Origin of the sequence: Paenibacillus sp. PAMC 26794, from assembly GCF_000316035.1 — a bacterium.
Classification (GTDB): domain Bacteria; phylum Bacillota; class Bacilli; order Paenibacillales; family Paenibacillaceae; genus Paenibacillus.
In genome coordinates, this window is the sequence record NZ_ANHX01000004.1 from 115,343 (window position 1) to 173,013 (window position 57,671).

Sequence of the window (57,671 nt, forward strand, 5' to 3'; positions counted from 1 at the left end):
CACGTCGTGGTCTCGCCAGAGACGGCCTTCAGATGATTAGTGCAGCAGCATTGTTGATGATGTGGTGGAACCCTTATTTTTTGCTGAGCGTTAGCTTTCAGTTATCCTTTCTCGTGACCGCAGGTTTGATGATCTATATGCCACTGATTAATCGGCTGTTCAGCAACTGGCCGAAATCTCTGGCCGCAACAGCATCCGTTACCGTGACCGCTCAGCTGATTTCGTTCCCAGTAACCATTCTCTATTTTAATCAGTTCTCATTACTCTCATTTGTGGCCAACTTTCTGCTTGTTTCTTTGATTAGCGCCATTGTATTACCTCTGGGGACGGTCGCCATGCTGTTATCATTTATATGGGTTCCCTTGGCGAAACCCCTCGCATGGATAGCGATGCAACTGAATCAACTGACTTTTGTAAGCGTGGAGTGGATGAACAGCCTGCCAGGTTTTGTATTGATCTGGGCAACACCGCCCTTGTTATGGATTGCCGCATATTATGCTGTGTTGTATGCCTTACTCTACCTCTTGCATCGTGGCAATGGTGAGCAGCAAGAAACAGCGTTCATTGAGGAAGAGACGGCTCCTCTTGTGAGGCCACAACCTTCAGTTTCAATGGCGAATATGGGCATTCGCTCTTCGATGTCTACCGTGGTACAGGATCAAGGTAAGAACCGTGTAGATGGAAAAGAAACTTCATTAACGACATTAGGGGCCAGTATTGCCTGGCCGGAATATACAAGTGCATTTACCGCACGAGGTGCAGGTTATTATTCAATTGAACGAATGAGTAAAGCTCAGCAATGGTTGTGCGGTTTGCTCGCGCTCAGCTTTGTTGCTGGGTTGTGGTGGGCATATCAGACTCCGAAGCCTGCTGGAACCGGCATCGTGCAGTTTTTGGACATTGGGCAAGGGGACAGCACGTTGATTACAACCCCGGAAGGCAAACACATTCTGGTGGATGGCGGGGGAACAGTTAGTTTTGGGAACACCGAACAATCTTGGAAAACAAGACGTGATCCGTATGAGGTAGGTGCCAAGGTGGTTGTTCCTTTATTGAAAAAGAGAGGTATCCATCAACTGGACGCTGTCATTGTAACGCATGCTGACCAGGATCATGCCGGAGGACTACAGGCTGTGCTGGAACAGATTCCGGTTAAACGTTTCATGTTTAATGGAACGACCAGTGGTAAGGATAACTTTGATAAGTTACTGAATACAGCCATGAAACGGAAAATTCCTCTGTACGCCATTCAGCAGGGCATGTCCTATAAGGCTGATAAGGAGACGAGTTTACATTTTATAGCTCCGGATCTGGCACATATGGATGTAAATGTATCGAGCAGTTTGCCTGTATCTGAACATCAAAATCATGATTCCGTTGTCTTTTTGCTGGAAATGGCCGGGGCTTCCATGTTGTTCACCGGAGATATGGATGCAGCAGCCGAGCAGGACCTGCTCTATATGATTCAGGATGGCTCGTTGGCTGCCCAGTTTGAACAGAAAGGTGCAGATCTTGGAGTTACAGAGGGAGTTGTACAAAGGATACTATCCCGCCCGTTGCAGGATAATTCAAATAATGCTTCTTCAGCATCTGTCTCCATTGACGTTCTAAAGGTCGCTCATCATGGGAGTAAAACGTCTTCAACCGAAGCCTGGCTTCAATACTGGAACGCCAAAACCGCTGTGATATCTGCAGGAGTTAACAATACATATGGGCATCCCAATCCGGGAGTGATGGAACGTCTGGAGGCTACCGGGTCAGATATCCATCGGACAGATCAGATGGGAGAGGTTCAGATGAGGGTGAAAGATGGGAAGATTGATATTCGGTACAAGTTGGTCGGGGTTGAGTGACGGCACGCGATCTATTTATCGGTGTGAAGATGAGTGAAGAAAACTCCAATTTAATACCAACTGGAAGGTTAAAAAGACAAGAGAACATACAACAATTTGGATAGTCTGAGCGGAAAAAGTATTGAAGTTAAGTGTAAATATCGAGTAGATGATCCCACCTATGAAGCCTATATATTCTGGTTACACAAAGAGGCAGTGTAATTACCAAGCTCTTAATCACAATTATTTTCTCAGAGGTAGCCTTCAATAGAGAGATCAAGGAAATTATATTTACTTGAGGAGGACTCATTAATTAACCATAATTTATTATGCGAATTTTTTCTTCAATATAAGACAGATTGTCAAACCAAGTGCGACAGTTCCTCTGTGAAAGATTCGTGAGCGGTTCTCCAACCCAAGCATTTTCGTGGTCTGTGGTTAATTAGATCTAGTGAAACGGCGAGATCCTCATCCTCCACTTTAGCGAGATCAGTGCCTTTCGGGAAAAACTCTCGAAGTAAGCCGTTCGCATTTTCATTGGAACCGCGTTGCCAAGACGAGTATGGATCAGCAAAATAAACGTGCAAATCATAGCTTTTTTCCAGATTGGCATAGCATGTAAACTCTTTTCCTTGGTCAGCCGTGGCTGTGAGGAAAGTGCCTGCGGGATACTGCGACATGGCTACACCAAGCGCAATTTCCATGGACAAAGCGGTGCGATCAGGCATGAGAATGGCGGTATATAGACGGGTTTTGCGTTCAATGAGCGTGGCTACACATCCTTTACTTTCCCCACGACCCGATACGACGGTATCCAGTTCCCAGTGCCCAAACGTTTCCCGGGAACGAACCTCTTTGGGACGATCTGAAATCGATCTGCCAATCTCGAATTTACCGCGAGTTTCTGCAGGTTTCTGACGCTTCCCTTTGTGCCGAAGGACCTGTAACGTGCCTCGAACCAGACGCCCAGCGTAGAGCCAGCGATAGATGGTTTTAAAGGAAACCGACGGCAGGCCTTGGATACGAAAACGTTCCGAGATTTGCTCTGGAGACCACGTTGCCTGCAGTTTTTCCTCTAAGGAAATCGCTATGGCTTCGGACCATTTACCAGATGAGATTGAAGCTTGACGACGCTCGACATAAGCGCTCTGAGCCTGCTCTGCCTGATAGGATTGCGATGAAGTAGCACGATCCAATTCACGACAAATCGTCGAAGGATGCCTTCCTAATTCTTTTGCGATAGCTCTTGAACTTTGACCTTGCCGATGGAGGATTTCTAGCTTGCTGCGCTCAACTATGCTAAGATGTGTGTAGCTCATGGTGGATTCTCCTTGTGTAAATGTGGTGTAGGAACTTTCATTTTACACGAATCCGGCCATGGGCCATTTTTATTTATTTCCAGCAGGTGTCGAACTTCATATTACAATCCGTCATAAAGATAGAGTCGGTTGTACGTAATTAAAAATTTTAAGTCAAAAAATAGGGAAAAATATGCTACTACATTTCGTATCAAGCGTCTTATAATACGGCAATTCAATTTTATGGGGATGCATAAAATTTCTGATGAAATATGTCCCTTAGCAAAAGAATCTCAATTCAAACTAGACATAAAATGGTAGAGATGGTATATTGAAATTGAATTTTAGAAAAAAATAGATTTGGAGGAAATAAAATGAATAAATGGAAAGTTGTCTTTTGTGGTTCATTACTCTCTTCTGTCCTAATGTTAAGTGTCTCAGTTAAAGCTGCAACATTCTCTGGAGGTTTCACTACAGGACATCTAACTTACGGTGTAGGTTCAGGCGGTTCGTCGTCTATTGCTAGCACAGCTTCTAAACAATGGAATGGCGTTAGTTCGAAAGTATCTCTAACATACTCGAGCGCAACGAATCAATATGGCTCAACTGCTAACATTGTTACATACTTTAATTCAGATCCCCCTCCAATGACTGGTGATTTTGGTGTAATGTATCCTTATAAGAGTTGGACCGGCACTTCAGCTTCCCCAGCCAGTGTTGATGATATATGGGTGAAAGCATCAGCGTTTCAATATACTAATTCTCAACTCAATGATACTACTAAAAGAACAGCTACTGCCACACATGAGCTCGGGCACGCATTAAGTATTGCTCATACATCGGAAGATGCAGTAATGAAGCAGGGAGTAAAAACATCCTATGCTTTAAAAACATATGATATAACAAATTTGAAGGCTAAATGGGGGAATTAATAGTGGTAAACTATAAAAAACTAAGTATCGCTTCCTTGTTGCTGCTATCTGTTATCTTAATTTTCCAATATACAAATGTTTCAACGAGTGTTTCTGCTTTTTTTTCGAATAAGCCAATAGATATCAAACTACATGGCAGTCATGAAGTTTTTGATTACAATGGGCTGGTAGAACGTGCACAGGTCATTGCTTTAGTACAGGTTAATGATAGTCTCTCTAAAAATAATAGTACTATTCAATATATTGACAATTCACCAATGATTAAATATCACTATGCAACAAGAGATGTACAGGTTATAGAATACTACAAGAATGAATTAGGGTTAGGATCGACTATAGAGTTTAATGAACCTGCGGCAATTACATTAAATAATGAATACCTGCATTCAGAAGAATATGATGCTCTCGAAAAAGGAAAGAGCTATATTGTATATCTCTCCAATGACAATGGCTTAAATGAGTTAAGTATTATTAGCCATAATAATGGCGTGGTTTATTTAGATGAGTTCGATCATAACGAGTATAAGGATGTTGCTGTTAAGAGTGTTTTACTAGCGAATCAAATCGAACTACCTAAGGATGCCGCTATTGAATTTTCTAGTTCAGAAAATATCGCATTTAATTCAAAGCAACAAGAAATCTCTGAAGCAAAGAACAAACATTTAAATATATCTATAAATAAATATTTCAATGAAGGAACAAAAATGGAATATTATAATGTTGGAGGAATAGAGTTTTCTATAAACGAAAATCAATAGCAACAACGGGCTACCATCTACGATGGGGCCCTTTTGATTAGATTGCTTTCTTTAGTAATCTCCTTTATTGAGTCCACCACTGTATTTTATACTTGCTGTAACATTTAACTGGTTTCACTCGTCTAATTAAAAAAGTAGCTAGTTACCCCTGATAAATTCATTTCTGTTAAGGGGGCTCCCCAGCTAGCCTTGTGATTATTGAGCGAGGACTTTTCTAATGTGGATTTTCGGGCCTATTTACTCATTGGGGCGGCTCTTCTAAGGTTATGAATCCTAATTCCAAATCTAACCCAGGTTTTTGAACCGACAAAGCCCCTGTACTGGTTTCGATTCAAACCGTACTTTCGTTTCAGTAAACTGATTTTGGCTTCGCCGGCAGTGCGAAAATGCTTTAGATCCTTGAACCAAGGCTACTTCTCATGTTTGGTACGCTTGATGCTCTTCTTTCCTAATTAAAAAATTAGCTAGGAGTGATTGATCATGAATAAAAAAATACTGTTTATATTTAATTTGACTGTTATTTTATTACTAGTTATTGGCTGTCAATCCAAAGGTAATAATTCAGTAAATACCTCGATCACTAATCCAAGCCAATCCGATAGTCATGAAGGCTTATTGATAAATAACAGTGTTAAAAGCATTGGTATAGTGAAATCAGATTCTACAAATGAAATTATCTATAAAGATAATAATTCTCTACAGACGTTTAAGAGCATACTTTCAACTGCAACAAAGGAGGACGGTATTTTTGACTTGGCTGATAGCCAATATACGATGAACATTTATTATGATAACAAGAATCAAGACAAATTATATTTATGGATCGGAGAAGAAGGACAAATAAGTAGATTCATGAATTCAGAAGATACGCAATCAACTTATTCCGTATCAAAAGAATCTACGGATAAATTGATTGAGTTAATTAAATCACGTTAACTCTACTGCTTAGTGCAACCAACTCTTCAGCAGGCCCGTTGATACAATTGCTTGTTTTCACTGTAATGCTACCAGTCCTTTATGTATCATGTTCCAATCATTTCCTCATCAAAGCTTGACTCGGGATATTCTTTAAATAACGGATTGTCAAACGAAGCGGACGCTCCATTGTTGCATCTGATATTTGCTTAAAGTCCGTGCCCTTGAGAAAGAACTCTCGAAGTAAGCCGTTCGCATTCTCATTCGATCCGCTTTGCCAGGAAGAGTAAGGGGCAGCAAAATAGATCTGTACGTTGTTCGTGGATTGTTCCAGTTTCGCGTTGCATGCGAACTCCTTGCCACGGTCTGCCGTAGCGGTTCGAAAAGCCTTAGCAGGATATTGAGCAGCGGCTACACCAGCCTAATGGAGAATTAACCAAGCTAGTTCTTAAAGATTATGAAGAGTTAGAATATGGTAAGGAATATATGGTTTTTATGAAAATGAACACGGATGAGAGTGTTAGCGGGTTTATAGTATTTTTAACATGAATTATGGGATGTTCGATTTATAAAGTGGTGTTAGTACTTATTACCTCAAGGGCTATGATCTTAATGGTCATGATGATCATTCCGAGGACGAAGAAAATCAATTTAAGCAGGAAGTATTTAAAAATACGGTTTATAAAAACGGGCAAACCCACTTTACTTTATAATTCAAATAGAAAAGTGGGTTTCTTTATGAGCGCTTAGACAGGACTGGAGGAATATGTTGATGGTCGAACGTTTTTTTCAAAAATGCTTTAGAGAAATGAATCAAAATCTTCAAGATTGTATTCCTTTGTGGGAAGTTCATAGACTTGAACTGAAAAAAATGTTTAGTAGCGCTTCAGTATTTTCTGCTGAAAAAAATAACGTTTTAGTTATTGGGGCTGGTAATTGTTATGACATCCCTCTCAATCAAATTATTGAAGAGTATAATCGAATAACCTTACTAGATATTGATGAGACAACATTATGTGAGGTGAATGATAAGTTAGATCCTAATTCCCAAGTTAAAGTAAACTTAATGCATTCTGATTTTGCAAATTTGCCATTACAACAGATGCAACAAGTGATCAACTATATTTCAAAGGATCTCAATCAAGCTTATGCGCTTATGGAATCATTATTACTTAATTTAGAAGACCTTTGTAAAACTAAGAATATTGAAAGTTACTCTCTTATTTTATCATCTACCGTGTCCAGCCAACTTGTTCTGCCATTTGTTCAAGCTTTAGAACAAACAAAAAATTCTAATCTAATTGATTATGCTAAGCAATTTGGAGATAGAATAACAGAATTACATATCAAGAAAATATGGGACATGGTAGATAAAAATGATGGGGCAGCTATAATAACTTCTGAACAATATGCATGGGGCTTTTATTCCAATGGTTGTATATTACCTTTAAATAGATTTATTAGTGACCCTATTCTGATGTTGAATTATGAATATCAGAAAGAATTTGAATCAGTTGGTGGAGGATTGTTGATTAATGGAAGGATAAGTAATGAATTGATACGAAAACACATACCCTCAAGAAATATAATATTGGAGCGTCAATGGATATGGCAGTTTAGCAATAATATTCATTATCTTATTAAAGGGTGGCTAATTGTTAAATAACGTTAAAACATAACGAACTTACGCAGGAGGTGCACCTTCCAGTGTGACGCAGATGCTTGCGGATTCCAACCAATTCTTCTCTTCTGATCCATATAAGAAATACAATTGGTCTCAGTCCACTTGGAATAAAATTATTGCCGGAGAAGTAGCTACGGGAATGAACACAACTCAGGTGCGCCTTGCATGGGGAGATCCATCGAGCATTTCGTATGAAACGAGTTCAAAAGGCAAAATCGAAGTATGGGTGTATGGCAGCTCAGCAGGCATAAGAGCCTTAGGGTTTCTCAATGGTAAACTGATCGTTATTTACTGATGAATACACCAATTCATCATTTCGTTTGATTGCAGGTTACAGCACAGCACAAAAAAGCCCGCTTTCCGTTACACTCCGCGAGGGAGAATATCGGAAAACGGGCCATTTTTTCAAAATGTAGAAGAAATATAAGAACTACTCTACGCCATCCTTAAAGTGTTTGCTCCAGTGTTTGTCGCCCTTGTGTAACAGATCTTCTACCGTTTTCTCAAGAGTCATCAATAGCTGTGCTCTAACATCAAGTACGGTTTCTCTGTACAAGCGTTCTTCCGATCCAACGATTTTATCGCCGTATAATGCCTGTGCAGCTACGTACTTCCGATGTTCCTCGACCAGAGTATCAATGGACTCCAATGCATGTTCCACAAAGTGGGAAATACTTTGGTATTCTTTGGGCATTTGTTCTTTTAAAGCTTGAATTTTCGCAAGAGCTGGCATGCTCATCACCTCGTGTTTATGAATGTAAATTTACAATACACTATTTTCATGAAAATTGCATTAAAATCAGCTTAAATTTGGACAAATTTCGACTTTTTTTATTTTAGGAACAAAAAAAGTGCTTATCTATAATGTATGCCATTGCATTTGAATTGAGTCGTGTAAGTAATGGAATCCCTTTTGAGTACGTTTGGTGACTCGTTATGCAATTTCTGTTATTCTAAGAGAAGATTTCAGCGGCCCTAATACATACGCCGTTATTTTGTTATGGCAAATTAAAAAAATACTTAACTTTGCAACAATTTTATTGATGATCACGTCTGTAAGGTTGCAGGGAGAGGGGGATCCTTTGTGGTAGAGCCGGAACTCATCAGAGCCGCTCAATCGGGCGATCGCGACGCTCTAATTACCCTATTGCGGGAGATTGAACAACATGTCTATCGGACCGCATATTACATTCTAAATAATGAACAGGACGCTTTGGATGCTGCGCAGGAAGCGTTGATCCGAATTTACACCAAAATCAATTCATACGAAGAAAAGGCCCAATTCAAAACATGGGTACAACGCATCGTCACGAACATCTGTATTGATAAATTCAGAAGAACCAAGCCGTCTGTCTCCATTGACGAACATGACATGGTTTTTCAGGATAATCAGGATGTGGAGTACGAGGTCATGTCTACATATGTGGCCCAGGACATTCAGGATGCGATCAACAAGCTTCCCGAGCATCATCGTACCGTTATTGTTCTAAGATATTTGCAGGACTTATCCTACAATGAAATTGCGGATTGTCTCGATCTTCCGTTGAATACGGTGAAATCTTATCTATTTAGAGCCAGGCAGCAATTACAGAATCTACTACAGGAATATCAGAAAGGTGGTGTGACAGGATGAAATGCGAAGAGGTGGTGGAATGGATGCACCGCTATCTGGATCATGATCTGGGCGAGGCGGAAACCGCGCAGATGCTACAGCATGTGGCGAAGTGTCCGGAGTGCGCCGAGAATTTTAGTTTACTCAGAGCTCTTTCGAGAGAACTGGAAGAATTACCGCAAGTAAGCCCAAAATTTAGTCTGGTTGATGCGATTATGCCACAGCTTGATGCCATTGACGAAGCGCGGAAGGAACAAAGTAGCACCATACAGGAAATGAATCCTGTCCCCGCGGCATTTGAGAATTTACAACGTTCAAGTGAGCGGAAAACGAAGCAAAAATGGCTTAACTCGATGGCAGGACGTATGTCCATGGGTGCAGCGGCTGCGGCAGTTATATTGGGATTCGCCATCTGGGGAAACCCGCCTGAACAGATTGAGAATGCCGATTCCATGCTGATGAGCTCTGGAGCTTCTCAAGAGGGCGGCAATTTGGATGAGAATTCATTAAGCAAGAATATTGAAAATTATGATCCTGCCACTTCGTCCCAACCAAGCAGCAACGATGTGTTTGTGGATCAATCGAATGTTTCACCAACTAAACCAGATAACCAAGACGTAGAGACAATTCCTGAAGAGAACGGTGGAGATGAGGTACAGGAGCCTGAAGTTCAGTCAGATCCGACACCTCAACAACCGGCTACAGAATCAACGCCTGCTCCGAATAAAGGACCGCAGGATAATTCGTCCAAAACTCCTTCGACCGATAATCAGAAGAATCCGGTTCAGAACCAAGACTCTGAGCAGAGAATTCAGGGATCAGGAGATTCTCCTAAATCTTCTGCAGATGGGGAAGAGAATGGAGTAACAGAAACAGAAAATGGAGATGCAAAATCCTTCACTTCTCAAGATACAACACCTAATATGACTGAAGATGTTCCGGTTGAAGGTAACACTGTACCTGATTCCAGTGCAGGTGCAGACACCTCTGGAGGAAACAAAGGATTCGCAGGAGGACCGGATCAGGGAATGACTACAACAGCAGCACCAAAAGAATGGAAATCACCTGACGGCTCCTATGTAGTTATGCTTATTGGTGATCAAATCAGCATATACTCCAAACCTGCCAATGAACCGGATGTTCTAAATTTGGTTGAACAACGCAGTATAGAGGGGACGCTGAAGTCAGCGAGTTGGTCAAAGGATGGTACCCTGTTTAATTACGAAACGGACAAGGACGGAACAACGGCGAAGAACTCGTTTAATGTACCTGCTGTTTCAGGTGGAGCTTCTGCGAAATAATTAAAAATGGGGAGTGCGCTCCTCTAAACGAAAGAACATTTTCAGTATGACAAGCATATAGTGGGAGTAACAAAACACGTCCTATCTCAGTTCTAACAACTGACGTCGTATGACCGCGCACCGGCTTTTTCTAGAACTGCTGGTGTCAGCGTTTATATAGATGTAGGACAGGGGACCTTCATCCGCAACTGGATGTAAGGTCCCTTTGTTGTCTTGCGCTTTTTCTGGTAGGATAAAAGGGATAAGGAGGCGCCGTGAATGGATGTAAAAAGTGCAACAAAGGCAATACGTAATGGAGAAACGGCACCGATATATGTGCTGTACGGAACGGAGAAGTACCAGATACAGCAATTTACGGATATGTTAAAAGAACAGGTTATTGAAGAAGAACATCGTGATTTTGCGATTATTCCATATGATTTGTCTGAAACAGCTGTGGAGGTCGTTATTGAAGAAGCAGAGACCGTACCTTTTCTGGTTCCACGCAAATTAATAATTGTAAGGGATGCGAGCTTGTTCACCGCAGGTAAAGAATCTAAGATTGAACATCAGGTTGATCGTCTGCTTACATATATGGAAAATCCGGCAGATTACAGTACGATTGTTTTCCTGGCCCAAGGGGATAAGCTGGATGAGCGTAAGAAACTGGTGAAAGCTGTCAAGAAACAGGCAGTAGTTCTTGCTTTTGCTCCACTCAGTGGAGAAGAGTTATTGAATTGGATAGTGAAACTTGTGAAGCAGCGGGATGTTTCCTTGGAGACGGGAGCGGCGGAAACGTTGATCAGCTATGCAGGAACAGGTCTTCAGACCCTGTCTGCTGAAGTAGACAAGTTATGTTTGTTTGCGGGTAATGGGGGGACAATCAAGCGTGCTGATATCGAGTCACTGGTTGCCCGTAGTACAGAGCAGAATGTATTTTCACTGGTGGAGGAACTCGCTAATTTGCGACTGGAGAAAGCGTTGGCTCTTTTCTATGAGTTGCTGAAGCAGCGGGAAGAACCGATTAAAATTGCTGCTTTAATCGCACGCCAGTTTCGGATCATGATCCAGGTGAAAGAGTTGGGACAACAAAGTTACTCCCAGCAGCAGATTGCCAGTCAGCTTGGTCTGCATCCGTATGCTGTTAAGATTGCAGGTGAGCAAGCCCGTAAATTTCAGCCGGAACGTCTGAGAATGATTTTGAGTCACCTCAGCGAACTGGATTACCAGATGAAAACAGGAGCGGTGGATAAAGTGCTTGGTCTGGAGCTGTTCTTATTGAGACTTGGTGCATGAATGGATAAGTAAACGTAATAGATTACTAGTGTGAGAAACAAACAAAGCGACCTTTGCTCCATGATAGTTAAATCATCGGAATAAAGGTCGCTTTATCTTTGTCTTATACTTATCGAATCAGATACTAAAAAATCCTGAAAGCCTATGCTGTTCAGGATTTTTCCATTGGATCGTATAAGTAACGCTTCTTACGCTTGTGCGGAAAGAGCGTTCAGTTTTTTCGCCAAGCGAGATTTTTTGCGTGCTGCAGCATTTTTATGAACCAGACCTTTAGTTACAGCCTTGTCCAGCTTTTTGGAAGCAGCTTGAATCGCAGCTTTTGCAGTATCAACTTCGTTACTTACCAGAGCAGCATCAGCAGCTTTAACAGCTGTACGGAGTGCAGACTTCTGGGAAGCGTTGAGTGCGCGGCGCTTGTCGTTCGTTTTTACGCGTTTAACAGCGGATTTGATGTTTGGCATTACATTCACCTCCTGTAAGGCATTTGCATGAATACAAACGTTTCACAACTTAAAATATTCTATCACGCTAGCATGTAAAATGCAACAGATATTCCTACGATGTTCGACATGCTGTATAAAGAAACCCTTTTACCCACACAATATGCTCAAATGCGGTAAGGGAGGCAGGGACAGAATGACACTGGATTTGCAAAACTATACAGTTCGTACCGATTTGGCGATCGATTCCAAGGAAATGGCGCAAGGTGGACAGAAACAGACGATTCCCGGACTACGGGAAGATGTAGAGAAAAAAGAGGGCATTACGATTACACGTATTGATGTCCTGAATGAAGAAGCAGCCACGGCCATTGGTCGGGTAAAAGGCCACTATGTCACCTTGGAAGTACCTTCACTACGGAATGGTGATACCGAGTTACAGGAGCGAGTTGCTACTGAGTTCACACGTGAAATGGAAAATTTTATGGTTAAGGCCGGAATCAACAAAACATCCAAGGTCTTGATTGTTGGCTTGGGCAACTTAAATGTCACCCCGGATTCACTCGGTCCACTTGTTGTGGAAAATCTGATGGTGACGCGTCAATATTTCGAATTGGTGCCAGATCAGGTTGCGCCAGGGTATCGGGAAGTCAGCGCGATTGCTCCCGGCGTGCTCGGTACAACGGGTATTGAATCCAGTGACATCGTACAGGGGATTGTAGACCGGACCAAGCCGGATGCCATTATTGCGATTGATGCCCTGGCCTCCCGTTCCTTGGAACGTGTAAATACAACGATTCAGGTAGCGGACATTGGTATTCATCCTGGTTCCGGTATTGGAAACAAACGGCGTGGCCTGACTCGTGAGATATTAGGTGTGCCTTGCATCGCCATCGGAGTACCAACCGTATGTTATGCGTCCACCATTGTGAACAATGTGATTGAGATGATGCGCTCACACTTCCGCCAGGAAACGGATCAGACCAAACAGATCATGGGTATGCTGGATGACATCGGTGAGCAAGATCGCTTGAGTCTGGTGAAAGAGGTACTGGAGCCACTGGGTCATGACCTCATTGTTACCCCAAAGGAAATCGATGAGTTTATTGAGGGAATTGCCAATGTTATCGCTACAGGACTTAACGCCGCACTCCATGATGCCGTGAATCCGGATAACGTAGCCGCCTATACACATTAAAACTAAAAACTGCTGAGAAGAAGGTCCGAATCTATCGGACTTTCTTTTTTTTGTTTCTGGAATCTTTCATTTTCCTGTTCTATCAATTTGGGAGGGCTCATAGAGTTGAAGTATAAGAGTTGTCCAGCAGGGAAGGAGACAGCAGAATGAACAAGATATTGGCCTGGAATATTGGGAAGTGGAAAAAAAGATGTCTGCACGTGCTGGCCATGGGCCGTACGTTGTTGTTGCTTATGATCATATCTGCCTTGTTTTTTGTCGTACTGGGTCTGGGGGGCATGGCAGAGAAACGCTTGAATAATTCACCCGTTTCTTCCATGAAAGGATTTGCGAGCGCCGTATCAAGCCGTTTTTTCGTCGATATGCTCGGTATGGAGATGCCCCATCTCACCCAGAAGGAACAGACGTCTGCTATATCCGGTGAAAATCTCACCTCATTTGTTTTTCAATTACTAACGAATGTAAATCCTCAAGATCCGAAGAGCCTGATTGCGAGAGAAATGCCGGGCATGGGTTCCAACCAACCTGTTCTGCTCCGTCCTGGATCTGGTAACGAAAAATCCGAGGCTCCCGAAGATTATCAGCCCGGTCCAGGTCTTACGGATACGGCTTCCGCAGGTGGAGGAAAACCCGGTAGTGAGCTGCATGTTCCACCAGGCCAGGACAATACGGATCCACCTGAGTCGAGTGAGCCTGGAGATGGAGAAGGTAAAGAAGATCCCCCAGCGAAGAATGGTGAGAAAGACAATTCAGGCTCACCGACAACAGGCAAAAAGTCAATTCTTATCTATCATTCCCATCCACGGGAAGGCTACAATCCACTGCTAGGTACAAAAAGTGATAATCCATCAACAGGCAAGTCAAAAGGCAATGTATTTCAAGTGGGAACCTACCTCTCAGACAGTCTGGAGAAGCTGGGAATCGGCGTAGAACACGCCAAGGATGATTACCCCACTAAAGTAAAGGACTACAACTGGAACTATTCTTATAAATACTCCCGTCAAACGGTAAAAGCGGCACTCGCTCAAAATGATGATCTGACATATCTCATAGACATTCATCGCGATTCACAGCGTCATGGCAAAACAACAACGACTATTAATGACTTGGGCTACGCCAAAGTGTATTTCATTATTGGACATGAAAATCCAAATTGGCGGCAGAATGAAGCCTTTGCAGCGAAAATTCATAAGAAACTGGAAGCTAAGTATCCTGGAGTATCCCGTGGTGTGTGGGGCAAAGATGGCGGAGGAGCCAACAATGGAGAGTATAACCAAACCCTTTCACCCAACAGCATTTTGATTGAGATTGGCGGCATCGACAACACAGGAGCTGAGCTCCAACGGACATCGAAGATTCTAGCAGACATGATTGCCCAAGTGTATTGGGAAGATCAGAAGGTGGACAAAGCCAGTGCCAAAACCTCGTCGCAGGGTGGATAGGAACCATACATGTAAGAAGGAAAAATAGTAGAGAGTGACAGGAGGCAATGCACATGTCCAGATTCGGTAAAAGACTGTTATCCATCGCTGTATTAATGTTGCTGGGTGTTCTGTTTGGAATGCAGCTGGCTGGCAGCAACTTTCATATGGGCAATCCATCAGGAGGCACATCAACCGTTGTGACAACTGAGCCAACTTCATCGGGGACCGAATCTGTTCCGACTGCACCTGTCCAAAAGGAAATCAAAGAACCACCATTTGTACCTGTTCAGTCACCAAGCCAAGTGCTTGGGGCAGATCAAAATAAGGCTCCGGTTGATGTGTTGGCAGACAAAACGGCTGGACTATTGCAAAATCTCTCACACAGTGGAATCAAGTGGGTGGTCTCTCTTTTTAGCGGCGTTGCTGAATAAAATACCATAATTTTAAGGTGCAATATAACCTCCGGGAGTGCATGATAACACTTTATTATAAAGTTGAGACATCACGGGATTGATGCACTGTGCTTCAACTGTTATAATGAAGTGATTGACACTAGGCTGTTTCTGGGGGTAAGGAATGACTGACATTCGGGCAAGACAACGTAAAATTCGTAACTTTTCTATCATTGCACATATAGATCACGGCAAATCAACACTTGCGGACCGGATCTTGGAGTACACAGGTGCGCTCTCTTCACGTGAAATGCAGGAACAAGTTCTGGATAAAATGGACCTTGAACGCGAACGTGGAATAACGATCAAGCTACAAGCAGTAGCCTTGACTTACAAAGCGGATGACGGTGAAGAGTATTTATTGAATCTGATTGATACACCGGGACACGTAGACTTCACGTATGAAGTATCACGCAGTCTTGCTGCATGTGAAGGTGCTCTGCTGGTTGTGGATGCGGCTCAGGGAATTGAAGCCCAAACACTTGCTAACGTGTATCTGGCATTGGATAACAACCTTGAAATTTTACCGGTTATCAACAAAATTGACCTTCCGAGCGCTGATCCTGAACGGGTGAAGCAGGAAGTGGAAGATGTTATTGGTTTGGACACAAGTAATGCGGTTTTGGCTTCGGCCAAATCAGGAATCGGAATCAAAGAAATTTTGGAGCAAGTGGTGAAAAGTGTTCCGGCACCGACTGGTGATCCTGAGCAGCCTTTGAAAGCGCTGATTTTTGACTCGCACTATGACCCGTACAAAGGTGTAATCGTATATGTGCGTGTTGTTGATGGCAAAATCAAATCCGGTTCCAAAATCAAAATGATGGCAACAGGGAAATCATTTGAAGTCATTGAAGTTGGAGCGTTCAAACCTCGTATGACCATCGTGGACGAGCTGAACGTCGGGGATGTTGGATTTATCGTTGCAGGTATCCGGCATGTTGGCGATACACAAGTCGGGGATACGGTAACGGATGCCAAAAATCCAACACCGGAACCTTTGCCGGGTTATCGTAAAATTAACCCAATGGTGTATTGTGGTCTCTATCCGATCGAAACATCGGACTATGTTGATCTGCGTGAAGCGTTGGAGAAATTGCAGTTGAACGATGCGTCTCTGAGCTTTGAACCGGAAACATCCAGTGCACTCGGTTTTGGATTCCGTTGCGGATTCCTTGGACTGCTTCACATGGACGTTATCCAGGAGCGGATCGAGCGGGAGTTTAACATTCCGTTGATCACAACGGCACCAAGTGTAATCTATCACGTCACCTTAACGAATGGTGAAGTGATGAAAATCGACAACCCATCCAACTATCCTGAGGTGGGACGGATTGATTACGTGGAGGAACCATACGTCAAGGCAGATATTATCGTACCGAATGATTATGTAGGTACCATTATGGAGCTGTGTCAGACTAAACGCGGTGAATATGTAAATATGGAATATCTGGACACAACCCGGGTTACCATTACCTATGAGATTCCGTTGTCCGAGATTGTATATGACTTCTTCGACCAGTTGAAATCCGGTACCAAAGGATATGCATCCCTGGATTATGAGCTGTCCGGTTACCGTCAGTCCAATCTGGCGAAAATGGATATTGTACTCAATGGCGAACAGGTGGATGCTCTGTCCTTCATCGTTCACCGTGACCGTGCCTATAATCGCGGACGCGTTGTCTGTGAGAAACTGCGCGAGCTGATTCCACGGCAAATGTTCGAGGTGCCAATCCAGGCATCTGTAGGTACCAAGGTCGTTGCTCGTGAGACGGTAAAAGCAATGCGTAAAAACGTACTTGCCAAGTGTTATGGTGGTGACATCTCGCGGAAACGGAAACTGCTTGAGAAGCAGAAGGAAGGTAAGAAGCGGATGAAGCAGGTTGGTAACGTTGAGGTGCCACAAGAGGCATTCATGGCGGTACTGAAAATTGATGACTAATAATTCAATTTCGGGTACATCACAGAGTGTGTGTATGGAAATTGAATTGTAGGACGTTTGCTTGCAAACATGGTTACAACACAGAATATTAAATAACTAAGCTGAAAGGGAAGCCAGATGGCTTTCCTTTTTTCAAATAGAGGGGGACTTGCCATGACATTGGCAGCACACAGCCGGAAGACAGGTGCGCCCCAAGCGGTGTATCTTCACATTCCCTTTTGCACGAATAAATGTTTTTATTGCGACTTTAACTCCTACGTTCTGAAAGATCAGCCCGTGATGCAATATCTCGAAGCGCTGGAACGGGAGATGGAACATACAGTTAAGGCCAATCCACCGGGTGAGATCAAGACTATATTTGTAGGTGGGGGTACGCCAACAGCTCTGAAACCGGATGAGATGGCAGTATTTCTTCGTTCCGTGAAGACGTATTTCCCAAATTGGGCGGACGATATTGAATTTTCGATGGAAGCCAACCCGGGAACAACGGATGCGGAGAAACTCGCTGTGATGAAAGAAGGCGGCGTCAACCGCGTCAGCTTTGGCGTACAGGCTTTTCAAAATGATCTGCTGACAGGCATTGGGCGTATTCATAATACGGATGATGTATATCGCAGTTTGGAGAATGCTCGTAAAGCAGGCTTGAATAACCTGTCCATTGACCTGATGTTTGGTTTGCCGAACCAGACCGTAGAGATGTTGAATGAGAGTATCGACAAAGCGCTGGAACTGGATCTGCCGCATTACTCCATCTACAGCCTGAAAGTGGAAGAGAATACACTTTTCCATACCCTGTATCAGAAGAACCAGTTGCCACTTCCTCATGAAGATGATGAGCTGGAGATGTATCTTCTATTAATGAGACGTATGAAAGAAGCGGGCTATGGACAATACGAGATCAGTAACTTTGCCAAGCCGGGCTTTGAGAGTCGTCACAATATTACCTACTGGCGTAATGAGGACTACTATGGTCTGGGTGCAGGTGCACATGGATATGTAGGCCGCGAACGGCATATGAATATTAAAGGTATAAATCCTTATGTTGAAGCTTCGCGAGCAGGACTGCCTCGTCTGGATCATTTTGAGATTGCTCGCCCGGAAGCCATGGAAGATTATCTGATGGTTGGACTGCGAATGTTGGAGGGGGCTTCAGCCTCACGCTTTAGCGAACAGTTCGGAGAGTCCATGGAAGAAGTATTTGCGAAGCCTTTGGGCAAAATGTTGAATGCAGGGTTGCTTGAGCGGACGGCAGACGGCTTCCGACTGAGCGAGCAGGGTATCCTGTTCGGAAATGACGTTTTTGCGGAGTTTATCGGGTCCATATCGCTGAATTCATAGCTTGAAATTCTATACGCTCTGTTGTATATTTATTCATATTGATTTTACAGAGCGTGTTAATTTAACAACTACGAAGTCAGCTTTCCTCTGGAAAGCTTGGTAATAGGAGGAGAGCAGGATGTCGGTAATATGCAGAAAAGCCGTACCGGAAGATGTTGAACCACTGTATGAAATGATTAAGGGCTATGCAGAGCGTGGGATCATGCTTCCGCGATCACGGGAAATACTGCACCGACAGCTGGAGCACTTTGTTGTAGCCGAAGTTGATGGTGAAGTGGTGGGTTGCGGATCGCTTTGTCGTCTGGGGAATGATTTGGTTGAAGTCAGATCACTCGGTATCTCGGAAGGGCATAAAGGGCTCGGTATTGGCTCCCGATTGCTGGACCGACTGGTAGAAGAAGCGGAGAAACAACAGATTCCTAAGGTTATGGCGTTGACATATGAAGTATCCTTCTTCCTCAAAAACGGCTTTGCCGTAGTGGAAAAAGAGATTTTCCCCGAGAAAGTATGGACCGACTGTGTTCATTGCAGCAAGCAGGATTGTTGCGATGAGATCGCGGTATTAAAAGAGCTTAACGTTTCAGCCTAACAACTGAATGGACTGCATGGATCGAGCCGAGTCAGCCTCTGCCCTACATGCAGTCCTTTTTTACTTCAAAGTATGTTCAATAAAGTTGTTAGGACTCGTCCACATTGGTCTATACTATAAATAGATGAGCCCACTCATCAAACTCACTTGACAATGTTCATGTCAGTTTGGTATTTTTGTATTACCGCTTAGCACTCATCTAACCGGAGTGCTAACGACATGGGACAGTACAGTCAGAAGGAGGGAATAATCACCATGTTAACAGAGCGTCAACGAATGATTCTGAACGCTATAGTGGATGACTATATCCGTTCAGCTGAGCCCGTAGGGTCCCGGAGCATTTCCAAAAGGGGAGATGTTGGATATAGTCCGGCGACGATCCGTAATGAAATGGCGGACCTTGAAGATATGGGCTTTCTTGAGCAGCCTCATACATCGGCTGGACGCATTCCATCCCATAAAGGCTATCGATATTATGTCGATCATTTGGTTCCTTGGAATCAGGTGGAGCCTCAGGAGTTGGATGATCTGAAGTCGTTCTTCGCTGAAAAACTGAACGTCATGGAACAAGTTATTCAGCATGCATCCAATATTTTGTCACATATGACGAATTATACTTCGATCCTGCTGGGACCGGAAGTATTCCATACGTCCTTACGTCACTTCCAATTGCTTCCGCTGAACGAGAGTGAAGCTGTGGCAATCATCGTGACCAATACAGGTCAAGTGGAGAACAAGACGGTTCAGATTCCACCAGAAATCTCGGTAGCCGAGATGGAAAATGTAGTTCGCTTGTTAAATACCAAACTTGTAGGCGTACCAATCTACAAATTGAAATCCCGTCTTTATACCGAACTTGGGCAAGAGATGGAACGGCATATTACACGTTACGAGGAAGTTATGCAGGTGCTGAACAGTGCCTTTGACAACGAACATGATAATCGTCTGTTCCTCAGTGGTGCCACCAATATGTTGACTCAACCGGAGTTTAAGGATATTGAAAAGGTAAAAGATATTCTTGACCTGCTGGAGCAGACACCAACACTCATGAAATTGATGATGCCCGTGCCGGGTGGATCTGGTATTCAAGTGCGAATTGGCACAGAGAATGATCATGAAGCCTTTGCCAACTGCAGTCTGATTACAGCCTCCTATTCATTGGACGGTGAGGCTCTGGGCTCCATTGGTATTCTGGGACCCACGCGGATGGATTATGCACGTGTCATTCATATTTTAAATACATTATCCCGTGATTTGACGGCGATGCTGACACATCGTTTCAAATAAGATTCGGGAATGAACCATTTCATTCGTATAAGGAGGTGAACATCTTGAAAGAGGAGCAATCATTTACAGAAGAACAAGAGGTAACAGCAGCTGAGCAGGAGCCTATTAATGAAGCTGGCGCTGCAGAAGCACAAGCTGAAGAGATGGCTGGTCAGGAGCAGGATGAGCTTGCACGTCTGAAGGCAGAAGCTGAGGAGCAACAACAGCGTTATGTCCGTGCACAGGCTGATTTTGATAACTTCCGTCGTCGTACGCAGAAGGAAAAAGAAGAATTGGCTAAATACGCTTCGATGAAGCTGGTCACCGAACTGGTACCGGTTATTGATAACTTCGAGCGCGCCATGGCTACTGTACCGGAAGGAGCAGAGGTCGAATCTTTCTCCAAGGGCATCCAAATGATTTTCCGTCAATTGGAAACCGTGATGAATAATGAAGGTCTGACGGCTATGGAATCGGTAGGACAACCGTTCAATCCTGAATTCCACCAAGCGATTATGCAAGTGGAGAGCGACGAGTACGAAGAAGGTATCGTTGTTGAGGAAGTCCAAAAAGGCTACATGCTGAAAGATAAAGTGCTTCGTCCAGCTATGGTTAAAGTCAGCTCATAAATTCCTTATAGGAAGGAATGAGTCGGCTCCATGGTTGAACAATGTGGGCGAAGTTTCATATAAAGGTTAGTACACATAGAGCACGATTAGCAACATGAACATCTAAATAAGGGTCAGATTAGACCCATTCATTTTAAATTGTTGAGGGAGGAAATTTTCGGATGAGCAAAGTAATTGGTATTGACTTAGGAACAACAAACTCATGCGTAGCAGTAATGGAAGGCGGCGAGGCTGTCGTAATTCCAAATCCGGAGGGCGCACGCACAACTCCATCCGTAGTTGGTTTCAAAAAAGATGGAGAGCGCGTTGTTGGTGAAACAGCAAAACGTCAAGCCATCACAAACCCGGATCGTACCATCATGTCGATCAAACGTCACATGGGTACTTCCCACAAGGAAACAATCGATAGCAAAGACTACTCCGCACAAGAGATCTCTGCAATCATCCTGCAAAAATTGAAATCCGATGCTGAAGCTTATCTGGGTCAAACGGTAACTCAAGCAGTTATCACTGTACCAGCTTACTTCAATGACAGTCAGCGCCAAGCGACTAAAGATGCGGGTAAAATTGCAGGTTTGGAAGTTCTGCGTATCGTCAACGAGCCAACAGCAGCAGCTTTGGCATACGGTATGGAGAAATCCGAAGACCAAACGATTCTCGTATATGACCTAGGTGGTGGTACGTTCGACGTATCCATTCTTGAACTGGGTGATGGCTTCTTCGAAGTTAAAGCAACTAGCGGGGACAACAAACTAGGCGGGGATGACTTTGACCAAGTGATCATTGATTACCTCGTAAGTGAATTCAAAAAAGATCAAGGCATTGACTTGAGTAAAGATAAAGCAGCGGTTCAACGTTTGAAAGATGCAGCGGAAAAAGCGAAAAAAGAACTTTCCGGCGTATTGACTACAACGATCTCCTTGCCGTTCATCACAGTTGCTGATGGCGTTCCTCAGCATTTGGAGTTGAACCTGAGCCGTGCGAAATTTGAAGAAATCTCTGAAGGTCTGGTTGAGCGTACGCTTGAACCAACTCGTCGTGCATTGAGTGATGCGGGTATGACACCTAACGATATCGACAAGATCGTATTGGTTGGTGGTTCCACACGTATTCCAGCAGTACAAGAAGCAATCAAAAAACTGACGGGTAAAGAGCCACACAAAGGCGTTAACCCGGATGAAGTTGTAGCTTTGGGTGCTGCTGTACAAGCGGGCGTACTGACAGGTGACGTGAAAGACGTTGTATTGCTTGACGTAACTCCACTGTCCCTAGGTATCGAAACAGCGGGTGGCGTATTCACAAAAATGATCGAGCGTAACACAACGATCCCTACAAGCAAATCTCAAGTATTCTCCACGTATGCAGACAATCAACCAAGCGTTGAGATTCATGTTCTGCAAGGTGAGCGTGAGATGGCAGCAGGTAACAAATCTCTTGGACGTTTCATGTTGGGTGATATTCCACCGGCTCCACGTGGCGTTCCACAGATCGAAGTTAGCTTCGATATTGATGCCAACGGTATCGTTAACGTATCTGCAACAGATAAAGGTACGAACAAAACTCAAAAAATCACAATCACTTCTTCCAGCGGTTTGAGCGATGCTGAAGTGGAGCAAATGATGAAAGATGCTGAGTTGCACGCTGAAGAAGATAAAAAACGCAAAGAACTCGTTGAAGCGAAAAACAGTGCAGACCAATTGATCTATTCTGTTGACAAAACGATCAAAGATCTTGGCGAAAAAGCAGATGCTGGCGAAGTTGAAAAAGCCAATGCTGCCAAAGAAAAACTGCAAGGCGTTCTGGCTTCCGACAACCTGGAAGATATCAAAGCTGCTACAGAAGAACTGACAGAGATCGTTCAACAACTGTCTGTGAAACTGTATGAGCAAGCACAGGCGCAAGAGCAAGAAGCACAAGGTGCTGAAGAGCAACAAGGTTCTGCTAAACGTGACAACGTCGTAGACGCTGATTACGAAGTTGTGGATGAAGATAAAAAACAAAACTAATTCGTAGTTCTACGCGAATTAAACATCGGTGACGTTCGAATTAGAGGGAAAGTCATAGCCGGGGCTCCCGCGCTTTGGCTTTCCTTTTGTCACGATGTGCGATATGGTGAATGATATGGGGGTGGAAGAGTGGCTGAAAAGCGTGATTATTATGAGGTGCTTGGCGTTAGTAAAACGGCTAACGACGATGAAATTAAAAAGGCTTACCGTAAGCTTGCCCGTCAGTATCACCCTGACGTAAACAAGGCTGCTGATGCGGAAGCTAAATTTAAAGAAGTTAAAGAAGCTTACGACGTAGTGAGTGACGGTCAGAAGCGTGCACAATATGATCAATATGGTCATGTCGATCCGAATCAAGGTGGATTCGGTGGTGGCGGTGATTTTGGCGGCGGCGGATTTGGCGACATCTTCGACATGTTCTTTGGTGGCAGTGGCGGTGGACGACGTGATCCAAATGCTCCGCAACGGGGGAATGATCTGCAGTACACGATGACGATTGAGTTCAAGGAAGCTGTATTCGGTAAAGAAACTGATATTACGATTCCGCGTACCGAAGGCTGTGATACCTGTCATGGCTCAGGTGCCAAACCTGGAACGAAACCGGAAACCTGCTCGGTCTGCCAAGGTAGCGGTCAGCAGGAAGTCGTGCAAAATACACCGTTTGGTCGTATGGTTAATCGTCGTGCATGTTCGAACTGTAGCGGTTCGGGCCAAATTATCAAAGAAAAATGTACAACGTGCAGTGGTAGCGGTAAAGTTCGCAAGCAACGCAAAATCCATGTTCGCATTCCAGCGGGTGTAGATGATGGCGCGCAACTGCGTATGACCGGTGAGGGCGAGGGAGGCCTGCGTGGCGGACCAGCGGGAGATCTGTATATTGTCATTCGCGTGAAATCACATGATTTCTTCGAGCGTGAAGGCGACGATATTTATTGCGAAATCCCACTTACCTTTGCTCAGGCAGCTCTGGGAGATGAAGTTGAGATCCCAACGTTGACCGAGAAAGTGAAGTTGAAAGTACCAGCTGGTACACAAACGGGAACGTATTTCCGCCTCAAAGGCAAAGGTGTACCACGCCTGCGCGGTATGGGGCAGGGGGATCAGCATGTGAAAGTGGTTGTGGTTACACCTAGTAAGCTGAATGACGAGCAGAAGGATCTGCTTCGCCAAATTGCTTCGCTGGATGGAGAGCAAACACATGAGCATGAACAATCTTTCTTTGATAGAGTGAAACGCGCCTTCCGCGGCGACTGAGAATAAAATAAAGCAAGTTCAAAAGGACACCACAGCGGTTTTTACCGCGGGGTGTCCTTTTTTGTAAGCCTTTTTTATTGTTTCAGTGGTTTTGGCAAAATCCATGGATTTATGCTACAAAGAACGACAGCAATTTGTGGGAGCATTGCGGTATATTCTGAGCGAACTTGCGGAAAGATAGCATGGCGAGAATGATATGCATAGCTGATATGCGAGAAATTAGGGAAGCAGGTGAAGCGGATGACCGAGAAAAATATTTTGGCGTACTTTCACAGCCCGGAGCAGGCTCAAGGGGCAGCCAAAAAACTGGAGGCATTGCGAGTGGAGGACCTGTCAATTAATCGATTCAGCCGATATGCGGGAGTGGGACCAAGCGGGGCTTCCTACAAGCCGGGCGTTTCCGGCAGTTTTTCATCATGGGTGCCCGATTCGATGCAAACAAATGCCAGTGCTGGAATCATGGCTGCGGCGGACCCTTCTGCAAGCGGCATGAGTGATGGTGGACAGGGTGGACCTACGGGAAGAGATGTATTGCTAACTGTCATCGTAGATGAATCGGTACATCACCGCGCTATGTCTATTATCGAACAAGCCGGTGGAATGATCTAGTTTCAAGAAATCCATATAAGATGGACAGATAATTACACTTTAACGGAGAGTGTAGAACCAATCTGAAGAAGCGAAGCGTTCGCCTTTATCCCCGGATTTTCCCTTTGAAGAAGGGAATTAAAAAAATCTGGGGATAACAGCGATCGGAGGATGGGACTACAATCGGAGTGTTACAGTGTAACACGTATTAGTTCATTTTAATTTGAAGGAGGAGCATTACAATGGCAGAACATGAACGTCCAGGCAAAATTTTAACGAAAACGGAAAAAATGAAACGTATGCAATCCGCGAAAAATGAGGACGTGGAATTCAGCGCTGAAGCTGCGGATCATGAAGATATAGAAGCACTACGCCGCAGTGAAGCGGCTGATCGACGTCAGGGACGGGAGCTTCATGACTGAAGATCGCTCGGCGGTGACCCTCGAAGCTGTTTTTACAAGCTGGACTGAGGCTGAGTCTGCACGCAGAGCCCTTGAATTGTTGCACCCGAACCAATTGAGTATTGAGAGCCTTGGCAATGAAGCATCCACATTGGACTCAAACGATGTTACGGGCTTCGATAATTCACCTACGGCCGTCGTTGGAGGATTTAGTGGCGAACTGAATGTACTTGCCCTGATTAGTGATGAAACGGAAATGTTGTCCAATGGTCAGGTGTATGATACACCCGAAGAGGGCTCGGCAAACAGGATAAAACAAGAAATTTTGCTGACCGTGTCCGTATCCAACGATTCACTCCCGCAAGCCGCAGAGATGATCACGCAGAATGGTGGGCGTTTTTGCTAAGTGAGATTCGAATTATGCAAAATGCTGAAGTAAATGAAACAGATATGTATGAATAGATGACAGGATATTCGAGCAGTCAGGCTGCGGATATCCTGTTTTGTTTTTCTTTTACTGGTGCGGCTTTGTGCTCCGGCTAGCATGTGTAGTACAATAGTTGGGATGTTTGAAAAATGAGGAGGAAAAACCAAGTATGTTATGGCATGAACTAACAATACATACCACAGAAGAAGCTGTGGAGATGATTTCGAATTTTTTACATGAAGCGGGTGCTGGAGGGGTTTCGATTGAAGAGTCCGGTACTTTAAATAAAAAACGGGATACGAAATATGGTGAGTTATACGACGTTCCTTTGAATGATATTCCCGAAGGCTTTGCGGTCATCAAAGGGTACTTCTCCGAAGGTACGGATATGGTCGCATTACAGTCCGAAGTTAGTCCGAGAATCGAGGAACTCTCCGAATTCGGAATTGATACAGGTGAGGTTCGGTATGAGACGTGTACAGTGGATGAAAATGACTGGGCAACGGCCTGGAAGCAATATTTCAAGCCGGTACGTGTATCGGAGCGTCTGACGATTAAACCAACGTGGGAAGAGTATACGCCAGAAAGTCCGGATGAGAAAATAATTGAGCTTGATCCAGGCATGGCTTTTGGTACAGGAACACATCCAACGACCTCCCTCTGCTTGCGCACACTGGAAACGGTTATTCAGGGCGGCGAGGAAGTCATTGACGTAGGTACAGGTTCGGGTATTTTGGCTATCGGAGCGATAAAACTTGGGGCAAAACATGTACTGGCGCTCGATCTTGACCCGGTTGCGGTAATCAGTGCCAGGGAGAATGTGGAACTGAATGGGTTGGAGCAACAAATTACGATTAAAGAGAGTGATCTGTTGTCCGTCCTTGGGAGTCAGGACCCTGCGCTTGGTGTGCAACTGCCAGTTAAGGTTGTCGTGGCGAACATTCTGGCTGAGATCATTTTGTTGTTCGTGGACGATGTCTATGATGCGCTTGAGTCTGGTGGCACCTATATTGTGTCGGGCATTTGGAAGAACAAAGAGCAAGTGGTGCATGATGCTCTGGTAGCCTCCGGGTTTGAAGTGAGTGCGATCCACCGTGATGAGGATTGGCTGGCGTATGTAGCCAGAAAGGGGTAATGTATGGACTTTCTGGATCGCTTCTTCCGCCTTCCGATTGATCAGTTACCATTCTTCCTGCTGACCATCCTGATTGCATTTACAGTTCATGAATTCTCACATGCGTATTTTGCCAACAAATTCGGTGATCCAACAGCTAAGCTGCTAGGAAGGGTTACGCTGAATCCGGTCGTACACTTTGATCTGCTGGGTGTGCTACTGCTTGTTATTGCCGGCTTTGGTTGGGCTCGTCCAGTTCCTGTAAACCGTGCGAATTTTGACAAGCCAAGATTGATGGGGACAATCGTATCTGTCGTAGGTCCTCTGAGTAATCTGTTGCTCGCCATTATTGGTGCCATTGTCTATGGTTGTCTGTTTGGATCAGGCGTACTGGGAAACATTGAGAATGAGCGAGTAGTTACAGCACTGATGACGTTTTTGCCTATGTTCAGCATAACGAACTTTTTCCTGTTTATGTTTAATCTAATTCCTCTTCCGCCATTGGATGGCTATCGTATTCTTGAAGATGTATTGCCAAGGCCCCTCAGTCGCAAGCTGCAGGGTGTGGAACAATGGTCCATCTTTATTTTCCTGCTGATTCTGGTTATCCCGCCATTGCAGGCTGTAACGATTCAACCGTTATATGTATTTGCAAATAACATGTATATGGATCTGGTAGGTCTGATTATTGAATTATATCGCTAAAAGCGCATCGTGTTTTGGGCGGATATACTGGTCAGAAACACGTAAAAGTTGTATGATCATCTGTGGCGATTGGATTCACGCCTGTCAGTAGGCGGGGGGAATTCCAGTCATAACAGGACAGAATGGGTGGATTGACTAATGCAGCGATATTTTGTATCTGCAGAACAGTTTAATGAACACGCTGTGATCATCACAGGTGATGATGCACGCCATATCGGCAAGGTCATGCGTGGTAAACCTGGAGATAAACTGATTGTCAGTGACGGAAACTCCAGAGAAGCACTCGTGGAAATTGAAACTATTGAAGTTGGCCAAGTTACTGCAAAAATTGTAGAGTCTCTGGTTATGGACCATGAAGCACGGATTCGTGTAACCGTGGCACAGAGCCTGCCCAAGGGTGACAAGATGGAAACAGTCATCCAGAGATGTACTGAGATTGGGGCGGTATCATTTGTACCCTTCCTCTCAGAGCGTACGATTGTGCAATATGATGCCAAGAAAGAAGGCAAACGGTTGGAGCGGTGGCGGAAAATTGCCAAGGAAGCTGCCGAACAAAGTCACCGGAATCGCATTCCATCCGTTGAGCAGCCGCTTTCCTGGAAAGGGCTGTTATCTTCTTTTGAGGGCTATAGCCTGGTATGTTATTGTTATGAAAAAGAAAACGGTAAACAGCTGAGAGACGCGCTGAAACCGTTTGTTGAGCAACTTGCACCTGATGCAAGTGCAGAAGTACTGATCGTGGTTGGACCGGAAGGTGGATTTTCTGAGAAGGAGACGGCAGAGGCTGATCAGGCAGGTGCTGTATCTGTTGGACTGGGCAAACGCATTTTGCGTGCTGAGACAGCTGGAATGGCAGCACTAACTTGCGTGCTATATGAATCCGGAGAAATGGGAGGAATGTAATTATGCCATCCGTGGCGTTTTACACCTTAGGCTGCAAAGTTAATTTCTATGATACAGAGGCGATTTGGCAATTGTTCAAAAACGAAGGTTACGATCAAGTGGACTTTGATGAACAGACAGCGGATGTATACTTGATTAATACTTGTACAGTAACCAATACCGGCGACAAAAAGAGCCGTCAAATTATTCGTCGTGCCATTCGGCGCAACCCGGAGGCGATTGTGGCTGTTACAGGCTGCTATGCGCAGACTTCTCCGGCAGAGATTCTGGACATCCCAGGGGTGGATCTGGTTATCGGTACACAGGACCGTGACAAGATTTTGCCATATGTTAATGAAATTCAGGAGTCCCGTCAACCGGTTAATGCGGTGCGTAATATTATGAAAACCCGTGTATTTGAAGAAATGGACGTACCGGATTTTGCTGACCGCACCCGCGCATTCCTGAAAATCCAGGATGGATGCAATAACTTTTGCACGTTCTGCATCATTCCGTGGTCTCGTGGTCTTTCACGCAGCCGTGAGGCGAACAGTATTATTCAACAGGCGCATCAACTCGTACACGCCGGATACAAGGAGATTGTTCTGACCGGTATTCATACAGGTGGGTATGGCGATGACATGGAGAACTATGATCTGACCGATCTGCTGTGGGATTTGGATAAGGTAGAGGGTTTGGAGCGTATTCGAATCAGCTCGATTGAAGCCAGCCAGATCGACGACCGTATGCTCGACGTGATCAAACGTTCGGACAAACTCGTTCGTCACTTCCATATTCCGCTGCAAGCCGGGGATGATACAGTATTGAAACGCATGAGACGCAAATATACGACAGAAGAGTTCTACAACAAGATGCTTCGCATTCGGGAAGCGATGCCAGATGTAGCGATTACGACTGACATCATTGTTGGATTTCCGGGTGAGACGGATGAAATGTATCGTAATGGCTATGAGTTGATGCGGAAGATCGGTTTTTCCGAAATGCACGTATTCCCTTATTCCAAGCGTACGGGTACGCCAGCAGCACGAATGGAAGATCAGGTGCACGAAGAGGTCAAAAATGCACGAGTGCACGAACTGATTGACTTGTCTGAGCAGATGCAGCTGGAGTACGCTGAGCAGTTTGTCGGACAGGTATTGGATGTTATTCCCGAAGGTGAAGCCAAAGGACGCGAGGGAAGTGGCAAGCTGCACGGTTATAGCGACAACTACATTCAACTGGTCTTTGACGGAACGATGGATATGGTCGGTAAAGTGTGCCGAGTCAAAGTGGTTGAAGCTGGCGTCAACGAGAGTCAGGCTACGCTGGTACGTGTGTTGGAAGAGAATCTTAAGTCCGCCGCGATGTAGATCGAGGCGTCAGAAACAAGGATTTCATTTCCTTGGGGAGCTTACCCGGGGAGATGAGGTCCTTCTTTTGCAAAAAATAAGATAAAGATATCGAAGTTGATGGGGGAGAGCACGATGAACAAAAAAGAAATTTCAGCAGGCGGAGTTGTTTATAGAACAGGGGAAGATGGACGTCTTCAAATTCAGCTTATCGTAGATCGTTATGGTAAAACAACTCTCGCCAAGGGCAAAATGGAAGAGGGAGAAACAATCGAACAGACGGCACTGCGCGAGATTTTGGAAGAGACAGGTATGGTGGGTCGCATCGTAGAGTCGGTTGATATCATTGCTTACACGTACCAACATGCAGAGTTTGGTCCGGTGGACAAAGAAGTTCATTATTATCTCGTTGAAGCCGAGAGTGGTGATCTACAGCCTCAGATTGAAGAAATCCAGGGTGTGGATTGGTATGCTCCGGAAGAAGCATGGTCCAGACAGCAGCAGAACGGATATGATAATAACGATGACATCTTGCGTGTAGCCCTGAACAAGTTAGGCATTAACGTATAACGCATTATAGTTCGAGTTCGAGTCAGTTAGCCGCGCGCTCTGTGGGTCTGGATAGGCAGATCATCAAGCCACGGGTGACTTCGCCGCGGGGGCGTGGACCGGTGGTTTTTTGTGCCAGATTGGCAAGTAACAGAATGGCAAAGCAAGCAGTGAACTGGTGATGTTAAAAAGGGTCTGGGCATGCGCAATCTGTGCCCCGTTGTCCGCTGACAGCCAGGCCGAAGCTGCATGCAGCTGGCCGATCAGCGGCATAAACAGCAGCGCTCCCGCAATGTTTAATACAACATGGGAGGCTGCGACAAATTTGCCTGCGGATGCTCCGCCCGCCGCAGCAATCACAGCGGTGATGCAGGTCCCCACATTGGACCCAATCACAATGGCGATGCCGATCTCCACAGGCAATACCCCTGTGGCTGCGAGCGTAATCGCCATGCTAATGACAGCTGCGCTGCTGTGAATGAGCGCTGTCAGACAGGCACCTGCCAGGAAGCCCCACCACAAGCTGTCGGCCGAGCGGTCGAGAAACCATTGAAATACGCCCATGCTCCGCAAGGGCAAGGCAATGGATTGCATCACCTGAATGCCTGTCATAACAAGTGCAAATCCCGCAGCTGCGAGGAAGCTGTACTGGATGTTAAACAGAGTCTGGCGCGTGCGTTCAGGAGCGGCCAGATTGCGTTCACCAAGAACAACAAACATGGCCCAGCCCGTTAGCGACAGGACGAGTAGCGGCAGGGAAGCACGTCCGATCTGCAGTCCCACCAGCTCCGTCGTCAGGCATGTCCCGATGTTGGTGCCAAGGATGATGCCGAGTGTGCGTCCATAGGTAATTAATCTGGCATTAGCCAGTCCAATGGTGAGTACGGTGACCGCAGTACTGCTCTGCAACAAGGCCGTTGCACCTGCACTGAAGGCCATGCCTTTCCATGGAGCAGAGGTGGCGCGATTGAGCCAACCTGCCAGCATAGGCCCAGCCATGCGCTGCAACGCCGTCTCCATCAGCTTCATGCCACCAAAAAAGATAATAAGCCCATAGAGTAGGGGCAATATAACATCTCTAAACATAGAAACATCATTCCTTCCGTCCAGGTTCCTTAACTCATCCTATGAGTAAGAAAAGACAACCATGACAAGCCTAAAGGAATTCAGAGGGAAGCGACCTAAATTACCGTCCCCTCAATTCAAAATTACGGAAATGTGTCTTAACTGCCGCACCCCAATTCGAAAGATACGGTGATTCGTGCAAACGCAGCGAAGAAGACGAAATTGTTACCGAAGAAGCGAAGCGCTCGCCTTTATCCCCGGATTTTCCCTTTGAGAAAAGGGAGTTCAAAAAAATCTGGGGATAACAGCGATCAGAAGATCGATTCGAACCCGGAACGCCATTTACGCGCCGCACCAAACCTATCTTTTTAACTAACTATGAAAGAAGTGGATCTACCTTGCACTCAGTTACACTCGAACGCAGTCGCAAAAAGCGGCTTGAACATGCCCATCCATGGATATTTAACAATGAAATTGCCTCTGTTGACGGAAACCCGGAGCCGGGAGATCTGGTCAATGTATTGAATCATCAAGGTCGCTATCTGGCGACAGGATATTACAATCCCGCATCTCAGATCACTGTAAGGGTTGTAGCTTATCAACCCTTGGAGTCCGAACAGATGGATACGGCGTTCTTTGCAGCGCGTTTCCGCGATTGCTTGCGTCATCGGGAACGTTTTATCCAGGATGGAGAGGCATACCGTCTCGTTTACGGTGAAGCTGATTTTCTGCCAGGATTAATCGTTGACCGATTCGGCAGCATCCTCGTTGTACAGTTGCTTACACTTGGCATGGATCGTTGCCGTGAAGCCATTGTACAGGCACTCATTGAAGTGATGCAGCCGGAAGGCATATATGAGCGCAGTGATGTCTCGATTCGTGAACTGGAAGGTTTGGAGCAGACCAAAGGTCCACTGTACGGAGAGTGCCCACGGCATGTCACGGTTACAGAGAATGGACTACTCATTAAAGTGGATATCGTGGAAGGGCAGAAGACAGGTTACTTCTTCGACCAACGCGAGAATCGCGCAGCCATCGAACCGCTTATGAAGGGTTGGGGCTACAAGAGTGGAATTACACTACAAACGACCGAGCAGGATGGCACAGAGCAGCTGTTGCCTGTGAATAAAAGCGGTAATGTAGTTACATTTCCTTATTGGGACGGTGCCACCGTACTGGAGTGCTTCTCACACACGGGCAGCTTCACGTTGAATGCTTGCAAGTATGGAGCTAAAAAAGTGACTTGTCTTGATATTTCGGAGCATGCCATTGAGAGTGCACGAACAAATGTAGAGCTGAACGGTTTCACTGACCGAGTCGAGTTCGTAGTTGCTGATGCATTCCAGTATTTGCGTGAACAAGTAAAAGGACTGGATGAACGTACCGCACGTGCGCGTGCTGGCGAACAGAAAGTAGATACATCCAAAGCGCTGGCAGCTGGCGGTAAAACATTTGATGTAGTTATCCTCGATCCTCCTGCATTTGCCAAAACGAAATCAGCAGTCAAAGGTGCATGCCGTGGATATAAGGATATCAACCTGCAAGGGATGAAACTGGTTAATGAGGGCGGATATTTGGTAACAGCAAGCTGTTCGTACCACATGCGTCCTGACCTTTTCCTGGATACGATTGCGGATGCAGCGGAAGATGCAGGCAAAGTACTGCGTCTGATTGATTGGAAGGCAGCCGGTAAGGATCACCCGCAAATTTTGGGCGTGGACGAAGGACATTACCTGAAATTTGCTATTTTCGAAGTGCGCAGTAAAAAGGTTTAGAATACTCTCTTCTCACTTTTTTTAATCTCTCGTGAGATGAAGTGAAGTTTAAATGAATGGTTACGGTCAAAAGTCCACAGTGTGAAGAGCTGCGGGCTTTTTGCTGTGTTAACGGAGATGATCTCCGGTTTTACCGGATAGTGGCAAACGTATGTTCCGAACCAAGTCAGATATGTTATACTGGGAATTAAAATCTTGTACGTGTGGTTTGGAGGATTAGACATGTCCGTTCGTTTTGTTATTGGCCGGGCAGGCAGTGGAAAAAGCTCACTGATTACCCGGGAAATTACATCCCTGCTTCAACAAGAACCGCAAGGTAAACCTTTGATTTTACTCGTTCCGGAACAGAGTTCTTTTCGAACAGAGCAGGCATTGGTGTCTTCTGGAGCAATTAAAGGTACCATGCGTGCAGAAGTGCTCGGCTTTCGCCGCTTAGCCTATCGTGTAATGCAGGAAGCAGGTGGTTCTGCTCGTATTCCGATCGGAGCCGAAGGCAAAAAGATGCTGCTCTATAAAGTAATCCAGCGTCGTAAGGAAGAATTAAAGCTGTTTGGTGCATCCGGCAGCCAGTTGGGTTTTATAGGCGAATTAAATGACTTATATAGTGAATTTAAACGTTATGAAGTTGATCCATCATTGCTGGAAGAAGGGCTGTCTGGAGGGAATACCTCATCCACTTCGCCAATTCTGGAGGACAAGTTGCATGACTTGAATCTGATATATCGTGACTATGAACAGGAACTGACCAATTTATATATTGATGATGAAGACACGTTGACCGAGCTGACAGATCGTTTGTCGGAAAGTGCATTGCTGCAGGATGCCCAGATCTGGATTGATGGTTTTCAGGGATTCACGCCACAGGAGATGAGTGTGATTGGTCGGCTGATGTTGCAATCCTCTTCCGTGACGATTGCCCTGACATTGGATCGCCCTTATGATCACGGTGCGCTGCCTGGAGAACTGGAACTGTTCTATCCCACGGCGAGTGCCTATGCGCGTCTTAAAGGAATGGCTGACGAACTGGGTGTACCGAGCGATATAACGGTGCTAGATTCAGAGATTCCACCGAGATACACGGATCGTCCGGGACTTGCTCATCTGGAGGCTGGTTTCGACCGTCGAATTCGGTGGAAAAGTGATGGCCTCGATTCCGGAATTCGACTGGTTGCAGCGGAGAACCGACGAACTGAGATGGAGGGAGCACTACGTGAGATGCGTCGCCTGGCGCAAAACGAAGGAGCGCGTTATCGGGATATGGCGGTACTTGTCCGTCAGTTGGATACCTACGCCGATATAGCTGAACCGCTATTTAGGGATTATGGCGTACCCGTCTTTCTGGACCGTAGAAGAAATGAACTTCATCATCCATTATCCGAGTTTATCCGTTCCGCACTGGATATTGTTCGTCGCCACTGGCGTTACGAGGATGTATTTCGCTGTGTCAAAACGGATCTGCTGCTTCCGCGTGATGGTTCCATCACCCGTGAAGATATGGACCAGCTTGAGAATTATGCACTGGCCTGTGGTATTCATGGATATCGCTGGACTGACGGCAAACCGTGGAAGTATGTACCAAGCCTGTCGCTGGAAGACAATGGTCAGGATGGCCGTAGTCGAGGACGGGACCAGATGCTTTCTTTAATGGAGAGCTGCCGAACGGTCATTACAGATTCCTTGGGTGTTTTTGAGAAACGAATGAAAAAGGCAAAGACAGCCAAAGCCCAGTGCGAGGCACTATACAGATTGCTGGAAGATGCTGAGATTCCATGGAAGCTGGAGAACATGTCTGCTGAAGCTAAGGCACAGGGTGACCCCGAACGGTCGAGAGAACATCGGCAGATGTGGGGAGCTGTGCTGGATTTATTGGATCAAATGGTAGATATGATGGGGGATGAACGGCTGGATATCACTCTGTTTGCCGGGATGATCGAGACCGGATTGACGGAACTGAAGCTGGGTCTGGTACCACCAGCACTTGATCAGGTATTGGTTGGTTCTATGGACCGTACACGCCTTCAGGACATCAAATACGTATTTATCCTTGGTGCAGTTGATGGTGAATTGCCCGCCGTACCTCAGGATGATGGCGTATTAACGGAACTGGAGAGATCGTTACTGACGGAAAGAGGCGTGGCGCTTGGACCAGGTGCAACAAGGCAGATGCTGGATGAACGTTTTCTGATCTATACGGCACTTACAGCGGCAAGCAGCCAGTTGTGGCTGAGTTACCCGGTTGCTGATGATGAGGGGAAAACACTGCTTCCTTCCGAGATTGTCCGTCATGTACGGAAAATGTTTGGTTTACAAGAAAAGCCATTGCTCGCTCAACCACCGGTTGCGAACTCGGAAGAAGCGCATTGGTCCTATGTCACCCATCCAGGTCAGAGTCTGTCTGCGCTCATTGGACAATTGCGCAAATGGCGTCGCGGAGAAGACATCCCTGAAATGTGGTGGGCGGTCTACAATTGGCATGTATCTCGGGAGACAAGCAGACCTCAGCTGGAGAGATTGATGGGATCGATCTTTTATCGTAATCGGGCATTGCCACTACGTACAGCCACCAGTCGCAGACTGTATGGCACTGAGGTAAGGACGAGTGTCTCACGAATGGAGCGGTTCGTAGCTTGTCCGTTCTCCCATTTTGCTTCGCATGGGCTGCGTCTCAAAGAACGGCAATTGTACCGTCTTCAGGCTCCTGATATCGGACAATTGTTTCATGCTGCACTAAGCCAGTTGGCTATGCGGTTACGTGAAGAAAATCGTAGTTGGGGCAGTTTGACTCCAGACCAATGCCGTCAGGAAGCTGAGCAAACTGTGGAGCAGATTGCACCACAGCTGCAAGGGGAGATTTTGCTAAGCACCAAGCGATACGGTTATATTTTCCGCAAATTGAAGGACATTGTTAGCCGGGCATCCGTTATTCTTGGTGAACAGTCCAGACGCGGAAGTTTTGAACCGATTGGATTGGAGCTTGATTTTGGACCCGATAAAACGCTGCCGCCACTACGTTTTGAACTGGAGAACGGATGTGTGATGGAGATTGTGGGTCGGATTGACCGTGTAGATGTCGCAGAAGGAGAGAATGGTCTGCTCCTGCGTGTCATTGACTATAAATCAAGCCAGACGGACCTCAAGTTACATGAAGTGTACTATGGTCTGTCATTGCAGATGCTCACCTATCTGGAGGTGCTGCTTAGTGCTGCTGAAGAATGGCTTGGGGAAACGGCGATGCCGGGAGGAACGTTGTATTTCCATGTGCATAACCCGCTGTTGCAATCCGCAAACGGCATGACATCGGAGCAGGCAGGACAAGAACTGCTGAAACGGTTCAAAATGAAAGGTTTGCTACTAGCGGATCGGGACGCAATCGCTCAAATGGATAACACCCTGGATAAGGGGTATTCAGCCATTATTCCGGTTGCCCTTAAAGCAGATGGCAGCTTTTATAGCAGTGCCGCTGTCGCTACGCCAGAGCAATGGGATACGCTGCTTGCTTCGGTTCGCAGTAATATCCGCGAGATTGGTACCCGAATTACGGATGGGGATGTGGCCATTGAGCCTTATCGTATTCAGCAGGAAGTGGCGTGCACCTTCTGCCCGTATAAGCCTGTATGTCAGTTTGATGAAAATATAGAAGGAAATGAATACAACCTGTTGTCCAAACCGGGCAAACAGCAAATCTGGGATATGTTATCTCACACCAAGGGAGGGGAAACATCATGACGAATATGCCAAAACCGGAAGGTAGCTTCTGGAGCGATGACCAGTGGAGTGCCATCTCCGAAGGCGGAGAAGACATCTTGGTAGCAGCAGCGGCGGGATCAGGCAAGACAGCCGTGCTGGTTGAACGAATTATTCGCAAGATCGCAGATCCCTCCCAAGGATTCAGTGTGGATCGTTTACTTGTGGCGACATTTACCAAAGCCGCCGCCGCTGAGATGAAACAACGGATTCGGGAAGCGCTGGAACGTGCGCTTGAAGAACAGCCTGGAGAAGAACATTTGCGCAAGCAGCTGTCCTTGCTTGGGCGGGCATCTATTACAACATTGCATTCATTCTGTATGGAAGTCATTCGCCGGTACTATCAGCAAATTCCGTTGAACCCGGCTTTTCGTATCCTGAATGAAAATGAAGCGGAAATCATGCGACAGGAACTGCTTGAAGAACTCTTTGAGGAAAAGTATGGCGAAGAAGATGAAGGGAGTACATTCCGCGAATTGGTGGACTGGTTCAGTGGAGAACGAAACGATGATGCCATGCACCGACTTGTGCAACGGTTGTATGATTTCTCCCGCAGTCATTCCTGGCCGGATCATTGGCTCTCCGAGATGGCATCTGCTTTTCAGGTGGAAAGTGTAGAGGCGCTTGGATATTCAGCATGGGTTCAGAGTATTTTGCGTGATGCGGCTCTTGCTCTAAGTGGTGCAGCAGGACTGCTCCGTCAAGGCATCCATATTTCCATGCAGCCTGAAGGTCCGGCACCTTATGCAGCTACATTAAAAGAAGATCTGGTGATGGTGGAAGAGCTGTTGTCTGCGGTGGAGGTTATGCCATGGGAAAGGTTGCCCGAAGTGTTTCAGCCCGCTGCATTTGGCAAACTGAAACCCTGCAAAAAAGATCAGACAGACCCAGCTTTACAGGATCAGGTGAAGGAACTCCGCGAGGCTGCGAAAAAGGCAGTTACTGACCTGAAAGGCTCATTGTTTGGAAGAACTGCGTTTTCGTTCTGGCAGGAGCTGGAGCAGGCGGCACCACTCATGCAGGAGTTGTCGAGGCTGGTTAGTACATTTGGAGAACGTTATCGACAGGCCAAACAGGAACGTGGGCAAGTTGACTTCAGTGATCTGGAGCATTACTGTCTTCACATTTTGCGACATGAGGATTCAACGCCTGAACTGTCGATGCCTTCCGATGCGGCTATGGAGTACCGTTCACGATTCGATGAAGTGTTACTAGATGAATATCAGGATACCAATACGGTTCAGGAAGATATCGTGAAACTGATCTCCAGAGAAAACCCGGGTAACCGATTCATGGTCGGTGATGTCAAACAGAGTATCTACCGTTTCCGATTGGCTGAGCCGGGTCTATTTATGAACAAGTATCGCCAATATGGAGCGAGCACACGTGAAGATGGAACGGTGGAAGATCGTCTGCATCGTACAGGTCAACGTATTGATCTTGCGCGGAATTTCCGCAGTCGTAAGGAAGTCGTGCATTCGGTCAATATGATATTCCGGCAACTCATGAACGAAGGTGTGGCAGAGATTGCTTACGATGAACGAGCTCAGCTGGCATATGGAGCTACGTTCCCGTCAGAGACGCTTGGCGATGAGGCGTATACACCTGAACTCATGCTAATTGATCGTCAGGGTGGTGGTCCTGATCTGACAGAGAGTACGGATGAGAACGGGGATGCATCGGTCTCCGCAGAACTGGAGAGTGCCGAACTTGAAACGGCCCAGTTGGAAGCGCGGGCGATCGCAAGGCGTATTCGTGAGATGGTTGGGGATACGGACAAACCTGCTCTCCATGTATATGACAAAGCCCTGCAAACGATGCGCCCAGCACGTTACGGCGACATGGTCATCTTGCTACGTTCGACCTTGATGTGGGCTCCGCTCATGATTGAGGAATTCAGGCAGCAGGGAATTCCTGCTGGAGGGGAACAGAGCAAGGGCTACTTCCAGGCTACAGAAGTGGAAATCATGATGTCTCTGCTTCAGCTTGTTGATAATCCAAGGCAGGATATTCCGCTCGCTTCCGTGCTTCGTTCCCAGATTGTCGGGCTGGATGAAGAAGAACTGGCACAGATTCGGCTTGGTGACAAAAGACAATCATTCTACGATGCGGTTATATCGGCTGCGGGAGATTGGAGCGATTCCTCCACTAATGCTGTACAACAATCCGGGCAGGATAATCATCCTGATTCGAATATGGTCCAGTTGCAGTGGCCGGAAGCCTGGTCAGAGACGGAACAGGGGGAGCGGGAGACAGCAGCTTCAGTCGAGGCAGAGATCCTGGGTGATGTCTATGAATTTGATGTGCATACAGATGGAATGCAAGATGCTGGTGCTGCGGGACATGCAAGTGAGGATCTGGACATAACGGAGATCTCAGGCTCGGAGCTACAGCAAAAGTTAATTCGTTTTATGCGTCAATTGCAGCAGTGGAGACTTGAGGCAAGACAAGGCAGTTTAAGTGAACTGATCTGGCGTATGTATCGGGAAACGGGGTATTTAGACTGGGTTGGTGGTCTTCCAGGAGGGCTGCAACGTCAAAGTAATCTTAAGGCATTGTACGATCGCGCACGACAATATGAGGAATCAACTGCAAATCGTGGCTTGTTCCGTTTCCTGACCTATGTTTCCAGACTACGGGAAAACGGGGGAGACCTCGGGACTGTAGCAAGTAGTTCTGGTGAGCAGGACAACGCCGTACGTATCATGACGATTCACCGGAGTAAGGGTTTGGAGTTTCCAATTGTCTTTGTCGGTGGAATATCCAAGATGTTTAATCAGCAGGACTTGAACGCACCGTTTCTAATGCATAAGGAACTGGGATTTGGCCCGAGGTTTGTGGATCGTGAGAACCGGGTTGCCTATCCTACATTAGCCAATCTGGCGATTCGTCGTCGTGCGCAATTTGAACTGCTTGCTGAAGAGATGCGTGTGCTGTATGTTGCGTTGACTCGTCCCAAAGAGAAAATGATTTTGCTGGGCACCGTAAAAGATGCCGCGAAAAAAGCGATGGCGTGGTCTCAGGTCAAGGATAGCTCTGAAGTGGCATTACCAGACTATCTGCTTGCTGCAGGACGGAGTTACCTGGACTGGATTGGGCCATCCCTGATGAGACATCCAGATGCGGCTGTGCTGCGAGAACTTGCAGGAAGCAATGATTCGTTCTCAGCCTGTCTTGCAGATGATCAATCACGATGGGCGATTTCTATTGTTTCTGCCGATCAGGTTTCTCGTGACCATGTGGTGGATCAGACACTTGGGGAAGAAGACGGAATGACTGAGGTGCGGAAAGAACGAATTGCTGCACTAAAAGCAGTTCAGCCTGTGAAGTTGGTTACATCCTCAACTGTAGAAGAGCTGACGAAGAGTGCACAAGATACGGCTAACCAAAACATTGGAGATGAAGGTGCAGTTACAGTAGCTCTTCAACAAGAGGAGACACGGCTGATTCGCGAGGTTGATCAACGGCTTTCATGGACGTACCCCTATGAAGCAGCAACTCAAGTGGCAGCCAGCACATCTGTTACTGAGTTGAAAACGTTACTCGCGATGCAGGACATCCAGTCCGTAGAGGTGATGGAGGAACTGGGAGAACAGTCCGAGATATTATTGGATCACAATACCCCAGGAATCAATTACATCAAGGATGAAGCAGGTCATGTACTACGTGGCACATCCATTGAACCTAACGAGCAGGAGACTGGATCAGGTTCAGATTCAAACGGTACGGTGAACGTTTCGGATGCGGGATCTGCGGGTACATCGTTCAAATTGCATCTGCGTCGTCCCAAATTTATGGGAGAGAAGCAATTGACAGGAACGGAGCGGGGGACCGTGTATCATACGTTGATGCAACATCTTCCTGTAGATGGATCGGCTATTGATTCACAGCTTATTGAGCAGACCATTCAGCGATTGGTTGAGCTTCAGATTTTGCTACCCCACCATGTGGAGGCTATCGAACTCGAAGAACTGGTCGGATTTTTCGATACAGAACCAGGGAAAGAGCTGTTGCGTGCAGCGTGGGTAAAACGGGAGATTCCGTTTGTGTATGGACTTCCGGCACATCAGTCCCCTGTTGAATGGCTACATGCGCAGTCTACGAACTCAGAAATCCAGACTGTTGATGAAGAAAATAAAATGCAGGCCACCATTGAAAATGAAACGGTGTTGGTCCGGGGAATTATCGACTGTCTGTATGAGGTGGATGGTGAGCTTGTGTTGCTCGATTACAAGACGGATCGGGTATTGGAGCATCGCGGTGGACTGCGTACACTTACGGAAAACTATGCCTTCCAGCTGGAGCTGTATGGACGGGCCATTGAAGATATATTGGGACGGAAAGTTGACCGGAAGTGGCTGTACTTTTTTGATGGTGGACATGCAGTGAAATTGTAAAAGAACTGGATCGGAATTCAAAACCATGGATTTTATATGGGAGAGGGGTGGAACGGACGATGCGTATTTTGCATACAGGGGACTGGCATTTGGGAAAAACGCTGGAAGGACGAAGCCGACTGCGTGAACAGGAAGATTTCGTTGATGAACTCGTCAGGGTGGCTGATGAGCAGCAGGCGGATGCCATATTGATGGCCGGGGATGTGTATGATTCGGTGAATCCTCCCGCAGCGGCGGAACAACTATTTTATGAAGCGGCAGCACGTCTGACGGAGCATGGAAGACCTCTTGTGGTGATTGCAGGAAATCATGATCAGCCAGAACGTGTAGCTTCTGTAACTCCACTTGTGAACAGGCAGGGCATTACACTCGTAGGGATGCCTACTTCAGAAGCGGTAACCATTCATGCAAAGCGAACCGGAGAAATTGCACAGATTGCCGCACTACCTTATCCTTCTGAAGCCAGATTGAATGAATTGCTGACAACAGATGGGGACGAAAATGTGCTTCGTCAGGCATACAGTCAACGGGTGGGCATGTTAATGCAGCGTCTGGCAGCTTCTTTTCGCCCGGATACCGTGAACTTGGCCATGAGCCATATCTATGTGCTCGGCGGACTTGAGAGTGATTCGGAACGTCCGATTCAGATCGGTGGGGCCTACACGGTAGACCCTTCGTCTTTATCGACTGGTGCGCAATACACGGCGCTCGGACATCTTCATCGTGCACAGGCTGTCAAAGGAGACGGTGTGATTCGATATAGCGGTTCTCCCCTAGCCTACAGCTTCTCCGAAGCGGGGCAGAGCAAGTCTGTCACGATGGTTGATCTGGCACCGGGTGGAGCAGCACAGGTAGAGGAAGTTTTGTTAACGTCCGGGCGTCCGCTTGTTCGTTGGCAGGCGCGTGGTGGTCTGGCAGAAGTATATCGCTGGCTGGACGAGGGACGTGATCCGCAGGCTTTTATCGACATGGAAGTGTGGCTGGACGAGGCGATGTCCCTGAAGGAGATTCAGCAGCTGCGAAAATCACATGAAGGTATTATTCATATTCGCCCGGTGTATCCCGAGATGGCTGCAGCAGGACTTTTGGAGCAACGATCCGAGCTACCTGTACATGAACTGTTCCGTAAATTCTATCAGCGTCAGACCGGTGGTGCACAGCCGGAAGACAGCCTGGTACAGCTTTTCCTGGAACTTGTGGATGAAGACGAGCCGGGAGTGCGTGAGGAGGTCGAGGAAAGATGAAGCCAATTCTATTAAAAGTTGCCGGACTGCAAAGTTATCGGGAGATGCAGGAAATTGATTTTACCGTACTGACGGAGACGGGACTATTCGGTATTTTCGGTCCAACGGGTAGTGGCAAATCTTCCTTGCTCGATGCCATCACACTCGCCATGTACGGAAAAGTGGAACGTGCGGTGAACGGCACGCAAGGCATTATGAATCATGCAGAAGATTCGTTGTCGGTTGCTTTTACATTTGAACTGATGTCAGCGGAAGGCACTCGGAGGTTCCGGGTAGAGCGACGTTTCAAACGAAATAATGAAGTGTCGGTGAGTAACACGATCAGCAAATTCATAGAGACGGTCAATGGCGAAGAACAGGTACGTGCCGACAAATTGGCAGATGTGAATCGCTGCGTTGAAGATGTGATTGGTTTGAAGATGGATGATTTTACACGGGCAGTGGTGCTTCCGCAAGGGAAGTTTGCCGAGTTTTTGTCACTCAAAGGCAGTGAACGTCGCCAGATGTTGCAACGATTATTCCATCTGGAGAAGTACGGGGACCAGTTGGCCATCAAATTAAGTCGACGGGTCAAGGATAATGATATGGTTCACCAATCTCTTGCTGCGGAGCAACAGGGACTTGGTAATGCCAGCAAGGAGACACTGGAAGAGACCAAACGTCTTCTTCAAACCGCAGTTCAACAGTCTGAATTGTCCCGCAAAGCGTTGGATGAAGCTGCGAAGGAAGCCGAACAGCTGGGCAAAACACGTGAGTTAAGCAACGAACGGCAGGCCCGTGCGGATGAACAGCAGAAGCTGAAAGCACTGGAACCACAGGTGGAGGCAGGCGAACAACGGCTGAAACAATCTGTTGCGGCAGATGTAATACTGCCTGCATTGCAGACGGTTCGAGATGCCACAGCTACACAGAAGCAGCGGCAGGATACCGCCGAGACAGCTCATCAGCAAGCACTGGAACATGAGCGTCTGGCTGTTCAGGAAGCGGAGAAGGCCGAGACGGCACGTACGCAAATGGCCGAAGAAGAACCGAAACTGTTGCTTCGCCTGGAACAACTCGAACAAGCGAAAGAGCTGCAACGAGAACGGGACGGGCTTCAAACCGATTGCTCGCGCCTCGCGCAGCTTCTGGAACAGGGGCAGGGCGAACAAACAGCGCTGGGACAGCAGCTTGAGAAAGAAAAAGAATTGCAGCAGCGCGGGCGCAAACGGCGTGAGGAACTACAGGAGAGCCTCAAGCCAAATGAAGTGAAGTCAGAGGAACGCAGGCAACTTCAAGCTGCGCTTGAACTGAAACATCGTGTGGATACTGCCGCGGAGCAGTTGCAACAAAATAAGGCTGACATGCAAGCCTATAAGCAGTCGGCAGAACAGGGAGCCGACAAGCTGAAGGCGGCGGCTGAGGAAGAAAGACGCCTGAGTGATCAGCGTCAGCATCTGGTAGAACAGGCGTCAGCAGGTCTTGAGGCCTTGCTTGCCTGTGAGCAGGATATCAGCCGTGAACAAAGCCTGCTGGCCCTTGCGGAGGAACAGCTGCGTGGCACGATGCGGGAGCAGGAGCTGCACCGGCTGTCCTCCGCTTTGCGCGCCGAGCTGCGTGAAGGCGAGCCATGCCCGGTGTGCGGCTCGCCGCATCACCCGCTCCCGGCTGCGCCGCCGGGAGAAGGTCCGCACGCAGGCGATGCGGACCTGGAACTGCTGCGCAGCCTGCACGCGGAGCTGCAGGAGCTGCGCTTTGGGCTGCGCCAGCAGCTGCACGAACGTCGCAGCCTGCTGACGCAGCTTGGCGCTGCGGCCGGCGAAGCTCCGGCTGCAGCCGAGGCCGCGCCTGCGGCAGCGGAGCCCGAGCCCGCCGGGGCGCCCGAACACGGGCGCTCCCCGGCAGGCTGGGCATCGCGTGCCGCTGCGCTGCGCGAAGCCGCGCAGGCGCTGGCTGCCGCAGCAGCGCCGCTCCAGGCCGAAGCCGCCGCGTTGCAGCAGGCGGCTGTGGGCGCGCAGCAGCGCCGCATGGAAGCGGCAGCTGCGCAGGAGGCCGGCCGTGCCGGACTCGCCCAGGCGGAGCGCAAACTGGCCGAGAGCGAGGCCGCAGCAGCTGCCTTGCAGGGCCGCTGGGCCACGGAACTGCCGGGCATCGCTCAGGAGGAGGCCAAGGCCCTCTATCAGGCGATGCAGGAGCGCGATGCGCGCGCCGAAGACATCAAGGAACGTCTGAACAAAAGCGTGACGTTCCTTGAGGATAAAGACCAGATCATCCAATCTCTCCAGCAGAAGCTGGTTGAATTGGACAAGCAACTGATCCAGTGGCAAACGCAGTGGCAGGGCAATTACAAACAGCTCACCGAGAAGGAAGAACGCTTGCGCCAATGGGTTGGTGAGCAGCGGGTAGAAGATCTGATTGCAGCAGCTCAGGCTCGTTTGGATGGACTGCGGATAGCAGCTGCGGAATCGGCACAACGCTTCAAAGAAGCGGATACGCTGAAGCAGGAATCAGCCAAGAAAGACATTATGGCTCAGCAGGCAGCTGCCTCGGCCACAGAACATCTGCAACAGGCACAGGAACGGTGGAAGCAATTGCTGGAACAATCGCCGTTCGACTCGGATGATGCTGTTGTATCCGCGGCGCTTCCTTCACAGGAAGCGGAACGATTGGCAGTAGAAATCCAGCAGCACCGTGAACGTGAGCGTGAACTGGCATCCCAATTGCGCGAACTGGAACAGAAGCTGGGTGGTGCTGTCGTATCGGAGGAACAGTGGTTGGCCTGTACTGAACGATTACAGCAGGTCCGGACTCAGGATGAGGCTGCCCTTCGTGCCAAAGCACGTGCAGAACGTGATCTGGAGGATGTGGAGCAGCGACATGTTCGCTGGACCGAACTGGAGAACAAGCGGGTGGAGGTAAGCCGTCAAGGCGAACTGCTCAGCAAACTTCAATCCGCGTTCAGAGGTAATGCTTTTGTCGAGTATATTGCCGAAGAGCAACTGATGCAGGTTAGTCATGCGGCATCTCAGCGTCTACGTTTCCTGACCAAACAACGTTATTCACTGGAGGTGGATTCCGGTGGTGGTTTTGTAATCTGTGATGATGCTAACGGGGGAGTCAAACGACCAGTATCAACGTTGTCAGGTGGCGAGACGTTTTTGACCTCATTATCACTCGCTTTGGCATTATCGGCCCAGATTCAGCTGCGAGGTCAGTACCCACTTCAATTCTTCTTCCTGGATGAAGGGTTCGGTACACTTGACCCTGAGCTGTTGGATACCGTCATTACGTCGCTGGAAAAACTGCATGACGACCGATTGGCTGTTGGTGTAATCAGTCACGTGCCTGAACTGCGCGCACGCTTGCCGCGCAAGCTTGTGGTGATCCCGGCAGGTGAAGCTGGAAACGGCTCACGGGTGGTCTTGGAGACCCTGTAGAGGAAACATGTATGATGTATATCCGCTTACAATCCGGGCTTGGGTCAGAATGCCGAAAATATAGTGCGGATGTAGGTTTATCTGTCTGTCTGAAGACGCGATCTGTTACCGCTCGAACGGCAGGACGTGAAGAAAAGAGGGAAGTATTACACTTCTCTCTGCCTCAAGTCACAGCAATATAAATGATAGAAGCGCCCTTATAGTCCAAGTAACTGAATATTACCGAATATTATTATTGTAAAAATATTTCTTTTCTTGCTTTTATAACATAGCGGAGTGAGTTTCATCACAGATACAGGTTCATCCTGCTGTTATACTACAGTTAAGCCGACAAACTTTATTTAAGTACCCCGGCGGACATCTGATCAGGACGTTTCCTGAATAGATGTCCGCGCAGCAGACTTCCAAGGAAGCCGCTCACGGGGTGCTTCTTTTTTTTGTGTTTGCTCGTCAGTAGTGTCAATTCGCCCAGTTCTGAATACCATGAAAAGGTGATCAAGAGCAGAATCAGGGAGGCGTTGGCAAGTGGAAAAAGTGGAAGCGAAGAAAATATGCAAGGAACACATGCACCGTTATGTATGTGTACAGATGAATGACGGTATGCACTACGATGGCATTATGGAAAATGTGGATGACGAAATGATCTACCTGGCTGTTCCCGTTGGACCGGAAGCCATGGTGAATCATGCGAACTGGGCTCCAAATGCAATGCCGGGAGCAAACTATCCGATAGGTCATACTCGCGGATTTTACCCAGGATACGGGTACCCTACTCCTTATCCATATTATGGTTATGGACGTAGACGTTTTAACCGGCTTGTGCTCCCGTTATTTGGGCTTACAGCGTTAAGTCTGTTACCGTATTATTGAGATTGAATATCAGGCATAAACTATAGTGAGTCATTCTCATGCACCTTATGAAAGTTTTTGAAAAAGAATAAGTTGAGGATGGCTATGTTTCATTCATGGATACTGTAAAGTATGAAATAGAGCGGTCTTATCACATATGGAGTCCAGCCTGATGTATCGCGACAGTCATTGCAATACAACGGGCAACATACCGAACATCCAAAAGGTCATGCCTGTGCAGAAGCGAACTTCTGTAAGGCATGACCTTTTTTTGAACCTAATTAGTGTAAGGTCGATGATGAACGGATAGTACATAGCGTGTATTCAAACTTGCTGAAAGCAGAAGCTGGCCTGAACGTGTCCGCAGCAGACGCGAACCGCATCCTGAATATGTGAGAACGTGCCTATGTGCGAGTAAATGATTAAGACACCGCAAAGCTTTAATTCTCTATTCGATAAAAATCTTCGCTTCGGGATGGAATCGCTGCTGTTCTCTTGCCCACGGTTGGAGGAGCAGAGCATGGTGTGCGAGCGCTGACGAATCTGAGGCATCTTATTCAAGCCTTTGAAGCGCCCGCAAAATTTTAAGGAATCTGATACACGCTATATCTGCATAAACAGCTGCTTTCAGCATTTTTTGAGGTTATTTTGGGAAATAACGTGCCTGCTGTTCCTTATAATTTCAAATGAGGGCCTGAACGCCAAATAAGACGTCCTGTGTTCCTTAGAAAATCGTCGACTACCCATTCGCGAGCATCAGCCAGCATAGACTTTATTCAAAATGTCCTTAACTTAATGCAGATTTCAAATCCCCAAGTAAATCTTCAACATCCTCGATCCCAACGGAGATCCGAATCAAACCATCCGTGATCCCCAATTCTTGCCGACGTTCATAGGGAATGGAAGCATGTGTCATTCGGGCAGGGACAGAAATTAAACTTTCCACCGCGCCCAGACTTTCAGCCAATGTGAAATAACGGACTTTGCTTAATGCTTCATCTACTTTTTCAGCACTACCTACATCAAAGGAAACTATACCGCCATATCCTCTCGCTTGCGTGGAAGCGAGCTTGTGCTGCGGATGGTCGGGCAACCCGGGATAATAGACTTTGCTCACTGTTGGATGTTGATTCAAAAATGCTACAAGCTGCTCTGTATTGCGTTCTTGCGCTTCCATCCGTAGTCCCAATGTTTTAAGACCTCGCATTAACAACCAGGAATCCATAGGTCCCAGAACTGCGCCAATTGCATTTTGAATAAAATGCAGATCTTCACCAAGTTGCTCGCTGTTGACAACCGCAAGTCCTGCTACGACATCACTATGACCACCGATATATTTCGTTGCAGAATGCAGTACAATATCTGCGCCCAGAGCCAGCGGGGTCTGCCAATAAGGCGTACTAAACGTGTTATCCACGATGAACAGCAATTCATGTTGTTTCGACCATTTCGCTACAGCAGCAATATCGGTGACCTTGAGTAACGGATTGGTAGGTGTTTCTACATAAATGGCCTTTGTATTGGATTGCAAAGCCTGCTCCAGTGCTTGTAGTGAGGTGGTATCTACAAAGGTAGACTCGATCCCCAGACGATTCAGCACTTTGGTGAAAATGCGATAGGTCCCGCCGTATACATCATCCGTCAGAATGACGTGATCTCCAGTTTTCAAGAGAGACAACACAGCGTGAATTGCAGCCATGCCCGAACTGAAAGCAAAACCGCGAACGCCATCCTCCAGCTCTTTAATGATATCTTCCAACGCATGACGGGTAGGGTTGCCTGTACGTGAATACTCGTATCCTTTGTGCACGCCAACCGATTCTTGCTCATACGTGCTTACTTGATAGATCGGTACACTCACTGCTCCAGTGTGTGGATCACCAACAATACCTGCATGAATCAGCTTGGTTTTTGGTCTCATTTTATTGTCCTCCATTATAGATATTTTGGCTTAAATACCGTTCGCTGCTATCCGGGAAAATAACGACGATGTTACTTCCGGGGGCTGCGCGACCAGCTTCGTTTAATGCGGCTTGCATAGCCGCTCCTGAGGAGCTTCCTACCAGTAATCCTTCCAATAGGGCTAGATCTTTGACCCGCTCAAAGGCATCTTCATCTGAGATCGTATGAATGGCATCAAAATAACTCACATCCATAAAAGGAGATAACGTTTCGACCCCTATTCCTTCTGTACGATGAGGTCCCGAGGGACCTCCTGCGAGAATCGAACCTTCGGGTTCTACGATACATGTTTTGATTAACGGGTTTTGCTCCTTCAAATAGCGAGAACCTCCCATGAAAGTACCGCCTGACCCGGCTCCGGCGACATATACATGCACCTGTCCGTTCAAATCACGCCATATCTCAGGGCCCAGATGTTCATAATGTGCGAGTGGGTTATCCGGATTGGAGAACTGACCTGGAATATACGAACCTGGTATTTCTTTCGCCAACGATTCCGCCTTGCGTATGGCACCCGTCATTCCTTCTGATGTGGGTGTGTTCACAACCGTAGCTCCAAGAGCTTTCATCAATTGCTGCTTCTCGACGCTGAACTTCTGAGGTACCGTGAAAATGACCTTTAAATTCAGGCCTGCTGCCGCCATTGCAAGACCAATTCCTGTATTGCCTGCGGTAGCTTCAATCACCGTTCCACCTGGCTTAACATCTCCTCGTGCCAAGGCCTGCTCCAATAAAAACTTGCCGATCCGGTCTTTCACACTTCCTCCAGGATTCATGAATTCCAGTTTGGCGAACAGGCGGATTCCTTCCGGTAATGGATAACGAGTTAATTCAAGCAGAGGCGTATTACCTATAAGTTCCTGTACATGTTGATAAACGGTCAAATTAACCAATCTCCTTTTTTACGTTCATTAACCATACATATTTGTTTACTCGGGAAAAGTGCGTGATAAAACCATATTTCAATAAAATGGCTTGTAATACATCCAATTTCGTATAGTATTTGGCTCGATGATAGATGGAGAGTTGACCTAGATTACCTGGTTGTGTGCCTAGAGATTGGACGTGGGTTTTTACTTCTAGTATGATAGAAGGGAATACATACATTGGAATACAAAGGAGGGTATGAACTATGGATTGCTTATTTTGCAAAATTGTAGAGGGCACCATTCCCTCCAATAAAGTACTGGAGAATGACCATGTTATCGTGTTTCATGACATCCAGCCCGCTGCACCGACACATGTTCTCGTCATTCCGAAGAAACATATTGCTTCGATGAATGAAGTTACCGCAGAAGATCTGCCTTTGATCGGTGAGATTCATCTGGCTGCTCAAGAAGCGGCCAAGCGCCTTGGTGTGGAGGAAACAGGATATCGCTTGATCAACAATTGTGGTAAGGATGGAGAACAAACCGTTCATCATCTGCATTACCATTTGTTGGGTGGTACCAGGCTTGGCGTGTTGACAAGTCTGTCCGATTCTCACAAATAAACGAGCTAATGGGTACTACTATTGAGGATTTAGTCATATGTATTAAATCCATGAATGTGTGACCAAATGCTTATATAATGAATCCATTTCATAATACCTTTGAGTTATGAAATGGATTCAAATAAGTGATCATTACATTGAGGTTGACACCTTTATTATCTTTCGCCTATAATGTAAGATGATGAACCGTGTTATTGCTCTTGGACGGTCTGGTCGGAGGGAGGGAAAACTGGTGTCTGAAACTAAAGTTCGCAAAAACGAGACTATTGATGCTGCACTTCGTCGTTTTAAACGCTCCATCGCTAAAGATGGCGTATTGGCTGAGGTGAAGAAACGTAAGCATTATGAGAAGCCAAGCGTAAAGCGCAAGAAAAAGTCCGAGGCTGCTCGTAAGAGAAAGTTTTAGGAGGATTTTAATTACATGAATCTTAGCGAACGATTGAACGAAGATATGAAGCAAGCGATGAAGAGTAAGGACAAGTTCAGACTCTCCAACATTCGGTTGATTCGTTCGACGATCAAGAATCTTGAAATAGATTTGAAAAGAGATTTGGATGACAACGAAGTGCTTGATATCCTGAGTCGTGAAATCAAACAGCGCAAAGATGCCCTCCAAGAATTTGACAAAGCGGGCCGTGAAGATCTCGCGGCAAATGCAAAAGCGGAAATTGAAGTACTCATCCAGTACCTTCCCACACAGCTTACCGAAGAAGAAATTAAAGTTATTGTACAGCAGACCATCCAGGAAACCGGTGCTTCTTCGAAAGCCGAGATGGGGAAAGTCATGGCGGCCCTTATGCCGAAAGTTAAAGGCAAAGCGGACGGCAAACTGGTAAATCAAGCAGTTCAACAATTTCTGCAATAAAGCAAATCAATAAACACCTTCTGACTTGTCAGGAGGTGTTTTTTCCATTTATCAGAAGGCATGATGTCCTTGGGATGGCGAAATTTCTTTTTAATGGTTAATATATATTATTATGGATTTTTATTCTTGCATTTGATCGAGTTTTCAAATATAATTTTAAGATTTTGAAACGAAATGTTGCATTGCACGTAATAAATACCATAAGCTGGACAGTATAACATTAATGGAAAAGGGGGGGACTATTGTGAAGGGAAAGCGCCGGAAGAAGCTTACGGGGCCATTGATGCTCTTAATGCTGCTGACGCTGTTGCTTCCTGTCTGGATTGGATCACCGTCAGCGCATGCAGCTGAGAAGAGTGGCGCCGTATATATTATTCCGGTTGATAAACCAATCGAGCAGGGACTTGGCAAGTTCATGGAACGCGGGTTCAAGCAAGCAGAAGAGATGAATGCTGGGCTGATCGTTCTTGATATCAATACGCCGGGAGGCCGTGTCGACACTGCAGAAGCATTGGGTACCCTAATTAAGGACAGTCCGATCGAGACTGTTGCATTTGTCCGTGGAGATGCTGCTTCAGCCGGGAGTTTTCTGGCTCTGAATGCAGATAAGATCGTAATGTCACCAGGAAGTATGATTGGTGCGGCAGCAATGGTGGACAGTTCGGGTAAACATGTTGATGATCCAAAGCTTGTTGCATTCTGGAAAAGCAAAATGCAGGGAGCGGCTGAAATCAGTGGTCGTGATGGCAAGATTGCAGCTGGAATGACGGATGTCAACATCGTTGTTGAAATGCCAGAGATCAATAAAACGAAGCAAAAAGGTGAGATTATTGCTCTCTCGGCTGAAGAAGCGCTGAAAGTTGGTTATGCCGACCACATCAGCAACACACCGGAAGAAGCGGCAGCTTGGCTCGGTTACAGTCAGGATGACGTATTTAAGGTAGAACGAACGACAGCGGAGAATATCTCCTCTTTTCTTACCAATCCGGTTGTTATGACTGTGTTATTGTTCCTCGGAATCGCGGGTGTGATCATTGAATTGATTGTTCCTGGTTTTGGAGTTCCTGGTATTGTAGGTATCGTGTGTTTCGTGTTGTATTTCTCGGGTAATTACATTGCGGGATTTGCCGGAGCAGAGACATGGGTGCTATTTACCGTCGGACTCATCATGATGATTCTGGAGATGTTTATTCCGAGCTTTGGTATTCTGGGGATTTTGGGATCCATTGCGCTTGTTGCAGGTGTTGTGAGGGCTGCTTATGATACGAGTGATGCATTCGTTTCCCTGGGTATCGCTTTCGGAGCAGCATTGGTAGTGATTGCGATTATCGCAGTACTGTTTAAAGATCGAGGGATATGGAATCGGTTCATACTGAGTGACAGCATGTCTGCTGATCGGGGTTATTCATCAGCCACAGAACGCAAAGAGCTGGTTGGTCTGCAAGGAATCAGTCTGACACCACTTCGTCCTTCTGGAACAGCGATGTTTGAAGGGGAACGAATTGACGTTGTGACCGACGGAGATTTTATTCCCATCGATACTCCGATTATTGTGATTAAAGCGGAAGGTACCCGGATTGTGGTTCAGCAAGCTTTGCCGGTGTAACCCGCTCTGTTGTCGAAGCGGATTAACGCTTCGGCAATGTACATAACCACGTAGCTGAAGCTGCCAGCGAGGTGGTGCATTCTTTAATTTAGCAGCGGATTCAAGAGTGTCTTCTCTTCTCAAATATTTTTATCAAATTCAAATTGCAAATGGAGGAAATTAAACAATGGACACATCTATGATTACGATTTTGCTCATTGCGGTAGTAGGTATTATCGTATTGAGCGTATTCTTCAGCTTTTTCCCGGTTATGCTCTGGGTTTCAGCGATTGCATCCGGCGTACGCGTAAGTATTATTACACTGGTAGCGATGAGACTGAGACGTGTAACGCCTAGCCGTATCGTAAATCCACTGATCAAAGCTACCAAGGCGGGTCTTAAATTAACCATGAACCAACTGGAAAGTCACTTCTTGGCCGGTGGTAACGTTGACCGTGTTGTAAACGCTCTGATTGCTGCACAACGTGCCAACATTCCACTCGAATTTGAACGTGCAGCTGCTATTGACCTCGCAGGTCGTGACGTATTACAAGCCGTACAAATGAGCGTTAACCCACGAGTTATCGAAACACCGATTGTCTCTGCGGTTGCCAAAGATGGTATTGAAGTTAAAGTTAGAGCACGGGTTACGGTTCGTGCCAATATTGACCGTCTCGTCGGTGGTGCTGGTGAAGAAACAATCATCGCCCGTGTTGGTGAAGGTATCGTAAGTACGAACGGTTCCTCCAATTCTCACAAAGACGTCCTGGAAAATCCGGATCTGATCTCCCGTACCGTATTGTCCAAAGGTCTGGATGCAGGTACTGCTTTTGAAATCCTGTCCATTGATATTGCGGACGTTGATGTAGGTAAGAACATTGGTGCCTTCTTGCAAACAGAGCAAGCAGAAGCTGACAAACGTATCGCTCAGGCGAAAGCAGAAGAGCGTCGTGCAATGGCCGTAGCGCAAGAGCAAGAGATGAAAGCGCGCGTAGTGGAAATGAGAGCACGTGTGGTTGAATCTGAATCCCAAGTACCTCTTGCCATGGCTGAGGCACTTCGCAACGGTAAAATTGGTGTGATGGATTACATGAACCTGAAGAACATTGAAGCGGATACTCAAATGCGTAACACATTGGGAAAACCTGGTGAAGGTTCGAATTCCAACGATCAGGGTGATTCCAAAAACGGAAGATAGGCGGTGAGTGCAAATGGGCCTATTTGAATGGATTTTTGATAATTTGTACATTGTAGCGGTTATTGGTTTTGCACTCTTCTCCTTCTTGGGGAAAGCTGCCAAATCGGCTGATCCGAACAAAAAGCGTCCTGCCAATGGGATGCCTACATTTGGAGGCAGTGGTGATGCAGGCCGGGATGAACGTTCAAGAGACAATTCATCTCCGCAGCAGTCTTCCGGACCTGCAGACCCGCGTTATGATGAACAGTATGACGATCGGTATGATGACGTGCAATATGAGAATCAGTATGATCAGCCGTATTCGGAGCCTGCTGCAACTTCTCGCCCCGCAACTGACTACAGAAGTGAGGGCACGATGAGTGCCATGGCAAATTCACTTGAGGAACAGATGAGAGGTATGGAAGAACAGCAACGTTTGATCGAAGAACGCTTGAATCGCATATCTTCTGCGAATAAGCCAGTTGTGTCTGATTCCAGTTGGGATGAGACCAGCACCGATGGATCGGGAGCGTCTCCGCTTCGTCCGGCAGACATTCGCACAGGTGTCCTGTGGGCAGAAGTACTGGGTTCCCCTCGTTCCAAGCAACCGTTTGGTACAAGAGGAAAACTGTAAACAAGTCAATTTATTGGACGGAAATAAAGCCGTCTCTGGTGAGCAGAAAGCCGCCGGAGACGGCTTTTTCTGTGTTCTATCCTTTTTTCTCAACAATTGTCCCTAACACGCCCCGGAATTTTCATAAATTCATGAATCTGCGCATAAGTTGAACTGTAGAGGAAGGGGGAAGACCTTCGAATGACCCGGATCAGCCGCAAGCTGCGCAGATGGACCAGTGAAGTGTTGGATCTGCCGCAGGATGTGCTTTATGATATGCCACGGTTAACCCTGATCGGCAGTAAGCAACTGTATATAGAGAATCATCGCGGTGTCATCCATTTCACGCCGGATCGTATCGTGTTGGCTCTTTCCCAAGGCCAGTTAGAGATCAAAGGAACTGCCTTGGTGATACGTAACATTTTGCCGGATGAAGTAGCTGTTGAAGGAACGATTCTGGATATTCATATGAATGGAGTGGAGGGGAACGGATGAAGCAGCCCAGTCTGTACAAACTGCGGGGAGCAGTCCGAATCACGGTCACTGGGGGAGACATTGAAACATTGATCAACACGGTGGCAGAGCAGGGACTGGAAGTGTGGAACCTGCGTGCTCACGATGGACGCGTGGCAGAGATGAACATTCTGCTGCCGCATTTTTTCAGGTTGCGTCCTGTGTTGAAACGGACAGGCTGCAGGGTAAAAGTAACCCATCGCAGCGGTTTCCCTTTTTTTGCGGCCCGTTTATTGCGGAGGAAGTTCTTTCTTGGGGGTATGCTATTTTTTGTGGCAGCTTTGTTTGCGTTGTCTTCGATGGTATGGAGTGTGGAGGTCAAAGGTAACGTCACCATTCCCACCGACGAGGTGCTTGCAGCAGCGAAGAAAGAGGGCATATATCCTTTGCAATGGGGGTTCCGTCTGCAAAGCCAAGACAAGCTCTCCAGGCAGCTTGCACTCGCTCTGCCGGATGTAACCTGGATTGGCGTGAGTAAAGAGGGGACAACCATTACCATTCAGGTCGTAGAATCGGCGCAACCAAAGCGCGAACCATTACTGAATCCCAGACATCTGATCAGCAAGTCAGATGCTGTCGTCACTCAAATCTATGCGGAGCAGGGACGCCCTGTTGTTCAGAAGGACATGCGTGTCAAAAAGGGTCAGGTATTAATCTCGGGGATTCTCGGGGATGAGGAGAACACCAAAACCATCGTTGCCAAAGGCGAAGTTCGTGGTCTGGTATGGCGTGAGTACCAGGTAGAGGTTCCGCTAGTGCAAAAACATAATACAATGACAGGTGAGAGCAGAGAACGTTTTTACATGGTGCTGGGGAATTGGGCGATCCAACTGTGGGGGTACGGAAGTACACCGTTCAGTTCATTTGATACTGAGAGTAATCATAGACCATTGACGTGGCGATCCTTTACACTGCCCATGGGTTGGCTGACAGAGAAAGATCTGGAGACCCGAGAGCATGAGGAACAACAGACGATAGAATGGGCCAGAACGAAAGGATTGGAAGGAGCAAGGAACGATATTATCGCCAAAAACGGTAAAGGAACAAAAATTATAAGTGAAAAAATTTTGCATGAGAAGAAAGAGAATGGTAAAGTTTATATGAAAGTCTTATTTGAAGTAGAAGAAAGCATTGCGGAAGAACTTCCGCTAGTCCATAGTCAAGGAGAATGAGGATATTTGTCAGAGCAAACACGCAGCATACAAATCTCCCTCCAGAGTGCGGGAGAGGGTCAATCTCTTTTTGGACCCCAAGATACTTTTCTTAAACTGATTGAATCCGAGATTCCTGCCCAGATTGCATCCCGTGAAGCGGAGATTGTGATTTTCGGCAACGCACAGCAGGTGGAATCGCTTGAACAATTATTTGATGTGTTACTGCAATTGATACGCAACGGATATGTGTTAACTGAAAGAGATGTGAAGTATGCGATTGAACTTGCCAAGGATATGCGGGCAGACCAGCTATTGGATCTGTTCAAGGGCGAGATTACGACAACGTACCGAGGTAAACCAATCCGTGTTAAAACCATTGGACAGAAGCACTATGTAACTACAATTAAAAAACGTGATATTGTATTTGGCATTGGTCCTGCCGGTACAGGTAAAACCTACCTTGCTGTTGTACTGGCTGTTGCCGCAATTAAAGAAGGTAGCGTCAAACGCATTGTACTTACACGGCCTGCTGTTGAAGCAGGAGAGAGCCTTGGGTTTTTGCCAGGTGATCTTCAGGAGAAGGTAGACCCGTATCTGAGACCGCTGTACGATGCCCTGTATGACGTTATGGGACAGGAACAGACCGCGAAGGCATTGGAGCGTGGGTTAATCGAAATTGCACCACTCGCCTACATGCGAGGGCGTACCTTGGATGACTCGTTCATCATTCTCGATGAAGCACAGAACACAACGCCGGAACAGATGAAGATGTTTCTGACCCGTCTTGGTTTTGGCTCCAAAATGGTCATCACCGGAGACGTGACACAGATTGATTTACCGCGTGGTAAGAAATCCGGGCTTGTGGAAGCGAATACGATCTTGAACGAAGTTAACGAGATTGGATTTGTCTATTTTGCCGAGCAAGATGTTGTGCGGCATTCTCTCGTCCAGAAAATTATCGTGGCTTACAACCACGCCGCAGAAAATCAAGCATAGAAAGGGATTGTCTAAAGTGACCTCGAAGGAACCGTCAAAAGGCAAATCTTTTCAGAATAAGGCTACAGGATGGAAGTATAGCGTGTGGGCACGCTATCTTCTGTTTTTGTTTCTGGTGATTCTTTTCTACGTGAGTCTGGCTTCCAAGCTGCTCCCTGAGCGCTATGATATTCAGGAAGGGACACGGAGTGAAGTAGACATTGCTGCGCCCATGCAGATTCCGAATAACAAGGCCACACTCAAAGCACAGGAAGAAGCTGCTGAACGGGTACAGCCGATATTTCAGATTGTCCAGTTGCGCAACGAAAATTTGATGACTACCCTGCTTGATCGTGTAGATCGATTAAATCAGGATGATCAGATTTCAAGTCAGGACAAGATTGATATTTATCGGGATGAAATTCCGCAGCGCCAGAAGGATTTTGTGACCAACTATATCAATAATAATCGGAAAGCCGGTACATACTCCGAGACTCTTTTGGAAGAGATCAGAAATGTGGTACAGGAGCAAAGCTACCGTATTCCCGAAGAAACCTACATCAAAATCTCACGTCTGACATCAGATGATATCCAGGAGATGAAACCAGTTGCGAGGGATATTGTTGCCCGGTTAATGACGGATCAGATCAGCGACGCAACCACTGCCCGTGCCAAAGTAGCTGAGATG

General features: G+C 46.7%; 49 protein-coding genes and 2 pseudogenes (2 of these 51 running past the window's edge). 43 read left to right on the forward strand and 8 right to left on the reverse strand.

The features are described 5' to 3' along the window. Nucleotides 1-1,853, forward strand: partial view of a ComEC/Rec2 family competence protein gene (locus tag D829_RS30260; protein WP_017687197.1) — the 3' portion only. The gene continues 1,021 nt to the left of window position 1, outside the view; only the last 1,853 of its 2,874 coding nucleotides appear in the window; the start codon falls outside the window, past its left edge; its stop codon occupies nucleotides 1,851-1,853. A 341-nt stretch (nucleotides 1,854-2,194) separates the two neighbouring features. On the opposite strand, the gene D829_RS0102195 is transcribed toward D829_RS30260, so the two are convergent. After that, nucleotides 2,195-3,151: an IS30 family transposase gene (locus tag D829_RS0102195; RefSeq protein WP_017687198.1), complete on the reverse strand. Its 957-nt coding sequence runs from the start codon at nucleotides 3,149-3,151 to the stop codon at nucleotides 2,195-2,197. Between the two features lie 353 nt (nucleotides 3,152-3,504). Here D829_RS0102195 and D829_RS0102200 point away from each other — a divergent pair, with 353 nt between their 5' ends. Further along, on the forward strand, nucleotides 3,505-4,062 hold the full coding sequence (locus tag D829_RS0102200; protein ID WP_017687199.1) for a hypothetical protein: 558 nt from the start codon (nucleotides 3,505-3,507) through the stop codon (nucleotides 4,060-4,062). 2 nt (nucleotides 4,063-4,064) lie between these two features. Beyond that, on the forward strand, nucleotides 4,065-4,820 hold the full coding sequence (locus D829_RS0102205; RefSeq protein ID WP_017687200.1) for a hypothetical protein: 756 nt from the start codon (nucleotides 4,065-4,067) through the stop codon (nucleotides 4,818-4,820). A gap of 233 nt (nucleotides 4,821-5,053) precedes the next feature. Here the strand turns inward: D829_RS0102205 and D829_RS32755 are convergent. Next, nucleotides 5,054-5,269, reverse strand: a pseudogene (locus D829_RS32755) (ISNCY family transposase); the annotation flags it as partial. 31 nt (nucleotides 5,270-5,300) lie between these two features. Here D829_RS32755 and D829_RS0102210 point away from each other — a divergent pair. Next, a complete protein-coding gene (locus D829_RS0102210) occupies nucleotides 5,301-5,756 on the forward strand; it encodes a hypothetical protein (RefSeq protein WP_017687201.1) in 456 nt (151 codons plus the stop codon). Nucleotides 5,757-5,931: 175 nt separating this feature from the next. On the opposite strand, the pseudogene D829_RS33305 reads toward D829_RS0102210, so the two are convergent. Beyond that, nucleotides 5,932-6,138: pseudogene (locus D829_RS33305) on the reverse strand (IS30 family transposase); the annotation flags it as partial. Between the two features lie 369 nt (nucleotides 6,139-6,507). Here D829_RS33305 and D829_RS0102215 point away from each other — a divergent pair. Together D829_RS0102215 and D829_RS0102220 are read left to right on the forward strand one after the other, a co-directional pair. After that, complete coding sequence (locus tag D829_RS0102215) at nucleotides 6,508-7,401, forward strand: hypothetical protein (RefSeq protein WP_017687202.1); 894 nt, start codon at nucleotides 6,508-6,510, stop codon at nucleotides 7,399-7,401. A gap of 43 nt (nucleotides 7,402-7,444) precedes the next feature. Beyond that, nucleotides 7,445-7,714: a hypothetical protein gene (locus D829_RS0102220; RefSeq protein WP_017687203.1), complete on the forward strand. Its 270-nt coding sequence runs from the start codon at nucleotides 7,445-7,447 to the stop codon at nucleotides 7,712-7,714. 135 nt (nucleotides 7,715-7,849) lie between these two features. Here the strand turns inward: D829_RS0102220 and D829_RS0102225 are convergent, their stop codons facing one another. Next, on the reverse strand, nucleotides 7,850-8,152 hold the full coding sequence (locus tag D829_RS0102225; protein ID WP_017687204.1) for a hypothetical protein: 303 nt from the start codon (nucleotides 8,150-8,152) through the stop codon (nucleotides 7,850-7,852). A 351-nt stretch (nucleotides 8,153-8,503) separates the two neighbouring features. On the opposite strand from D829_RS0102225, the gene D829_RS0102230 reads away from it, so the two are divergent. The 3 genes from D829_RS0102230 (at nucleotide 8,504) to holA (ending at nucleotide 11,607) form a co-directional block, all read left to right on the forward strand. Next, the gene (locus D829_RS0102230) at nucleotides 8,504-9,052 is read left to right on the forward strand and encodes a sigma-70 family RNA polymerase sigma factor (protein ID WP_017687205.1); all 549 of its coding nucleotides are present in this window, start codon (nucleotides 8,504-8,506) and stop codon (nucleotides 9,050-9,052) included. Then, entirely contained in the window at nucleotides 9,049-10,332 is a 1,284-nt protein-coding gene (locus tag D829_RS0102235; protein WP_017687206.1) for an anti-sigma factor, read from the forward strand. Before D829_RS0102230 ends, D829_RS0102235 begins: the two co-directional genes overlap by 4 nt. 258 nt (nucleotides 10,333-10,590) lie before the next feature. Further along, nucleotides 10,591-11,607: a DNA polymerase III subunit delta gene (gene holA / locus D829_RS0102240; protein WP_017687207.1), complete on the forward strand. Its 1,017-nt coding sequence runs from the start codon at nucleotides 10,591-10,593 to the stop codon at nucleotides 11,605-11,607. 188 nt (nucleotides 11,608-11,795) lie between these two features. Here holA and rpsT read toward each other — a convergent pair whose 3' ends face one another. After that, a complete protein-coding gene (gene rpsT, locus D829_RS0102245; RefSeq protein ID WP_017687208.1) occupies nucleotides 11,796-12,068 on the reverse strand; it encodes a 30S ribosomal protein S20 in 273 nt (90 codons plus the stop codon). Between the two features lie 175 nt (nucleotides 12,069-12,243). On the opposite strand from rpsT, the gene gpr reads away from it, so the two are divergent. The 18 genes from gpr (at nucleotide 12,244) to D829_RS0102335 (ending at nucleotide 30,178) form a co-directional block, all read left to right on the forward strand. Next, nucleotides 12,244-13,245, forward strand: coding sequence for a GPR endopeptidase (gene gpr / locus D829_RS0102250; RefSeq protein ID WP_017687209.1), 1,002 nt, complete (start codon nucleotides 12,244-12,246; stop codon nucleotides 13,243-13,245). Nucleotides 13,246-13,391: 146 nt separating this feature from the next. Continuing rightward, nucleotides 13,392-14,687 (forward strand): stage II sporulation protein P, encoded by a 1,296-nt coding sequence (locus tag D829_RS0102255; protein WP_017687210.1) that lies wholly within the window; start codon nucleotides 13,392-13,394, stop codon nucleotides 14,685-14,687. Between the two features lie 53 nt (nucleotides 14,688-14,740). After that, nucleotides 14,741-15,100 (forward strand): hypothetical protein, encoded by a 360-nt coding sequence (locus tag D829_RS0102260; protein WP_017687211.1) that lies wholly within the window; start codon nucleotides 14,741-14,743, stop codon nucleotides 15,098-15,100. A 145-nt stretch (nucleotides 15,101-15,245) separates the two neighbouring features. Continuing rightward, nucleotides 15,246-17,060, forward strand: coding sequence for a translation elongation factor 4 (lepA, locus tag D829_RS0102265; RefSeq protein WP_017687212.1), 1,815 nt, complete (start codon nucleotides 15,246-15,248; stop codon nucleotides 17,058-17,060). A 153-nt stretch (nucleotides 17,061-17,213) separates the two neighbouring features. Next, nucleotides 17,214-18,398 carry a radical SAM family heme chaperone HemW gene (hemW, locus tag D829_RS0102270; protein WP_017687213.1) on the forward strand — a complete coding sequence of 395 codons (1,185 nt, stop codon included), beginning with the start codon at nucleotides 17,214-17,216 and terminating at the stop codon, nucleotides 18,396-18,398. 118 nt (nucleotides 18,399-18,516) lie between these two features. Continuing rightward, nucleotides 18,517-18,987, forward strand: coding sequence for an N-acetyltransferase (locus D829_RS0102275; protein WP_017687214.1), 471 nt, complete (start codon nucleotides 18,517-18,519; stop codon nucleotides 18,985-18,987). 255 nt (nucleotides 18,988-19,242) lie between these two features. Continuing rightward, nucleotides 19,243-20,274 (forward strand): heat-inducible transcriptional repressor HrcA, encoded by a 1,032-nt coding sequence (gene hrcA / locus D829_RS0102280; RefSeq protein WP_017687215.1) that lies wholly within the window; start codon nucleotides 19,243-19,245, stop codon nucleotides 20,272-20,274. A gap of 35 nt (nucleotides 20,275-20,309) precedes the next feature. Next, entirely contained in the window at nucleotides 20,310-20,882 is a 573-nt protein-coding gene (grpE, locus tag D829_RS0102285; RefSeq protein ID WP_133385571.1) for a nucleotide exchange factor GrpE, read from the forward strand. Nucleotides 20,883-21,043: 161 nt separating this feature from the next. Beyond that, the gene (dnaK, locus tag D829_RS0102290) at nucleotides 21,044-22,888 is read left to right on the forward strand and encodes a molecular chaperone DnaK (RefSeq protein WP_017687217.1); all 1,845 of its coding nucleotides are present in this window, start codon (nucleotides 21,044-21,046) and stop codon (nucleotides 22,886-22,888) included. A 129-nt stretch (nucleotides 22,889-23,017) separates the two neighbouring features. After that, nucleotides 23,018-24,142, forward strand: a complete 1,125-nt coding sequence (dnaJ, locus tag D829_RS0102295; RefSeq protein WP_017687218.1) for a molecular chaperone DnaJ — start codon at nucleotides 23,018-23,020, stop codon at nucleotides 24,140-24,142. Nucleotides 24,143-24,382: 240 nt separating this feature from the next. Then, nucleotides 24,383-24,751: a hypothetical protein gene (locus tag D829_RS0102300; protein ID WP_017687219.1), complete on the forward strand. Its 369-nt coding sequence runs from the start codon at nucleotides 24,383-24,385 to the stop codon at nucleotides 24,749-24,751. A gap of 221 nt (nucleotides 24,752-24,972) precedes the next feature. Then, complete coding sequence (locus D829_RS0102305; protein ID WP_017687220.1) at nucleotides 24,973-25,152, forward strand: YfhD family protein; 180 nt, start codon at nucleotides 24,973-24,975, stop codon at nucleotides 25,150-25,152. Continuing rightward, nucleotides 25,145-25,537 carry a hypothetical protein gene (locus D829_RS0102310; protein ID WP_017687221.1) on the forward strand — a complete coding sequence of 131 codons (393 nt, stop codon included), beginning with the start codon at nucleotides 25,145-25,147 and terminating at the stop codon, nucleotides 25,535-25,537. Before D829_RS0102305 ends, D829_RS0102310 begins: the two co-directional genes overlap by 8 nt. A 190-nt stretch (nucleotides 25,538-25,727) precedes the next feature. Further along, the gene (prmA, locus tag D829_RS0102315; RefSeq protein WP_017687222.1) at nucleotides 25,728-26,693 is read left to right on the forward strand and encodes a 50S ribosomal protein L11 methyltransferase; all 966 of its coding nucleotides are present in this window, start codon (nucleotides 25,728-25,730) and stop codon (nucleotides 26,691-26,693) included. Between the two features lie 3 nt (nucleotides 26,694-26,696). Then, nucleotides 26,697-27,377: a site-2 protease family protein gene (locus D829_RS0102320; protein WP_017687223.1), complete on the forward strand. Its 681-nt coding sequence runs from the start codon at nucleotides 26,697-26,699 to the stop codon at nucleotides 27,375-27,377. 138 nt (nucleotides 27,378-27,515) lie between these two features. Beyond that, nucleotides 27,516-28,280, forward strand: a complete 765-nt coding sequence (locus D829_RS0102325) for an RsmE family RNA methyltransferase (RefSeq protein ID WP_017687224.1) — start codon at nucleotides 27,516-27,518, stop codon at nucleotides 28,278-28,280. 2 nt (nucleotides 28,281-28,282) lie between these two features. Then, the gene (gene mtaB, locus D829_RS0102330) at nucleotides 28,283-29,629 is read left to right on the forward strand and encodes a tRNA (N(6)-L-threonylcarbamoyladenosine(37)-C(2))-methylthiotransferase MtaB (protein WP_017687225.1); all 1,347 of its coding nucleotides are present in this window, start codon (nucleotides 28,283-28,285) and stop codon (nucleotides 29,627-29,629) included. A 114-nt stretch (nucleotides 29,630-29,743) separates the two neighbouring features. Then, on the forward strand, nucleotides 29,744-30,178 hold the full coding sequence (locus tag D829_RS0102335) for an NUDIX domain-containing protein (protein WP_017687226.1): 435 nt from the start codon (nucleotides 29,744-29,746) through the stop codon (nucleotides 30,176-30,178). A gap of 63 nt (nucleotides 30,179-30,241) precedes the next feature. On the opposite strand, the gene D829_RS0102340 is transcribed toward D829_RS0102335, so the two are convergent. After that, a complete protein-coding gene (locus D829_RS0102340) occupies nucleotides 30,242-31,243 on the reverse strand; it encodes a Na/Pi symporter (RefSeq protein ID WP_017687227.1) in 1,002 nt (333 codons plus the stop codon). 377 nt (nucleotides 31,244-31,620) lie between these two features. Here D829_RS0102340 and D829_RS0102345 point away from each other — a divergent pair, with 377 nt between their 5' ends. The 6 genes from D829_RS0102345 (at nucleotide 31,621) to D829_RS0102370 (ending at nucleotide 46,668) form a co-directional block, all read left to right on the forward strand. Beyond that, nucleotides 31,621-32,997: a class I SAM-dependent rRNA methyltransferase gene (locus D829_RS0102345; protein ID WP_017687228.1), complete on the forward strand. Its 1,377-nt coding sequence runs from the start codon at nucleotides 31,621-31,623 to the stop codon at nucleotides 32,995-32,997. A gap of 222 nt (nucleotides 32,998-33,219) precedes the next feature. Continuing rightward, the gene (gene addB, locus D829_RS0102350; protein WP_017687229.1) at nucleotides 33,220-36,723 is read left to right on the forward strand and encodes a helicase-exonuclease AddAB subunit AddB; all 3,504 of its coding nucleotides are present in this window, start codon (nucleotides 33,220-33,222) and stop codon (nucleotides 36,721-36,723) included. Next, on the forward strand, nucleotides 36,720-41,138 hold the full coding sequence (addA, locus tag D829_RS0102355) for a helicase-exonuclease AddAB subunit AddA (RefSeq protein WP_017687230.1): 4,419 nt from the start codon (nucleotides 36,720-36,722) through the stop codon (nucleotides 41,136-41,138). The genes addB and addA overlap by 4 nt, the downstream gene beginning before the upstream one ends. Before the next feature lie 59 nt (nucleotides 41,139-41,197). Then, nucleotides 41,198-42,382: an exonuclease SbcCD subunit D gene (locus D829_RS0102360; protein WP_017687231.1), complete on the forward strand. Its 1,185-nt coding sequence runs from the start codon at nucleotides 41,198-41,200 to the stop codon at nucleotides 42,380-42,382. Beyond that, on the forward strand, nucleotides 42,379-45,798 hold the full coding sequence (locus D829_RS0102365; RefSeq protein ID WP_017687232.1) for an SMC family ATPase: 3,420 nt from the start codon (nucleotides 42,379-42,381) through the stop codon (nucleotides 45,796-45,798). Before D829_RS0102360 ends, D829_RS0102365 begins: the two co-directional genes overlap by 4 nt. A gap of 525 nt (nucleotides 45,799-46,323) precedes the next feature. Then, nucleotides 46,324-46,668 carry a hypothetical protein gene (locus tag D829_RS0102370; protein ID WP_017687233.1) on the forward strand — a complete coding sequence of 115 codons (345 nt, stop codon included), beginning with the start codon at nucleotides 46,324-46,326 and terminating at the stop codon, nucleotides 46,666-46,668. 766 nt (nucleotides 46,669-47,434) lie between these two features. Here the strand turns inward: D829_RS0102370 and D829_RS0102375 are convergent. Beyond that, nucleotides 47,435-48,568, reverse strand: coding sequence for a bifunctional cystathionine gamma-lyase/homocysteine desulfhydrase (locus D829_RS0102375; RefSeq protein ID WP_017687234.1), 1,134 nt, complete (start codon nucleotides 48,566-48,568; stop codon nucleotides 47,435-47,437). Between the two features lies 1 nt (nucleotide 48,569). Beyond that, nucleotides 48,570-49,493 carry a cysteine synthase family protein gene (locus D829_RS0102380; RefSeq protein WP_017687235.1) on the reverse strand — a complete coding sequence of 308 codons (924 nt, stop codon included), beginning with the start codon at nucleotides 49,491-49,493 and terminating at the stop codon, nucleotides 48,570-48,572. Nucleotides 49,494-49,741: 248 nt separating this feature from the next. Between D829_RS0102380 and D829_RS0102385 the strand changes: the two genes are divergently transcribed. The 10 genes from D829_RS0102385 to D829_RS0102430 form a co-directional block, all read left to right on the forward strand. Then, entirely contained in the window at nucleotides 49,742-50,101 is a 360-nt protein-coding gene (locus D829_RS0102385) for a histidine triad nucleotide-binding protein (RefSeq protein WP_017687236.1), read from the forward strand. A gap of 232 nt (nucleotides 50,102-50,333) precedes the next feature. Next, complete coding sequence (gene rpsU, locus D829_RS0102390) at nucleotides 50,334-50,507, forward strand: 30S ribosomal protein S21 (protein ID WP_005547957.1); 174 nt, start codon at nucleotides 50,334-50,336, stop codon at nucleotides 50,505-50,507. Between the two features lie 15 nt (nucleotides 50,508-50,522). Then, the gene (locus D829_RS0102395) at nucleotides 50,523-50,966 is read left to right on the forward strand and encodes a GatB/YqeY domain-containing protein (protein WP_017687237.1); all 444 of its coding nucleotides are present in this window, start codon (nucleotides 50,523-50,525) and stop codon (nucleotides 50,964-50,966) included. A 283-nt stretch (nucleotides 50,967-51,249) separates the two neighbouring features. Further along, nucleotides 51,250-52,572, forward strand: coding sequence for an NfeD family protein (locus tag D829_RS0102400; protein WP_085981433.1), 1,323 nt, complete (start codon nucleotides 51,250-51,252; stop codon nucleotides 52,570-52,572). Between the two features lie 166 nt (nucleotides 52,573-52,738). Further along, on the forward strand, nucleotides 52,739-53,749 hold the full coding sequence (gene floA, locus D829_RS0102405; RefSeq protein WP_017687239.1) for a flotillin-like protein FloA: 1,011 nt from the start codon (nucleotides 52,739-52,741) through the stop codon (nucleotides 53,747-53,749). Nucleotides 53,750-53,762: 13 nt separating this feature from the next. After that, nucleotides 53,763-54,362 carry a hypothetical protein gene (locus D829_RS0102410; RefSeq protein ID WP_017687240.1) on the forward strand — a complete coding sequence of 200 codons (600 nt, stop codon included), beginning with the start codon at nucleotides 53,763-53,765 and terminating at the stop codon, nucleotides 54,360-54,362. Nucleotides 54,363-54,542: 180 nt separating this feature from the next. Then, entirely contained in the window at nucleotides 54,543-54,836 is a 294-nt protein-coding gene (gene yqfC / locus D829_RS0102415) for a sporulation protein YqfC (RefSeq protein ID WP_017687241.1), read from the forward strand. Further along, nucleotides 54,833-56,026 (forward strand): sporulation protein YqfD, encoded by a 1,194-nt coding sequence (gene yqfD, locus D829_RS0102420; protein WP_017687242.1) that lies wholly within the window; start codon nucleotides 54,833-54,835, stop codon nucleotides 56,024-56,026. Before yqfC ends, yqfD begins: the two co-directional genes overlap by 4 nt. A 6-nt stretch (nucleotides 56,027-56,032) precedes the next feature. Beyond that, the gene (locus tag D829_RS0102425; RefSeq protein ID WP_017687243.1) at nucleotides 56,033-57,004 is read left to right on the forward strand and encodes a PhoH family protein; all 972 of its coding nucleotides are present in this window, start codon (nucleotides 56,033-56,035) and stop codon (nucleotides 57,002-57,004) included. 16 nt (nucleotides 57,005-57,020) lie between these two features. Then, on the forward strand, nucleotides 57,021-57,671 hold the 5' portion of the coding sequence (locus tag D829_RS0102430) for an HDIG domain-containing metalloprotein (protein ID WP_017687244.1). It continues 1,599 nt past the right edge of the window; 651 of the gene's 2,250 nt are visible here — the first part of the coding sequence; its start codon is at nucleotides 57,021-57,023; its stop codon lies beyond the right edge, outside the window.

Excerpts from the sequence above, each read along its gene's own strand:
- lepA (WP_017687212.1), top strand. The coding sequence starts at position 15,246 with ATGACTGACATTCGGGCAAGACAACGTAAAATTCGTAACTTTTCTATC.
- D829_RS0102340 (WP_017687227.1), bottom strand. The coding sequence starts at position 31,243 with ATGTTTAGAGATGTTATATTGCCCCTACTCTATGGGCTTATTATCTTT.
- yqfC (WP_017687241.1), top strand. The coding sequence starts at position 54,543 with ATGACCCGGATCAGCCGCAAGCTGCGCAGATGGACCAGTGAAGTGTTG.
- D829_RS0102335 (WP_017687226.1), top strand. The coding sequence starts at position 29,744 with ATGAACAAAAAAGAAATTTCAGCAGGCGGAGTTGTTTATAGAACAGGG.
- hemW (WP_017687213.1), top strand. The coding sequence starts at position 17,214 with ATGACATTGGCAGCACACAGCCGGAAGACAGGTGCGCCCCAAGCGGTG.
- D829_RS0102400 (WP_085981433.1), top strand. The coding sequence starts at position 51,250 with ATGCTCTTAATGCTGCTGACGCTGTTGCTTCCTGTCTGGATTGGATCA.
- D829_RS0102255 (WP_017687210.1), top strand. The coding sequence starts at position 13,392 with ATGAACAAGATATTGGCCTGGAATATTGGGAAGTGGAAAAAAAGATGT.
- D829_RS0102375 (WP_017687234.1), bottom strand. The coding sequence starts at position 48,568 with ATGAGACCAAAAACCAAGCTGATTCATGCAGGTATTGTTGGTGATCCA.
- D829_RS0102395 (WP_017687237.1), top strand. The coding sequence starts at position 50,523 with ATGAATCTTAGCGAACGATTGAACGAAGATATGAAGCAAGCGATGAAG.
- yqfD (WP_017687242.1), top strand. The coding sequence starts at position 54,833 with ATGAAGCAGCCCAGTCTGTACAAACTGCGGGGAGCAGTCCGAATCACG.
- prmA (WP_017687222.1), top strand. The coding sequence starts at position 25,728 with ATGTTATGGCATGAACTAACAATACATACCACAGAAGAAGCTGTGGAG.
- rpsT (WP_017687208.1), bottom strand. The coding sequence starts at position 12,068 with ATGCCAAACATCAAATCCGCTGTTAAACGCGTAAAAACGAACGACAAG.
- D829_RS0102225 (WP_017687204.1), bottom strand. The coding sequence starts at position 8,152 with ATGCCAGCTCTTGCGAAAATTCAAGCTTTAAAAGAACAAATGCCCAAA.
- hrcA (WP_017687215.1), top strand. The coding sequence starts at position 19,243 with ATGTTAACAGAGCGTCAACGAATGATTCTGAACGCTATAGTGGATGAC.
- floA (WP_017687239.1), top strand. The coding sequence starts at position 52,739 with ATGGACACATCTATGATTACGATTTTGCTCATTGCGGTAGTAGGTATT.
- dnaK (WP_017687217.1), top strand. The coding sequence starts at position 21,044 with ATGAGCAAAGTAATTGGTATTGACTTAGGAACAACAAACTCATGCGTA.
- mtaB (WP_017687225.1), top strand. The coding sequence starts at position 28,283 with ATGCCATCCGTGGCGTTTTACACCTTAGGCTGCAAAGTTAATTTCTAT.
- gpr (WP_017687209.1), top strand. The coding sequence starts at position 12,244 with ATGACACTGGATTTGCAAAACTATACAGTTCGTACCGATTTGGCGATC.
- D829_RS0102200 (WP_017687199.1), top strand. The coding sequence starts at position 3,505 with ATGAATAAATGGAAAGTTGTCTTTTGTGGTTCATTACTCTCTTCTGTC.
- addA (WP_017687230.1), top strand. The coding sequence starts at position 36,720 with ATGACGAATATGCCAAAACCGGAAGGTAGCTTCTGGAGCGATGACCAG.
- D829_RS0102235 (WP_017687206.1), top strand. The coding sequence starts at position 9,049 with ATGAAATGCGAAGAGGTGGTGGAATGGATGCACCGCTATCTGGATCAT.
- D829_RS0102325 (WP_017687224.1), top strand. The coding sequence starts at position 27,516 with ATGCAGCGATATTTTGTATCTGCAGAACAGTTTAATGAACACGCTGTG.
- D829_RS0102210 (WP_017687201.1), top strand. The coding sequence starts at position 5,301 with ATGAATAAAAAAATACTGTTTATATTTAATTTGACTGTTATTTTATTA.
- D829_RS0102310 (WP_017687221.1), top strand. The coding sequence starts at position 25,145 with ATGACTGAAGATCGCTCGGCGGTGACCCTCGAAGCTGTTTTTACAAGC.
- D829_RS0102365 (WP_017687232.1), top strand. The coding sequence starts at position 42,379 with ATGAAGCCAATTCTATTAAAAGTTGCCGGACTGCAAAGTTATCGGGAG.
- D829_RS0102195 (WP_017687198.1), bottom strand. The coding sequence starts at position 3,151 with ATGAGCTACACACATCTTAGCATAGTTGAGCGCAGCAAGCTAGAAATC.
- D829_RS0102360 (WP_017687231.1), top strand. The coding sequence starts at position 41,198 with ATGCGTATTTTGCATACAGGGGACTGGCATTTGGGAAAAACGCTGGAA.
- D829_RS0102385 (WP_017687236.1), top strand. The coding sequence starts at position 49,742 with ATGGATTGCTTATTTTGCAAAATTGTAGAGGGCACCATTCCCTCCAAT.
- addB (WP_017687229.1), top strand. The coding sequence starts at position 33,220 with ATGTCCGTTCGTTTTGTTATTGGCCGGGCAGGCAGTGGAAAAAGCTCA.
- D829_RS0102320 (WP_017687223.1), top strand. The coding sequence starts at position 26,697 with ATGGACTTTCTGGATCGCTTCTTCCGCCTTCCGATTGATCAGTTACCA.
- holA (WP_017687207.1), top strand. The coding sequence starts at position 10,591 with ATGGATGTAAAAAGTGCAACAAAGGCAATACGTAATGGAGAAACGGCA.
- D829_RS0102260 (WP_017687211.1), top strand. The coding sequence starts at position 14,741 with ATGTCCAGATTCGGTAAAAGACTGTTATCCATCGCTGTATTAATGTTG.
- D829_RS0102215 (WP_017687202.1), top strand. The coding sequence starts at position 6,508 with ATGGTCGAACGTTTTTTTCAAAAATGCTTTAGAGAAATGAATCAAAAT.
- D829_RS0102275 (WP_017687214.1), top strand. The coding sequence starts at position 18,517 with ATGTCGGTAATATGCAGAAAAGCCGTACCGGAAGATGTTGAACCACTG.
- D829_RS0102410 (WP_017687240.1), top strand. The coding sequence starts at position 53,763 with ATGGGCCTATTTGAATGGATTTTTGATAATTTGTACATTGTAGCGGTT.
- D829_RS0102305 (WP_017687220.1), top strand. The coding sequence starts at position 24,973 with ATGGCAGAACATGAACGTCCAGGCAAAATTTTAACGAAAACGGAAAAA.
- D829_RS0102300 (WP_017687219.1), top strand. The coding sequence starts at position 24,383 with ATGACCGAGAAAAATATTTTGGCGTACTTTCACAGCCCGGAGCAGGCT.